The 55,762-nt window shown below is 67.4% G+C and carries 50 protein-coding genes and 1 riboswitch (2 of these 51 cut by a window edge); of the genes, 28 read left to right on the top strand and 22 right to left on the bottom strand.

All coding sequences use genetic code 11. The features are described 5' to 3' along the window. From CTA01S_RS10205 to ntrC, 8 genes are all read left to right on the top strand, one after another. On the top strand, positions 1-1,583 hold the 3' portion of the coding sequence (locus tag CTA01S_RS10205) for an ATP-binding protein (protein WP_198150856.1). Its footprint begins 883 nt before the window's first position; the window shows 1,583 of its 2,466 coding nt (coding positions 884-2,466); its start codon lies beyond the left edge, outside the window; the stop codon is at positions 1,581-1,583. Between the two features lie 26 nt (positions 1,584-1,609). Continuing rightward, the gene (locus CTA01S_RS10210; protein ID WP_019559521.1) at positions 1,610-2,158 is read left to right on the top strand and encodes a DUF1415 domain-containing protein; all 549 of its coding nucleotides are present in this window, start codon (positions 1,610-1,612) and stop codon (positions 2,156-2,158) included. Continuing rightward, on the top strand, positions 2,155-3,054 hold the full coding sequence (locus CTA01S_RS10215) for an EI24 domain-containing protein (protein ID WP_019559522.1): 900 nt from the start codon (positions 2,155-2,157) through the stop codon (positions 3,052-3,054). Before CTA01S_RS10210 ends, CTA01S_RS10215 begins: the two co-directional genes overlap by 4 nt. A gap of 36 nt (positions 3,055-3,090) precedes the next feature. Next, positions 3,091-3,906 carry a competence/damage-inducible protein A gene (locus CTA01S_RS10220; protein ID WP_019559523.1) on the top strand — a complete coding sequence of 272 codons (816 nt, stop codon included), beginning with the start codon at positions 3,091-3,093 and terminating at the stop codon, positions 3,904-3,906. A gap of 221 nt (positions 3,907-4,127) precedes the next feature. Next, entirely contained in the window at positions 4,128-5,546 is a 1,419-nt protein-coding gene (gene glnA, locus CTA01S_RS10225; RefSeq protein ID WP_019559524.1) for a type I glutamate--ammonia ligase, read from the top strand. A gap of 209 nt (positions 5,547-5,755) precedes the next feature. Beyond that, on the top strand, positions 5,756-6,271 hold the full coding sequence (locus CTA01S_RS10230) for a hypothetical protein (protein WP_019559525.1): 516 nt from the start codon (positions 5,756-5,758) through the stop codon (positions 6,269-6,271). A gap of 11 nt (positions 6,272-6,282) precedes the next feature. Further along, entirely contained in the window at positions 6,283-7,404 is a 1,122-nt protein-coding gene (gene glnL, locus CTA01S_RS10235) for a nitrogen regulation protein NR(II) (RefSeq protein ID WP_157451344.1), read from the top strand. Positions 7,405-7,465: 61 nt separating this feature from the next. Further along, on the top strand, positions 7,466-8,968 hold the full coding sequence (ntrC, locus tag CTA01S_RS10240) for a nitrogen regulation protein NR(I) (protein ID WP_062195218.1): 1,503 nt from the start codon (positions 7,466-7,468) through the stop codon (positions 8,966-8,968). A gap of 18 nt (positions 8,969-8,986) precedes the next feature. On the opposite strand, the gene CTA01S_RS10245 is transcribed toward ntrC, so the two are convergent. Continuing rightward, positions 8,987-9,751 (bottom strand): exodeoxyribonuclease III, encoded by a 765-nt coding sequence (locus CTA01S_RS10245; RefSeq protein WP_062195222.1) that lies wholly within the window; start codon positions 9,749-9,751, stop codon positions 8,987-8,989. Between the two features lie 461 nt (positions 9,752-10,212). Between CTA01S_RS10245 and CTA01S_RS10255 the strand changes: the two genes are divergently transcribed. The 10 genes from CTA01S_RS10255 (at position 10,213) to CTA01S_RS10295 (ending at position 23,317) form a co-directional block, all read left to right on the top strand. Next, on the top strand, positions 10,213-10,551 hold the full coding sequence (locus tag CTA01S_RS10255; protein WP_062195230.1) for a hypothetical protein: 339 nt from the start codon (positions 10,213-10,215) through the stop codon (positions 10,549-10,551). Further along, positions 10,549-10,805, top strand: a riboswitch (cobalamin riboswitch). Its footprint overlaps the gene before it by 3 nt. Before the next feature lie 72 nt (positions 10,806-10,877). Continuing rightward, positions 10,878-11,417, top strand: a complete 540-nt coding sequence (locus CTA01S_RS16465; RefSeq protein ID WP_084362394.1) for a ZrgA family zinc uptake protein — start codon at positions 10,878-10,880, stop codon at positions 11,415-11,417. Positions 11,418-11,426: 9 nt separating this feature from the next. Beyond that, positions 11,427-11,891 (top strand): hypothetical protein, encoded by a 465-nt coding sequence (locus tag CTA01S_RS10260; RefSeq protein WP_019559532.1) that lies wholly within the window; start codon positions 11,427-11,429, stop codon positions 11,889-11,891. Continuing rightward, positions 11,888-12,211, top strand: a complete 324-nt coding sequence (locus CTA01S_RS10265) for a DUF2149 domain-containing protein (protein ID WP_019559533.1) — start codon at positions 11,888-11,890, stop codon at positions 12,209-12,211. The genes CTA01S_RS10260 and CTA01S_RS10265 overlap by 4 nt, the downstream gene beginning before the upstream one ends. Beyond that, positions 12,208-16,272, top strand: coding sequence for a cobaltochelatase subunit CobN (gene cobN, locus CTA01S_RS10270; protein ID WP_062195234.1), 4,065 nt, complete (start codon positions 12,208-12,210; stop codon positions 16,270-16,272). Before CTA01S_RS10265 ends, cobN begins: the two co-directional genes overlap by 4 nt. Positions 16,273-16,364: 92 nt before the next feature. Continuing rightward, a complete protein-coding gene (locus CTA01S_RS10275) occupies positions 16,365-18,488 on the top strand; it encodes a TonB-dependent siderophore receptor (RefSeq protein WP_062195239.1) in 2,124 nt (707 codons plus the stop codon). 3 nt (positions 18,489-18,491) lie between these two features. Then, on the top strand, positions 18,492-20,048 hold the full coding sequence (locus CTA01S_RS10280; RefSeq protein WP_062195243.1) for an ABC transporter substrate-binding protein: 1,557 nt from the start codon (positions 18,492-18,494) through the stop codon (positions 20,046-20,048). Further along, positions 20,045-21,028: an ABC transporter permease gene (locus CTA01S_RS10285; protein WP_232301042.1), complete on the top strand. Its 984-nt coding sequence runs from the start codon at positions 20,045-20,047 to the stop codon at positions 21,026-21,028. Before CTA01S_RS10280 ends, CTA01S_RS10285 begins: the two co-directional genes overlap by 4 nt. Continuing rightward, positions 21,012-21,857, top strand: coding sequence for an ABC transporter permease (locus CTA01S_RS10290; protein WP_084362393.1), 846 nt, complete (start codon positions 21,012-21,014; stop codon positions 21,855-21,857). Before CTA01S_RS10285 ends, CTA01S_RS10290 begins: the two co-directional genes overlap by 17 nt. After that, the gene (locus tag CTA01S_RS10295; protein WP_062195251.1) at positions 21,854-23,317 is read left to right on the top strand and encodes an ABC transporter ATP-binding protein; all 1,464 of its coding nucleotides are present in this window, start codon (positions 21,854-21,856) and stop codon (positions 23,315-23,317) included. The genes CTA01S_RS10290 and CTA01S_RS10295 overlap by 4 nt, the downstream gene beginning before the upstream one ends. Before the next feature lies 1 nt (position 23,318). On the opposite strand, the gene CTA01S_RS10300 is transcribed toward CTA01S_RS10295, so the two are convergent. Genes CTA01S_RS10300 through CTA01S_RS10315 form a run of 4 tightly spaced genes read right to left on the bottom strand, consistent with a single transcriptional unit; the run spans position 23,319 to position 27,408 of the window. Further along, positions 23,319-23,849: a dihydrofolate reductase gene (locus CTA01S_RS10300; protein WP_062195256.1), complete on the bottom strand. Its 531-nt coding sequence runs from the start codon at positions 23,847-23,849 to the stop codon at positions 23,319-23,321. A 31-nt stretch (positions 23,850-23,880) separates the two neighbouring features. Continuing rightward, on the bottom strand, positions 23,881-24,762 hold the full coding sequence (locus CTA01S_RS10305; RefSeq protein ID WP_062195259.1) for a DMT family transporter: 882 nt from the start codon (positions 24,760-24,762) through the stop codon (positions 23,881-23,883). Positions 24,763-24,774: 12 nt separating this feature from the next. Next, entirely contained in the window at positions 24,775-25,590 is an 816-nt protein-coding gene (locus tag CTA01S_RS10310; protein ID WP_019559538.1) for a thymidylate synthase, read from the bottom strand. 30 nt (positions 25,591-25,620) lie between these two features. After that, on the bottom strand, positions 25,621-27,408 hold the full coding sequence (locus tag CTA01S_RS10315) for an ABC transporter transmembrane domain-containing protein (RefSeq protein WP_062195261.1): 1,788 nt from the start codon (positions 27,406-27,408) through the stop codon (positions 25,621-25,623). Between the two features lie 73 nt (positions 27,409-27,481). Between CTA01S_RS10315 and CTA01S_RS10320 the strand changes: the two genes are divergently transcribed. The 4 genes from CTA01S_RS10320 (at position 27,482) to CTA01S_RS10335 (ending at position 32,399) form a co-directional block, all read left to right on the top strand. Next, positions 27,482-27,958 (top strand): MarR family winged helix-turn-helix transcriptional regulator, encoded by a 477-nt coding sequence (locus CTA01S_RS10320; protein WP_062195264.1) that lies wholly within the window; start codon positions 27,482-27,484, stop codon positions 27,956-27,958. A 63-nt stretch (positions 27,959-28,021) separates the two neighbouring features. After that, a complete protein-coding gene (locus CTA01S_RS10325) occupies positions 28,022-29,509 on the top strand; it encodes an efflux transporter outer membrane subunit (protein WP_062195266.1) in 1,488 nt (495 codons plus the stop codon). 50 nt (positions 29,510-29,559) lie between these two features. Then, the gene (locus CTA01S_RS10330) at positions 29,560-30,813 is read left to right on the top strand and encodes an HlyD family secretion protein (RefSeq protein WP_062195269.1); all 1,254 of its coding nucleotides are present in this window, start codon (positions 29,560-29,562) and stop codon (positions 30,811-30,813) included. 17 nt (positions 30,814-30,830) lie between these two features. Further along, positions 30,831-32,399: a DHA2 family efflux MFS transporter permease subunit gene (locus CTA01S_RS10335; RefSeq protein ID WP_157451345.1), complete on the top strand. Its 1,569-nt coding sequence runs from the start codon at positions 30,831-30,833 to the stop codon at positions 32,397-32,399. 34 nt (positions 32,400-32,433) lie between these two features. On the opposite strand, the gene CTA01S_RS10340 is transcribed toward CTA01S_RS10335, so the two are convergent. From CTA01S_RS10340 to CTA01S_RS10370, 8 genes are all read right to left on the bottom strand, one after another. Continuing rightward, a complete protein-coding gene (locus tag CTA01S_RS10340) occupies positions 32,434-33,141 on the bottom strand; it encodes a hypothetical protein (protein ID WP_019559544.1) in 708 nt (235 codons plus the stop codon). Positions 33,142-33,355: 214 nt separating this feature from the next. Further along, positions 33,356-34,150 carry a hypothetical protein gene (locus tag CTA01S_RS10345; protein ID WP_062195278.1) on the bottom strand — a complete coding sequence of 265 codons (795 nt, stop codon included), beginning with the start codon at positions 34,148-34,150 and terminating at the stop codon, positions 33,356-33,358. A gap of 32 nt (positions 34,151-34,182) precedes the next feature. After that, on the bottom strand, positions 34,183-34,584 hold the full coding sequence (locus tag CTA01S_RS16625) for a hypothetical protein (RefSeq protein ID WP_157451346.1): 402 nt from the start codon (positions 34,582-34,584) through the stop codon (positions 34,183-34,185). 125 nt (positions 34,585-34,709) lie between these two features. Next, positions 34,710-35,957 (bottom strand): S8 family serine peptidase, encoded by a 1,248-nt coding sequence (locus tag CTA01S_RS10350; protein WP_062195281.1) that lies wholly within the window; start codon positions 35,955-35,957, stop codon positions 34,710-34,712. Further along, entirely contained in the window at positions 35,954-36,508 is a 555-nt protein-coding gene (locus tag CTA01S_RS10355) for a hypothetical protein (protein ID WP_019559546.1), read from the bottom strand. The genes CTA01S_RS10350 and CTA01S_RS10355 overlap by 4 nt, the downstream gene beginning before the upstream one ends. A 31-nt stretch (positions 36,509-36,539) precedes the next feature. Then, positions 36,540-37,106 carry an RNA polymerase sigma factor gene (locus CTA01S_RS10360; RefSeq protein WP_062195284.1) on the bottom strand — a complete coding sequence of 189 codons (567 nt, stop codon included), beginning with the start codon at positions 37,104-37,106 and terminating at the stop codon, positions 36,540-36,542. A gap of 369 nt (positions 37,107-37,475) precedes the next feature. Continuing rightward, on the bottom strand, positions 37,476-38,552 hold the full coding sequence (locus tag CTA01S_RS10365; protein ID WP_062195287.1) for a lipocalin-like domain-containing protein: 1,077 nt from the start codon (positions 38,550-38,552) through the stop codon (positions 37,476-37,478). Continuing rightward, positions 38,552-41,098 carry an ABC transporter permease gene (locus CTA01S_RS10370; RefSeq protein WP_371326091.1) on the bottom strand — a complete coding sequence of 849 codons (2,547 nt, stop codon included), beginning with the start codon at positions 41,096-41,098 and terminating at the stop codon, positions 38,552-38,554. Before CTA01S_RS10370 ends, CTA01S_RS10365 begins: the two co-directional genes overlap by 1 nt. A 186-nt stretch (positions 41,099-41,284) precedes the next feature. Here CTA01S_RS10370 and CTA01S_RS10375 point away from each other — a divergent pair, with 186 nt between their 5' ends. Beyond that, entirely contained in the window at positions 41,285-42,127 is an 843-nt protein-coding gene (locus CTA01S_RS10375) for a GGDEF domain-containing protein (RefSeq protein ID WP_062195289.1), read from the top strand. On the opposite strand, the gene CTA01S_RS10380 is transcribed toward CTA01S_RS10375, so the two are convergent. The 4 genes from CTA01S_RS10380 to CTA01S_RS10395 form a co-directional block, all read right to left on the bottom strand. Next, positions 42,100-42,876, bottom strand: a complete 777-nt coding sequence (locus tag CTA01S_RS10380; protein WP_019559551.1) for an oxygen-binding di-iron domain-containing protein — start codon at positions 42,874-42,876, stop codon at positions 42,100-42,102. The genes CTA01S_RS10375 and CTA01S_RS10380 overlap by 28 nt on opposite strands. 113 nt (positions 42,877-42,989) lie before the next feature. Next, positions 42,990-43,658 carry an ABC transporter ATP-binding protein gene (locus tag CTA01S_RS10385; RefSeq protein WP_019559552.1) on the bottom strand — a complete coding sequence of 223 codons (669 nt, stop codon included), beginning with the start codon at positions 43,656-43,658 and terminating at the stop codon, positions 42,990-42,992. Next, entirely contained in the window at positions 43,655-44,593 is a 939-nt protein-coding gene (miaA, locus tag CTA01S_RS10390) for a tRNA (adenosine(37)-N6)-dimethylallyltransferase MiaA (RefSeq protein ID WP_062195292.1), read from the bottom strand. The genes CTA01S_RS10385 and miaA overlap by 4 nt, the downstream gene beginning before the upstream one ends. Next, a complete protein-coding gene (locus CTA01S_RS10395; protein WP_062195296.1) occupies positions 44,590-45,852 on the bottom strand; it encodes a multidrug effflux MFS transporter in 1,263 nt (420 codons plus the stop codon). Before CTA01S_RS10395 ends, miaA begins: the two co-directional genes overlap by 4 nt. 202 nt (positions 45,853-46,054) lie before the next feature. Between CTA01S_RS10395 and CTA01S_RS10400 the strand changes: the two genes are divergently transcribed. After that, the gene (locus tag CTA01S_RS10400; protein ID WP_019559555.1) at positions 46,055-46,468 is read left to right on the top strand and encodes a PA2779 family protein; all 414 of its coding nucleotides are present in this window, start codon (positions 46,055-46,057) and stop codon (positions 46,466-46,468) included. Next, positions 46,465-47,418, top strand: a complete 954-nt coding sequence (locus tag CTA01S_RS10405; protein WP_062195299.1) for a PA2778 family cysteine peptidase — start codon at positions 46,465-46,467, stop codon at positions 47,416-47,418. The genes CTA01S_RS10400 and CTA01S_RS10405 overlap by 4 nt, the downstream gene beginning before the upstream one ends. Before the next feature lie 243 nt (positions 47,419-47,661). Here CTA01S_RS10405 and CTA01S_RS10410 read toward each other — a convergent pair whose 3' ends face one another. The 3 genes from CTA01S_RS10410 to mutL form a co-directional block, all read right to left on the bottom strand. Then, positions 47,662-48,399 (bottom strand): pseudouridine synthase, encoded by a 738-nt coding sequence (locus CTA01S_RS10410; protein WP_442752324.1) that lies wholly within the window; start codon positions 48,397-48,399, stop codon positions 47,662-47,664. 82 nt (positions 48,400-48,481) lie between these two features. Continuing rightward, positions 48,482-49,429, bottom strand: a complete 948-nt coding sequence (locus tag CTA01S_RS10415; RefSeq protein ID WP_062195309.1) for an alpha/beta hydrolase — start codon at positions 49,427-49,429, stop codon at positions 48,482-48,484. A gap of 33 nt (positions 49,430-49,462) precedes the next feature. After that, positions 49,463-51,298 carry a DNA mismatch repair endonuclease MutL gene (gene mutL / locus CTA01S_RS10420; RefSeq protein ID WP_062195312.1) on the bottom strand — a complete coding sequence of 612 codons (1,836 nt, stop codon included), beginning with the start codon at positions 51,296-51,298 and terminating at the stop codon, positions 49,463-49,465. Between the two features lie 61 nt (positions 51,299-51,359). On the opposite strand from mutL, the gene CTA01S_RS10425 reads away from it, so the two are divergent. Beyond that, complete coding sequence (locus CTA01S_RS10425; protein WP_062195317.1) at positions 51,360-52,001, top strand: DedA family protein; 642 nt, start codon at positions 51,360-51,362, stop codon at positions 51,999-52,001. Positions 52,002-52,073: 72 nt separating this feature from the next. Beyond that, positions 52,074-53,720, top strand: a complete 1,647-nt coding sequence (locus CTA01S_RS10430) for a S8 family serine peptidase (RefSeq protein ID WP_157451347.1) — start codon at positions 52,074-52,076, stop codon at positions 53,718-53,720. Here CTA01S_RS10430 and CTA01S_RS10435 read toward each other — a convergent pair. Further along, positions 53,656-54,981 (bottom strand): N-acetylmuramoyl-L-alanine amidase, encoded by a 1,326-nt coding sequence (locus tag CTA01S_RS10435; RefSeq protein WP_062195323.1) that lies wholly within the window; start codon positions 54,979-54,981, stop codon positions 53,656-53,658. The two genes, CTA01S_RS10430 and CTA01S_RS10435, sit on opposite strands and share 65 nt — an antisense overlap. Beyond that, the gene (tsaE, locus tag CTA01S_RS10440) at positions 54,978-55,448 is read right to left on the bottom strand and encodes a tRNA (adenosine(37)-N6)-threonylcarbamoyltransferase complex ATPase subunit type 1 TsaE (protein ID WP_062195326.1); all 471 of its coding nucleotides are present in this window, start codon (positions 55,446-55,448) and stop codon (positions 54,978-54,980) included. Before tsaE ends, CTA01S_RS10435 begins: the two co-directional genes overlap by 4 nt. Between tsaE and queG the strand changes: the two genes are divergently transcribed. Continuing rightward, positions 55,443-55,762 carry the start of a tRNA epoxyqueuosine(34) reductase QueG gene (gene queG, locus CTA01S_RS10445; RefSeq protein WP_198150862.1) on the top strand. It continues 772 nt past the right edge of the window, so the window shows 320 of its 1,092 coding nt (coding positions 1-320); its start codon is at positions 55,443-55,445; its stop codon lies beyond the right edge, outside the window. The two genes, tsaE and queG, sit on opposite strands and share 6 nt — an antisense overlap.

Below are 55,762 nucleotides of genomic sequence, written 5' to 3' on the forward strand. Positions count from 1 at the left end.
CCGAACGGGCCAACCGCGCCAAATCGATCTTCCTGGCCAACATGAGCCACGAGATCCGCACCCCGCTCAACGGGATGCTGGGGATGACCGAACTGGCCTTGCGGGTGGCCACCACCGAGACTCAGCGGCGCTACCTGGAACTGGCTCGTTCCTCGGGCACCAGCCTGCGGGCCATCATCGATGACATCCTCGACTTTGCCAAGATCGAAGCCGGCAAACTCAGCCTCGACGAGGTGGAGTTCGACCCTGGCGAGCTGATGGCCGTGACGCTGCGCTCGATGTGGCCACAGGCGCATGACAAGGGCTTGGCGTTGCATTTCGACTGCCGCGGGCCGGCGTTGCGTTTGCTTGGCGATCCGGTGCGGGTGCGGCAAATCGCCACCAATCTGCTGTCCAACGCCCTGAAGTTCACGGTTGCCGGGCAGGTGCGCTTCGTGGTCGAGGTGGAAGGCTCGCCGGGGGCCTCGTGCAGCCTGCGTCTGGAGGTGACCGACACCGGCATGGGCATGGACGAGGCCACCCTGGAACGCGTGTTCCATCCCTTCGAGCAAGCCGATGCCTCGGTGTCGCGCACGGTCGGGGGCACGGGGTTGGGGCTGTCCATCGTGCGCAGCCTGTGCGAGCTGATGGGCGGGCGTGTCCAGGCACGCAGCCAGTTGGGGGTGGGCTCGACCTTCGAGGTATGGCTGCCATTGAAAGCCGTGCCGGCCGATGCGGCCGAGCCGATCGACGAACCCACGGCCGCGGGCGCCAGGGCCTGGGTGATCGGCTGTGCGCCGGACGATCCGTTGGGCGATCGTTTGGGCCGTTTGGGCTGGCAGGTCCGATGGCTGGACGACCTGGCGCAGGCGCTTGCGCCATCCGACCCCGTCGTGGCGCCTGAGTTGGTGATCGTGGTGCACGAAGCGCGCGAGCCCCTGTGCGAGACGGCCTTGGTGGACTTGCGTGCGCGCCTGCGCGACACCGAGATCGTGGTGCTGGTGCCGCCCCACGGCAGCCAGGACATCGGCAGCTTGGAGCCCGAGCGTGGACAGGCGTTGGGCGTGAAGGTCTACATCGCCCCGCTGAGCCCGGCCGACTTGCGCCAGCTCACGCGCAACCATCCAGCAGCGGCCACGTTGGCGCCTGCGGCGGCGCCGTCCACCCCCTTGCCGCTGGCGCGTTGGCGCGGCGCGCGCTTTCTCGTGGTCGAGGACAATGCCGTCAACCAAGTGCTGGCCGCCGAGATGCTGCGGCTGTTGGGCTTCGAGGTCGAGGTGGTGTCTGGCGGGCAAGAAGCACTGGAGCACTGCGAGCGCCACCCCCCCGATGCCGTGTTGATGGACGTGCAAATGCCTGGGCTGGACGGGCTGGAGACCACCCGCCGCCTGCGCCGGGCGCAGGCCGAAGGCCGCTTGCCACCCTTTCCCATCATCGCTGCCACCGCGCATGCCAGCGATGCGGACCGCCGGGCTTGCCTGCTGGCGGGCATGGACGGGTATATTGCCAAGCCGCTGGATCTGCGCCTGATGCGTTCGGAGATCCGCCGCGTGCTGCTGCACGCCGCCGGCGACGATGGCAACAGCCCCGAAACCCGTTACTGAACCCGTGACTGAGGATGACCGACCCGATGACCGAGGAGCAGGTGATCGCCCGCACCCGCCACTGGCTGGAGCGGGCCGTGATCGGGCTGAATCTGTGCCCCTTTGCCAAGGCGGTGCATGTTCGTGGCCAGATTCGCTGGGTGGTGAGTGCGGCCACTACGACCGAGGCGCTGTTGCAAAACCTGCGTGCCGAACTGCAGTGGCTTGCGCAAGCCGATCCGGCGGCGGTGGACACGACCCTGCTGATCCACCCGCATGTGTTGACCGATTTCCTCGACTTCAACGATTTCCTCGACGATGCCGAGGCCGCCGTGGCCGAGCTGGGGCTCGAAGGGGTGCTGCAAGTGGCCAGTTTCCACCCCGACTATCGTTTTGCCGGCACCGAGGCCGAGGACATCGCCAATGCCACCAACCGCTCGCCCTATCCCACCTTGCACCTGCTGCGCGAAGCCAGCATCGAGCGGGCGGTGGCCGCGTTTCCCGCGCCGGAAGCCATTTACGAAGCCAACATAGCCACGCTGCGACGGCTGGGCCCACAGGGCTGGGCCCGGCTGATGGACGATACCGACTCATGAGCCTGATCCTGGACGCATTCTGGCGCGCGCTGGCCTACTGCCTGCACCCGCGCGTCATCCTGTTGTCACTGGCGCCGCTGCTGCTGACGGCCGGTCTGTGTTTCGTGCTGGGCTGGTTCTACTGGGAGGCCGCGGTCGATGCGGTGGATGCCTGGCTGCGAGGCTGGGCCCTGGTGAACAGCTTCACGCTGTGGTTGGAATCGATGGGCGCCACCGGCCTGCGTGCGGTGATGGCGCCATTGATCGTGGTGGCGCTGGCCGTGCCGGTGATCGTCGTGGTGTCGCTGATGGCCGTCTCGGCCCTGATGACGCCGGCCTTGGTGCGCCTGGTGGGCGCTCGACGCTTCCCGCAGCTGCAGCGTCGCCAAGGCGACTCGTTCTGGCGGTCCCTCCTGTGGATGCTGGGGCACACCCTGGTGGCACTGGTCGCCTTGGTGATCAGCCTGCCGCTGTGGCTCATCCCACCGCTGGCGCTGGTGTTGCCGCCGCTGATTTGGGGCTGGCTCACCTACCGTGTGTTGGCCTTCGATGCCTTGGCCGACCATGCCGAGCGCGCCGAGCGCCGCGCCCTCATGCGCGAACACCGCTGGCCCTTGCTGGGCATGGGCTTGCTCAGCGGCTACCTTGGGGCTGCCCCGGCCTTGCTGTGGGCGCTGGGCGCCTTGGCCTTCATCCTGGCGCCGCTGCTGGTGGTGGTGTCGGTGTGGCTTTACACCTTGGTGTTTGCGTTTTCCTCGCTATGGTTCATCCACTACGCCTTGGCGGCGTTGGAGCGCCGGCGCCACCAGGCCGATCCCTGCGTTGCGTCCGTCGAGGCCCCCGCGGTGTCGCCTCCCGAGGCCGTGCCTGGGGCGGGCCGGCTCGAGCCCCCCGCAGGGCCGGGGACGCCGGACTGAGCCCCCAGCCACCCCCATCGATCCACGAGGGTTTTCATGGACTTCGGACTGATCATCGTTGGCGACGAGATCCTCTCGGGCAAGCGCCAGGACCAGCACCTGCCGCGGCTGTTGGCGCTGCTGTCGCAGCGCGGGCTGGCGCTGCGCTGGGCCCGATACGTGGGTGACGACCCGCCGCGCCTGGAGGCCGCGCTCAAAGACGCCTTTGCCAGCGGTGATGTGGTGTTCAGCTGTGGGGGCATTGGCGCGACGCCCGATGACCACACCCGCCAATGCGCCGCGCGTGCGTTGGGCGTGCCGCTGGCCCTGCATCCCCAGGCCAAAGCGCTCATCGAAGAGCGCATGCGCGACCTGGCGCGCGAACAAGGGCAGCCCTTCGAACCCGATCGGCCCGACAACGTCCACCGCCTCAACATGGGCGTCTTTCCCGAGGGGGCGACGATCATTCCCAACCCCTACAACAAGATTCCCGGCTTCTCCGTGGGGCATGTGCATTTCTTGCCGGGCTTCCCGGTCATGGCCTGGCCGATGATGGAATGGGTGCTGGACCATCGGTACCGGCATCTCTTCCATGCCCGCCCCCGATCGGAGCGCTCGGTCATCGTCTACGGCAGCATGGAGGCCACCCTCACCCCGTTGATGGAGTCCATCGAAGGGCGGCATCCCCAGGTGCGGGTGTTCAGCCTGCCCAGCGTCGACCATCCCGAGCACGGGCGGCACATCGAACTCGGGGTCAAAGGGCCGCCCGATGCGGTGAATCCAGCCTATGCCGACTTGCTGGCCGGCCTGCGGGCGCTGGGCGTGTCATTGGGCCCCGAATTGGTGCGAGACGCGGCCGCAACCAGCCCTTGATTGGTGCATCTCATTGCACTATTGTGGTGCTTTGAGGGGCGCCATGCCCCGTGGCGGTCGAGGGAGGTCGCGGGGGGCGGTCAGGGAGAGGGCTGCGACCCGTTGTCGTGCCGACGATGCACCGGAATGCGTCGGTCTTGGCATGCTTTCTGCTAAATTGCCCGCGCGGGCCGTGCTTCGGCCTCCCCTTTCCCCTCACACACATCCGCTAGGAGCATTTGATGGCCAATAAGACGGTCGCCGACGTGATGAAGATGGTGAAGGACCACGAAGTCAAATTCGTCGACTTCCGCTTCACCGATACCCGTGGCAAGGAGCAGCACGTCACCGTGCCCATCTCGGCCTTCGACGAAGACAAGTTCACGTCGGGTCACGCCTTCGACGGTTCCTCGATCGCCGGCTGGAAAGGCATCGAGGCCTCGGACATGCTGCTGATGCCTGACCCCAACACTGCCAACATCGATCCGTTCTACGAAGAGCCCACGCTTTTCATGACCTGCGACGTGATCGAGCCGGGCGACGGCAAGCCCTATGAGCGCGATCCGCGCTCGCTGGCCAAGCGGGCCGAGGCCTATCTGAAGTCCTCTGGCATTGGCGATGCGGCCTACTTCGGTCCGGAGCCCGAATTCTTCGTGTTCGACAGCATTCGCTGGAACGTGGACATGTCCGGCTGCTTCGTGAAGATCGAGTCCGAAGAAGCGGCTTGGAACACCGGCAAGGAGTACGAGCACGGCAACACCGGCTACCGTCCCACCGTCAAGGGCGGCTACTTCCCGGTGCCCCCGGTCGACTCCGGTCAGGACCTGCGCTCGGAGATGTGCCTGATCCTGGAACAGCTGGGTGTTCCGGTGGAAGTGCATCACCACGAAGTGGCCAACGCCGGCCAAATGGAGATCGGCACCAAGTTCAGCACCCTGGTGCAACGTGCCGACTGGCTGCAGCTGCAGAAGTACGTGATCCAAAACGTGGCCCATGCCTATGGCAAGACGGCCACCTTCATGCCCAAGCCCATCGTGGGTGACAACGGCTCGGGCATGCACGTGCACCAGTCGGTGTGGAAAGACGGCAAGAACCTGTTTGCGGGCGATGGCTATGCCGGCCTGTCGGACTTCGCGCTGTACTACATCGGCGGCATCATCAAGCACGCCCGTGCCCTCAATGCCATCACCAACCCGACCACCAACAGCTACAAGCGTCTGGTGCCGGGCTTCGAAGCGCCGGTCAAGCTGGCCTACTCCAGCCGCAACCGTTCGGCGTCCATCCGCATCCCCTACGTGGCCAATCCGAAGGGGCGCCGCATCGAGGCCCGCTTCCCGGACCCCATGGCCAACCCGTACCTGTGCTTCGCGGCGCTGCTGATGGCCGGCCTGGACGGCGTGGAAAACAAGATCCACCCCGGCGAAGCCGCCACCAAGGACCTGTACCACCTGCCGCCCGAGGAAGACGCGAAGATCCCGACCGTCTGCCACAGCCTCGACCAAGCGCTGGAGTACCTGGACAAAGACCGTGCCTTCCTGACCAAGGGTGGGGTGTTCACCGATGCCTTCATCGATGCCTACATCGAACTGAAGATGCAAGAAGTGACGCGCTTCCGCATGACCACCCACCCGGTGGAATTCGACATGTACTACAGCCTGTAAGGCCAACCGACGGCTCTTGTGAGGGAGCCGCTTGTGTGACGAAGGGTGGCATTTGCCACCCTTTGTCGCTTTCCAAGGCAGGCATGGCTGGACCCTGATGCCGCAGATGCCCGATACTGCAGGTTTGGCGACGCCGCAGACGAGCCGTGAACCCGGCGGCCGAGCCCAGGTCTATTCAGACGACAGAACAGCCCGTTCGCACTGACCTCATGCCACGAATCGACTTCTGCCGCTTGCTGGTGATGGCCGCCTGCATCACGTCTGCTGCGCCAGCCTGGTCGCAGACGGTCTACCGTTGCCCAGGCAACCATTTCACCAATGCCCTCACGCCCAAAGAGGCCGAGGCCAAAGGCTGTCGCGTGGTCGAAGGTGGCAATGTGACCATCGTGGAGTCGCGCCGGCCGCCCCCCGCAGCGGCCCGGCCCTCAGGCGGTGGCACGAGTTCGGCTGCGGCTTCGCCCGGCCCGCGCATCGACCCCAACGAGCAGCGGGCCCGTGACAGCGATGCCCGGCGCATCCTGGAGGCCGAACTGCGCCGTGAGGAGGAAGCCTTGGCTGCATTGCGCAAGGAGTACAACAACGGCGAGCCCGAGCGTCGCGGCGACGAGCGCAACTATCAGAAGTATCTCGATCGTGTGGCGGCTTTGCAGGCCGACATCGCTCGCAAGGAGGCCGACATCGCCTCCATCCGCCGTGAGTTGGCCCGGCTGCCGGCTGCGCCTTGAGGTCCAGGTCCTTGGCGGAGTCCTCTGCCCGCGTTGCCTCGTCTGATGGCGCCGATGCTGCCCAGGCACTGTCGGCCCATGTGGCGGCGTTCGACCAATTGGCCACCATGGTGGCCTTGGTGCGCACCGATGGCAGTTGCCGCTTCGTCAATGCGGCCTTCGAAACCGTGCTGGGCTTGTCCCGGCGCAGCATGCTGCGTGGTTCGCTGTTCGACTGGTTTGTCGAGCCCGATATCGTGCGCGAGACCGTCGCGGCCGTGGCCCGCAATGAGTTTTCCATCAGCCGCTTCGAGACCCAGTTGCGGCGCCCACCGGGTGCGGCGACCACCGAATGGCTGCCGGTGCACGTGATCGTCACCCAAACCGACGAGCCCGATCAGGTGTTGGTCGAATTGGTGGAGATCGAGCAGCAAACCCGGCAGGACCGCGAGGAACGTGCGCTGGACCAGGCTCAAGCCACCAAGGAGCTGATTCGCAACCTCGCTCATGAGATCAAGAACCCCTTGGGGGGCATCCGTGGGGCCGCCCAGTTGCTGCAAATGGAGGTCGAATCCAAGGGCTTGGCCGAATACACCCAGGTCATCATCCACGAGGCCGACCGCTTGCAAGCCCTGGTCGATCGCCTGCTCGCGCCGCACCGCAAACCCCATGTCGTGGGCGATGTGAACGTGCATGAAGTCTGCGAGCGGGTGCGGTCGCTGATCCTGGCGGAGTTCCCGCGCGGCCTGACCGTGCGGCGCGACTACGACATCTCCATCCCGGAGTTCCGGGGCGACCGTGAGCAGCTCATCCAGGCGGTGCTCAACATTGCCCACAACGCCGCCCAGGCGCTCAGCCAGCGCATCGCCGCGGGGGATGCCTGCATCACCTTGCGCACCCGTATCGCGCGCCAAGTCACGATTGGCAAGCAGCGCTATCGTCTGGCATTGGAATTGCATGTCCAGGACAACGGCCCGGGCGTGCCCGAGTCGATCCGTGATCGCATCTTCTTCCCATTGGTGTCGGGGCGCGAAGGCGGATCGGGTTTGGGGCTGACGCTGGCGCAGACTTTCGTGCAGCAACATCAAGGCACGATCGAATGCGAAAGCGAGCCTGGGCACACGGTGTTCAAGATCCTGATTCCTCTGCCCTGAGCACAATCCGGGAGGGGCTCAGGCCCACAGACCACAGGCGAGGAGCGCAGGCGGCAGCCCTATGAAACCCATCTGGATCGTTGACGACGACCAATCCATTCGCTTCGTGCTGGAAAAGGCCCTGGCACGCGAGGCCCTCCCGGTGCGCAGCTTCACCAACGCGCGCGACGTGCTGGCCGCGCTGGAAGACGATGAGCCGCAAGTGTTGGTGTCGGACATCCGCATGCCCGGCGGCTCGGGGATCGACTTGCTGGCACGGGTCAAGGAGCGTCATCCGGGGCTGCCGGTCATCATCATGACGGCTTTCTCCGATTTGGACAGCGCCGTCTCCGCCTTCCAAGGCGGGGCGTTCGAATACCTGCCCAAGCCTTTCGATCTGCCCAAGGCCGTGGAGCTGATCCGCCGCGCGGTGGACGAAAGCTTGCGTGAGGAGGTGCGCGACGAGCGCTTGGCGCAGGTGCCCGAGATGCTGGGCCAAGCCCCAGCGATGCAAGACGTCTTTCGCGCCATTGGTCGCCTCAGCCAGAGCAATGTCACCGTCTTGATCACGGGCGAAAGCGGTTCGGGCAAGGAACTGGTGGCGCGTGCGCTGCACAAGCACAGCCCGCGCGCCAGCGGGCCCTTCATCGCCATCAACACTGCGGCCATTCCGAAGGATTTGCTCGAAAGCGAGCTGTTCGGCCACGAGCGTGGGGCGTTCACCGGCGCGCAGACGACACGGCGCGGCCGCTTCGAGCAGGCCGATGGCGGCACGCTCTTCCTCGACGAAATCGGCGACATGCCCTTCGACCTGCAAACACGCCTGTTGCGCGTGCTCAGCGATGGGCAGTTTTATCGGGTCGGGGGTCACAACCCGCTGCGCAGCAATGTGCGGGTGATCGCCGCCACGCATCAAAACTTGGAAGAGCGTGTCCGGCAGGGGGTGTTCCGCGAGGACTTGTTCCATCGTCTCAACGTCATTCGCCTGCGCCTGCCGCCACTGCGTGAGCGGCGCGAAGACATTCCCACGCTGGCACGCTACTTCTTGCAAAAAAGCGCCAAGGAATTGGGGGTGGAGGCCAAGCGCATTTCCGATGCGGCGCTGGAGCGTTTGCTCAGCTTCGACTTTCCGGGCAACGTGCGTCAGCTCGAAAACATCTGCCACTGGCTCACCGTGATGGCGCCGGCGCAGGTCATCGAGGCCAAGGACTTGCCGCCTGAACTGCTGGGCGAGGTCACGCTGTCGCCCAAGCCGGCGGTGTCGGTGCTGCCGCCGGTGCCGCCCAGCGCGACGGCCGCGGTGGGCGCTGGGGCCACTGCCGCAGTGCAGCCCCCAGCGCCTGGCGAGGCGGCCAGCGCCCCGGCCGGTGACTGGCTGCGCGATTTGGAACGTGAAGCCCGCGATCTGCTGTTGGCCGGGCAGCCCAATGTGTGGGATACCTTGAGCCGCCGCTTCGAGGCTCGGCTCATCCACACGGCGCTGGAGCTGACGCGCGGACGGCGTATCGAGGCGGCTCAGAAGCTGGGCATCGGGCGCAACACCATCACCCGCAAGATCCAGGAACTCGGTCTGGACGAGTCATGAGGGGCTGGCCGTGAGCCGTCAGTCCAGTTGGGCCAGCACCGGGGCGTGGTCGCTGGGGCGCTCGTTTTTCCGCGGGGTTTTGTCGATGGTGCAAGCCCTCACCCTGGGCTTGAGCGCTTCGCTGACCAGAATGTGGTCGATGCGCAGACCCTGGTTCTTGCGAAACGCCAAGTTGCGGTAGTCCCACCACGACCAGCTCTTGGGCGGCTGCTCGAAGAGCCGGAAGGCATCGTGCAAGCCCAGGGCCAGTAGTTGGCGAAACTGCTCGCGTTCTTCGGGCGTGCAATGGATCTGTCCGGCCCAGGCGACCGGGTCGTACACATCGCGGTCTTCGGGGGCGATGTTGTAGTCGCCCATCAGCACCAGCCGCGGGTGGCGGCTCAATTCCTCGCGCACCCAGTCGCGCAAGGCGCGCATCCACTGCATTTTGTAGTCGAACTTGTCGGTGCCCGGGGCCTGTCCGTTGGGGACATAGGCCCCGATCACGCGCAGCTCGCCCACCGTGCCGGCGATGACGCGGGCCTGCTCGTCGGCAAAGCCAGGGATGTTGCGCACCACGTCTTGGGCGGGCGTTTTGCTCAGCAAGGCCACGCCGTTGTAGGTCTTTTGGCCGAAACACTGCGCGCAGTAGCCGGCCTGTGCAAATTCGGCGTGCGGAAACTTGTCATCGGTCAGCTTGGTTTCCTGCAGCACCAACACGTCGGGCTGCTGCTGACGCAGCCAGTCCAGCACCTGGGGCAGGCGCACGGCCAGGGAGTTGACATTCCAGGTGGCAAGTTGCATCGGGTGTGGGGTGCAAGAGGTGGGACGAGGAGTTTAGACGCTGCACACCGAACCGCAACCGGCCTCGATGGCCGCACTGCAGCGCCCAAGGCGTGGACGGCCTGGCCGCGCCGTCCGAGCCAGCACCCGGCGCTGGCCCCCATGCAAAGCGAGCCCATGTCCCAGTCATGACCGAGGCCAGTGGCGCCGGCCCACGATGAGGGGATCAAAAAGAAGCCTGATCAAAAAGAAGCCTGGCTACCAGACGGGTGTGCACCCGCCTTTGGCTGGCCAAAACGATCAAGGGCTTGCAGCCCCGGATCGCCCCACGATGACCGGCGTCGGGGCCCTGCTGAGGGCAGGGCGATGACTTGACGCGCAGTATAAACACAAATGAGAATCGTTCGCAAGTGATCTGGGGTTCTGCGATGGCCTCTTGGACGCCGAGGGTGTCCGCGGCCTCATGAATGGGAGAGTCAGCCATGGTCGACGTGGGAACGCTGGCGCAAGAGCATCGCGCCTTGGTGGCCTTGTATGGGCAGGTTCAAACCCGCTGCAGTGCGCAACTGCGGGAGCAGTCGTGGCGGATCCAATGTTTGGAGGCCGAGGTGATGCGCTTGCGCGCTGCCGTGATCGTGCAGCAAACGGCCTTGGCCATCGCGCAAGAAGAGCGCCGTCAGTGGGAAGCCGCGCTGCCAGGCTTGCCGCGGCGCATGGAGCTGAGCCGGCGCATCGAAGGCCTGGTCCAGCACCTGCAGTCTTTGTTGCGCGAACGCTCGCGCGCGGCATGGATGGTCATCGATCGACCCGGTCCGGGCTGATAGGATACGACGGTTGGTGCTCGCAGTGCAGTTCATGCGCTGCAGTTCAACGGGAAGCTGGGGGGTGCCGTCCCATGCCGGTCGCACCTAACCAGCGCTGCCCCCGCAACGGTAAGTGGACGGAGACCGTGTCCTTGCTGGCACGCTCCAGCTTTCATCTGGCAAGCCACTGGTGATGCGCCTAGCGCATCGCCGGGAAGGCGATGAAGGTTGCATCCACCAGCCCGGATACCGGCCAACAGGGTGGCCCGGCCAATGTGCTGGGCCGTGAGGCTCATGCACCGTCGGGGAAGGCGGTGAGAGCGGATCTCTTTGCAGCGACCGTCATGTTCGAGTCGTTTCGTCGCGCGCGTCGGGTGTCGCGCACCGGAGCCCGTCTTTGCGCGGGGCTGTCTTTGGTTCTTGCCTCCACCGTCTGGGCGCATGGCAGTCACAGCCACGGCCATGGTACGGTGCGTCTGGTGATCGAAGGCCACCACCTGACGGCCAGTTTCGATGTGCCGTTGGAGAGCTTTCTTGGCTATGACTACCCGCCGCAGGGCGCCGAGCAGGAGCGGGTGTGGCGGGCCTTCAAGGCCCGACTGCAGGACCCGACCCAGTTCATTCAACCCGCTGCCGAAGCCGACTGCCGCGTTCTGGGCCATGACCTCATGCCCGAGCTGACGCAAGGCGACCCGATGGGCGACATTCCCAACATCGTGTACCGCGTGCAGTTTCGCTGCCACCGTCCCGAGGCGCTGCAAGCGGTGGTGTTCACCGCGTTTGCCGATCATCCCGGCTTGAAGCAGTTGCGTGTGCAGCTCATCACGCCGCAGGGGCGCAAGACGGTCACGGTGCGCCCGCGCTTTCCGGCGCTGACGTTCTGAGGGGGGCACATGCTGGAGCTGGGTTTCCTGCACATCGTGCAGTGGTTGCTGACGCCGGTGCTGGTGTTGTTGGCTTGTGCCTTGGCCTATGCCTTGTGGATGACCGGGGTGGTGGCGATGGAGGCTTGGCAGCGCCGCGTGCGGGGCTTTGCCTTGCTGCGCGGTGTCGATGCCTTGACGCTGGAGGAATTGGAACTGCAGGCCTTGGCCCGTGTGGAGCCTTTGCGGCTGCTCAGTCGGGTCACGCCCATGCTGGGGCTGATCGCCACCATGATCCCCTTGGGCCCGGCCTTGCAGAGCGTGGCGCATGGGGATGGACGTGCGGCCTTGTCGGTGTTCAGTGGAGCATTTGCGGGCGTGGTGTTGGCGTTGACGGCCGCCTCTTTGGGCTTGGTGCTGCATTCGGTGCGCCGGCGCTGGCTGCTGGCCGAGCTGCTGGCGGTGAAGCGGGCGCGCGCGCAGGAGGGGGCATGAGCCTGCGCCATTTCGAGGTCTTCGACGAGGACGACGATCCGATGTCGTCGGCCATCAACCTGGTGGACGTGTTCTTGGTCTTGGTGGTGGCCTTGCTGATTGCCGTGAGCATGGCTCGGCAGCATGAGGCCATGGCCGAGGGCGACGCAGCGCCGGACCTCGTGGTGCGAGAGCCGGGCCGAGAGGTGCGCTATCGCGGCAGCGGCTCGACCGGCGAAGGCCAGGGGGTACGCGCCGGCGTGGCTTATCGGCTGCGCGATGGCAGCATCGTCTATGTCCCTGAAGTCGCGTCCGCCCCGGACGCGTCAGCGTCCCGATGAGCGTCTGGCACCGTTGGCTGCACGTGGTCGCGCTGGGATGGGTCTGTGGGCTCGGGCTTGGCAGCGCGGTGCAGGCGCGTACCTTGCTGTGGGTGACGATGGAGGTGACGCCGGCGTCTCGCACCGCGCAGGTCGAGCGTGTTGCGGCCGAGCGCGGCTGGCAGGTGCTGCACCTGGACCATCCCTTGCGGGACGACCCGGCCCGCGAGCCGGCGCAACGGCAGGCCATGGCCGAAGCGCTGGAGCGCGCCGACCTGGTGTGGGTCGATGCGCCGCATGCCACGGTGCTGGGGCGGCTGCAGCGCTCGTTCGGTGCGCTGTTCGATGCGCATGCGCGCCAGCACCCAGGTCGTCTGGTGTGGATCCTCGCGCACGAGCCCGCCGCCACCGTCGCCGAGGACGTGGGCGGCCGCATGGCGGCCTATTTGCGCGCTGGCGGGAGGGCGAACCTGCGTCATGCCTTGCAGTTGGGTGAGGCTTGGTTGGACTGCGGCGGCTGTGATGTGGCGGCGCTCGCGTCGGATCTGCCCGCGCCGCAGGCTTGGCCCTTGCGGGGCCTTTATCACCCGCAGGCGACGGGATTTTTCGCCGATGTCCAGGAGTGGCGCCGCTGGCGGGGCGAGCGCGGGCATCGAAGCGAGGTGGCCGTGCTGGTGCATCGTCATCACTTCATCGACGGGGACACCGTCTGGCTGGACCGCTGGTTGCAGCTCTTCGAGGCCCAAGGCCTGGATGCCTATGCCGTCTTTGGTCAGCAGCTCGATGCCGGCGGGCTGCGCGATGTGCTGGGCGCCGCACCGCCGCGCTTGGTGGTCTTGCATCAGATCAGTTCGCAGTCGGCGGCCCTGCAGTCCTTGTTTCAAACCTGGGACGTGCCGGTGCTGGCCACGCAGCCTTATCGGCATGGCCCCACCGGTGCCTGGGAGCGCGACCCGACGGGTCTGAAATTGTCGGATGCCCCGTTCTATCTGGTGCAACCCGAGGCGGCCGGCGCGATCGACCCGGTGGTGGTGACGGCCCATGCCGATGGGGGGCGGCAGGTCGAGTTGATCGAGCGCCAGGCTCAGGCGGTGGTGGACAAGGCGCGGCGCCTGCTGGCGCTGCGCGACACCCCGGCAGCGCACAAGCAGCTCGTGGCCATGGTCTACAACTATCCGCCCGGCGGCAGCCACTTCGGGGCGTCGTTTCTCAATGTGCCGCGCAGCTTGGAAGTGGTGAGCACCGCGCTGGCCGAGGCGGGCTACGCGGTGCGGCCGACCCGCGAGGCCGAGTGGATCGAGGGGCTGCGTCCGCTGTTGCGGGCCTACTATCCAGAGGCGGATCTGATCGACTTGCTGCGCAAGGACCAAGCCGCCGCCTTGCCGCTGCGCGAGTATCTCGCCTGGTGGCGCACGCTGCCCGAGCCGGTGCGTGCGCGCATCGCGGCCCGCTGGGGCGAGCCTGCGGCCAGTCGTTATGTGGTGTCCTGGCAGGGCGAGCCGGTGTTCGTGATTCCCCGCATGCGGGCCGGACACTTGTCGGTGCTGCCGCAGCCGCCGCGCGAAGAAACCTTGCGTCATGGTCAAAACCCCTTCATGCATCGCAGCCGCGAGCCCGTCTCACACCATTACCTGGCCGTTTACCTATGGGCTCGACGAGCCCATGCGGTGATCCACTTCGGCACCCACGGCACGCAGGAATGGGCCAATGGCAAGGCGCGCGGGCTGGACGTGCATGACGATGCGCTTTTGCCACTGGGGGACGTGCCCGTGGTGTATCCCTACATCGTCGACAACCTCGGCGAGGCGCTCACCGCCAAGCGCCGGGGCCGCGCGTTGTTGGTCAGTCACCGCACGCCGGTGCTGGCCACCACCGCCTTGTCGCCGCCGATGGCACAACTGCATGAGCTGATGCACGACTGGGCCATGGCCGATGCCGGTCCGACGAAACAGCACATCGGCCAGCGCCTGGTGGACGCGATCGTCGAGCATCGTTTGCACCTCGACTTGAAGTGGACGGTCGATCAGCTGCATGCTCGCTTGGATGAATTCCTCGAAGTGCTGCACCCGTGGTTGGACCAGCTGGCCCATGCCAGCCAACCGCAGGGTTTGGCCGTGTTCGGACGCGCGCCTGAGGCGTCCGCGCGGCGCGCGATGGTGCTGCAGGCGCTGCGCACCCCGCTGCTGGATGCGCTGGGCGAGGACGTGGATGAAACCTTCCTGATCGATCATCGGCAGCTGGCCCAGTCGCGCCCGATGCGCTGGCTGGACGTGGCGCTGCGCGATGCGCAGGCCGCCAGCCAGCTCGATCTGCGGCCAACGGCGCCGCCCAGCACCGTGCCCAACCGGGCGGCCGTGCATGCCATCGACCGCGAGGCATTGCGCGCGCTGGCCGAGCAGGCGCAGGCGTTGGATCGGCTCTATGCCACCGAGAATGAACTCAACGGCCTGCTGGCCGCGCTGGAAGGGCGCTTCGTGCCAGCCGCCTATGGAGGCGATCCGCTGCGCAACCCCGACAGCCTGCCCACCGGGCGCAACCTCACCGGGTTGGACCCCAGCCGCTTGCCCACACGCCAGGCCTACACGGTGGCGCAAGTGCTCTTTGAGCAATGGCTGGCCCAGTGGCGCCAGGCCCATGCGGGGCGTGCGCCTCGGCGGCTCGTGTTGTCCCTGTGGGCCGGCGAAACCCTGCGCCATCATGGGATCATGGAGGCGCAGGCCCTGGTGGCCTTGGGCGTGCGGCCGGTGTGGGATGCCGCAGGGCGCCCCACGCGCGTGGAGGTGATTCCCGGTGAGCAACTGGGGCGGCCTCGGGTCGATGTCCTGCTCAGCGTCACGGGGTCTTATCGCGATCAGTTTCCGGCGCTGATGGCCTTGATCGATGCTGCGGTGGCGCAGGTCGGCGCGGCCGACCCGGGCGGTGTGGTGGCGCAGCACAGCCAAGCCGTGGCCGATGAGCTGCAGCGCCAGGGCGTGCCGGCGGAACGAGCACAGCGGCTGGGGCAGGCGCGCGTGTTTGGCAATGCGATGGGCGACTACGGCACGGGGCTGAGCGAGGCCGTCCAGGACAACCGGTTGCAAGCGCGGGACGATCGGCTGGGTGAGCTGTTTTTGCAACGCATGGGGCAGCCTTACCTCGGCGGAGAGCCCGTGCCGGACATCGACGCGATGCAGGCTGCGCGCGCCTTTGGGGCGCAGTTGAAGCGGGCCGATGCCGCGATACTGTCGCGCAGCTCGCATCTGTACGGCATGGTCACCTCCGACGACCCGTTCCAGTACCTCGGTGGACTGGCCGCGGCGGCCCGTCGGGCCGGCCGATCGGAGCCCTTGCCCTTGTTCGTGCACCAATTGCACAACGCCGATGAGCCCCATGCCCAGACGGCCTCGCAGAGCGTGGCGCTGGAGATGCAATCGCGCTACCTGCATCCTGGATGGGTGAGGGCGCAGAAGGACGAGGGCTACGCGGGTACCTTGCAGGTGCTCAAGGCCGTGCAGTTCCTCTGGGGCTGGCAAAGCGTGACCGAAGGCGTGGTGCGCCCCGACCATTGGCAAAGCCTGCACGAGGTGTATGTGAAAGACCGGCTGGGGCTGGGCGTGGCCAGTTGGCTGCGCAGCCATCCACAGGCCTATGCCCAGGTGATCGAACGGTTGATCCAGGCGCAGCGGCATGGTCACTGGACGCCCGATGCGGCCACCAGCCGCGAACTGGCCGAGCTTTATCGTGAGCTGACGCGCCAAGCGCCCTTGTACCAGGAGCTCGCCGGCGTGCGCGCCTGGGTGGACCGTGCCCTGACGGCTGCGGCCGCGCATGGCGCGCGAGGCGTCTCCCGCGGGGCCGAAGCCGCCTCGGTGCAGCCCATGTTGCAGCCCATGTCGGCGCCGCCGCAGGCTGCACCGGCCGCGGCGGATGCCACCGCCACGTGGGTGCCAGTCAAGGGTGAGAGGCTGGAACCCGTGTCAGGGCCATCGCAGAGCCCGGCCGAAGCGCTGACGGCTTGGCTGGCACTGATGCTCATGCTCGGCCTGGTCTTGGGTGGCGCTGTGCAGCAGTGGCAACGCGCAAGGCGGACCTACGCCGTCTGACGTATTCCGAAGCTCTTGGTCCTTCATCACACTTGGGTCGCTTACGAGCCCACGACATGACCTGTTCAAGTTTTCTCTCCACGTACACACCGATGCATCTGCGAGTTGGCTTGGTCGGGGGACTGGCCGCATTACTGTGTGCACCCTGGGTGGCCGCTCAAACGCCGTCCACACCGTTGTCCGAAGCGGCTTTGCCCGCCATCGAGGTGACGGGACGAGGAGACTCGCAATATGACCGCGCCGAGGATGCTGATGCCACCAAGACCGAATTGCCGGTGCACGAGCAGCCGCAGGCAGTGCGCGTGGTCACCCGCCAGACCATCGAGGACCTCCGGGCCACACGCCTGGATGATGTGCTCGATCACGTGGGAGGTGTGTCACGCCAGAACGGTTTCGGGGGGCTTTGGGACAACATCGCCATCCGCGGCTTGGCTGGTCACGAGAACACCGGCATGTCGATGATGCTCAATGGCTTTTCGGCCAACCGGGGCTTCAATGCCCCACGCGACTTGGCTGGCGTGGACCGCATCGAGTTTCTCAAGGGGCCGGTGGCGGCTTTATATGGCAGCAGCGAGCCGGGCGGCACGCTCAATACCGTGAGCAAGCGGCCGCTGTGGTCGAGTGCACATTCGCTGGATCTGTCGGTGGGCAGTCATGACCGCAAACGAGTGGCGCTCGACACGTCGGCCCCATGGAACGAGCGCATGGCCTATCGGCTCAACTTGGCCGCTGAGGACCATGGCGGATTTCGCAATCACGTGGACACCCGGCGCTATGTGGTCGCGCCGGCCTTCACCTGGAAGCTTTCGACCGATACCGTGTTCGACTATGTCGGCGAATTTCTGCAGCATGCCACGCCACTGGATCGTGGGGTGGTGGCCGTGGGCAATCGCTTGGGCGTGGTGCCGCGTAGCCGATTCCTTGGCGAGCCGGCCGACGGGGACGTGACGGTGAAGAATCAAACACACCAGGTCATCGTTTCGCACGATTGGGGCGCCAGTTGGCGCAGCCGACTGGGTGTGTCGTATCGCATCACCAGCCTGGAAGGCTTCTCCACTGAAGCCACTGCGCTGCAGCCAGACCAGCGCACGCTGACCCGTCAGCGCCGCTATCGCGACTACGATTCCGAGGATGTGGCCATGCAGGCAGAACTGCAAGGCAGGGTTCGTCTTGGGGGGCTAGAGCACGAACTGCTGCTGGGTGTGGAGCGCTACCGCTTCCGTCTCGACTCACGGATGCTGCGCATCAATCCCAGTGCCGGCAGCCCCTATGCGATCGACATTTACGACCCGGTCTATGGTCAGCCGCAGCCCGTGCCCCTGCCCAATACCGATACGGTGGAGCGTCAGCGCAACACTGCCACCTACGTGCAGGACATGGTGCGGCTGACCCCACAGTGGAGACTCATGGCCGGTGTCCGGCTGGACCACTATGACCAGACCTTGGACAATCGCCGCACCGGCCGTCGTAGTACGCAAAGCCCCCAAGCGACCTCGCCTCGCGTGGGGTTGAGTTGGTTGCCGACGGCGCAGTGGGCGCTTTATGCCAATGCAGGGAGGTCTTTCCGTCCGAACGTGGCCAACGAAGCCGGTGAGGCTTTCGATCCAGAGAAGGGCCAGGCCGTGGAGCTGGGATCCAAATGGGAGAGCGTCGATCAACGTTTGGGAGCCACGGCTGCAGTGTTCGACATTCGCAAGCGCAATGTGGTGACCTCCTTGGGCGGTGTGGCGGTGGCCGCCGGACGAGTGCGCAGCCAGGGTGTGGAGTTCGATCTGACCGGCCGCATCAGTCCGCGTTGGCGTGTCAATGCCAGTCTGTCCTACACTGAGGCCACAGTCACCGAGGATGGCACCCTAGAAATAGGGGGGCGTTTGCTCAATGTGCCTCGGGTGACGGCCAGCTTGTTGGCCGTGTACGAGGGCACACTGGCACAAGGCCAACGCTATAGCCTTGGCGGTGGTGTCACGCATGTCGGCAAGCGCTTGGGCCAGGCGCGCACGCAAAGCGAAGCCAACGCCGGCACACCGGCCTTCGAGTTGCCGGCTTACACGCTGGCCAAGCTCGTGGCGCATTGGCAGCCCGATCCGATGCTGCGTCTTGCCTTGGACGTGGACAATCTTTTCGATCGCACCTTCTACAGCAGCTCCTACAGCCGCGTGTGGGTCACGCCGGGGGCACCGCGTACCGTCACCGTCAGTGTACGAGCCAGCTTCTGATCCATGAGTGTTCATTCTTCCGGCCTGACACGACGCCAGGCTTTGCGTTACGCGGGGTTGGCAGCCGCCGTGGCCTGTGTGCCCACACAGGCCCGGACGACACCTGCCCCTTTGCAGATCGTTGGCCCGTGGGAGATCGTGGGCCTGCACCCTGCCAGCAGCGGCTACATCTTCACACGCTTGCAAGTGGCAGAAACCCTGATCGGTGCAGCCGATGACGGTTCGCCCGAGCCCGCTTTGGCGCGGCGTTGGGAGGTTTCGGGCGATGGTCTGACCTGGCGCTTCGAGCTGCGTGATACGGCACGCTTTCACGATGGCTCGGCGGTGACGGCGTCTGCCGTGTTGCGCTGCCTGGAGGCCGCCCGCACGCCACCGTCTTTGCTCAGTGCTGCGCCCATTCGGTCGATGGGATCCGAAGGCGAACGTGTCGTGGTGATTCGGCTGAAGGAGCGGCACGCCGTCTTGCCAGCCCTATTGGCCCATAGCAGCACGTTGGTGCTGGCGCCATCGAGTTTCGATGGCACGGGTCAGGTGCGCCGTATCGTGGGCAGCGGTCCGTACCGCATCGTTTCGCTCACGCCTCCGCAGCAGCTGGAGACGGCCGCCTTCGAAGATTTCGATGGGCCGCGCCCGGCCATCGAGCGTGTGCGCTATTTGGCCGCCGGCCGCGCCGAAACCCGCGCGCTGATGGCCGAGGCAGGTCAGGCCGACCTTGCCTATGGGCTCGATCCAGCCAGCTTGCAACGCCTGCGGCTGCGGCCGAATGTGCGCGTGGAAACCGTGACCCTGCCGCGCACAGTGATCCTCAAACTCAATGCCGGCATCTCGCCGTTGAACGATGTGCGTGTACGTCGCGCGCTGAGCCTATGCATCGACCGCGCCGGCATCGCGCGCGCCTTGTTGCGCGACCCGGAGCTGGCGGCCACCCAGCTCTTTCCGCCCACGCTGGCCGGTTGGCATGATCCATCCTTGCCGGCGCTGGCTTACGATCCGGCCGAAGCAGCGCGTTTGCTGGCTCAGGCGGGCTGGCGGCTGGGGCGCGATGGTTTGCACGACGCGCACGGGGCGCCGCTGCAACTGAGCCTGCGTACGTTTCCGGACCGGCCGGAACTTCCCTTGATTGCCACGGCCCTGCAGGCTTCGTGGCGTCAGGCGGGTATTGCCGTCAAGGTGAGTGTGGGTAATTCGGGCGACATTCCGCTGGGCCATCGCGATGGCAGCCTGCAATTAGGGCTGGCGGCGCGCCACTATGCCAATGTGCCCAATCCCACCAGCACTTTGCTGCAAGACTTCGGTCCCCGAGGTGGCGACTGGGGTGCGATGGGCTGGGCCAGCGACCACGTGTCGTCGGCCTTGACCGAGCTGGCGCGCGGGGCCATCAGCTCCGAGCGTGAGCGGGCCCTGCGTCGGCAGGTGGCCAGCATCTTGCAGGCCGAACTGCCCGTGGTGCCCATCGCCTGGTACCGCCAGCAAGTGGCCGCCAGCCGACGCGTCAGCGGGGTCAGCCTCGATCCGCTGGAGCGTTCATACCGGATCACGGCCATGAGATGGAACGCATGACCACGAAGATCTCCGTCTGGGGTCCGATCTTGGCTCGACGGCTGCTGCAAGCCGTGGCACTGGCGCTTATCGTCGGTACGTTGTGTTTCTTCATGACCATTTCTTTGCCCGGCGACATGGCCATGCGTATCGCCGCCGGTCGCTATGGCTACGACTTGGTTGGCAACCAGGCTGCCGTTGCCGTCAGCGCCGAGCTTGGGTTGGATCGTTCCTTGTGGTCGGCCCTGTTGAGCTGGTGGGGGGATCTCGCGCGTTTGAACCTCGGCACTTCCTTGGTGACGGGTGAGATGGTGTGGCACGAGGTGACCCATCAACTGGGTGCCACCATCGAACTCGCCTTGGCCGCGGTGTTCTTGGGCGTGTTCCTCGGTGTGCCCATGGGTGTGTGGGCGGGCCTGCGCCCGCACGGTTGGATCGACCACATCACCCTGACTTTGTCGGTCGTGCTGCGTGTCACCCCCCCGTTCCTGCTGGCCGTGCTGCTGATGTTGGGAGTGGCGGTGTCCTTGGGCGTGCTACCGGTGGCCGGCGACGGCCACGCCACTGGCCTATTGCTGCCTGGGCTCACGCTGGCGCTGGGCCTGTCTGCTGGATTGGCCCGTGTGGCGCGCAATGCCACGTTCGATGTGGTCACATCTGCGGCCTTCGAATTCGCGCGGACCAAGGGGCTGTCCGATTGGCAGGCTTTGTGTCGGCACGGCCTGCGCAATGCGGCCGTGCCGATGGTGGCCTATTTGGGGGTACAGGGGGTGCTTCTGGTCGAAGGAGCCGTGGTGGTCGAAACATTGTTTGCTTGGCCGGGCATTGGCCATGCCTTGGTCCATGCGGTGTTTGCACGCGATGTGCCCGTGATCCAGGGGACGGCTTTGTGCATGGGGTTGATCTTCGTGATTTTCAACTTGCTGGTCGATGCCCTGTGTGCCGCACTGGACCCGCGGCGACGTCAGGGTCAGGAGGGCGGGTATGAGCGCCATTCTTGAAACTGCGGGCGTGGCCACGCCGCCAGCGGGCTGGGGACGGATGCGTCGCAGGCTGGGCCTGGCCGTGCTGGGGGGGGTGGCGGCCTTTGCGTTGTTGGGGCCGGCCTGCATTCCCCATGATCCGGCGGCACAAAATTTGTCGGCCAGCTTGCAGCCGCCCAGTGTCGAACATTGGTTGGGCACTGACGTGATGGGGCGCAGCGTGCTGGCGCGCCTTGCGCACGCGGCAAGACTGTCCTTGGGCTTGGCGCTGCTGGCGGCCGTGACGGCAGCCATCCCCGGTGTGTTGTTGGGGGTGGTGGCGGCTTGGTGCGGTGGACGCACGCAGCGGGCCTTGGTGATGCTGTGTGATGCTGCGATGGCCGTGCCGGGGCTGCTGATGGTCTTGCTCGTGGCCGCGCTGGCACCGGGCCATTATGTGGCGCTGTACCTGGGCCTGGCGTTGTCGCTGTGGGTGGAGTACTTCCGCGTGTGCCGGGCTGCAGCCCGTCCGGTGTTGGCCAGCGATGCCGTTCAGGCGTCCAGGCTGCTCGGCTTTGGCCTGCCCTATGTGCTGTGGCGCCACCTTTTGCCGGCCTTGGCGCCGGTGTTGGGCACGTTGTTGGCCTTCAGTGCAGCGCAGGCCGTGCTGGCCCTGGCGGCCCTGGGCTTCATCAGTGTGGGCTTGCAACCGCCAACACCCGAGTTGGGCTTGATGATGATCGAATTCCTGCCTCACTATCACGAAGCCCCTTGGCTCATCGCTGCTCCGGTAGCTGTGTTGATGTTGTTGGTGCTGGGCATGATGTTGTTGTTGCCCGACCGTGCGGCCGAAAGGCAGGCTCGATGAGTGGTGAAAAGCTTTTGCAGGTCGAAGGCTTGTCCGTCCGTGCGGGCTCGCAGACCTTGGTGCGCGAGGTGAGCTTTGCGCTGGGTCCTGGCGAATGCATCACCTTGTTGGGCGAAAGTGGCGCTGGCAAGTCGTTACTGGCGCAGGCCGTGATGGGCAATCTGCCTGTAGGCTTGCGCGCGTCCGGCCGCATCGGAGTGTCTGGGTGGTTCACGCCGGCCGAGCAGGGGCCTGCGCGGCGCCCCCTGTGGGGGCGGACATTGGCGCTGCTGCCGCAGGAGCCGGCTCTGGCGCTGGATCCGCTGATGCCCATCGCTGCTCAGCTGGCCGAGGTGCATGCCCTGGTGCGTGGGCTCGATCCGCGGGTGGCACGCAGTGCTGCGGGCCAAGCCCTGGAGGCTGCAGGGCTGTCCGATGCCGCGAGCAGCTATCCCTGGCAGGTGTCGGGTGGCATGGCCCAACGAGCCGTGGCCACCATGGCCTTGGCCGGCGGAGCCCGGGTGCTGTTGGCCGACGAACCCACCAAAGGACTCGATGCGCGCTGGCGTCACTTGGTGGTGGCTTGGCTTCAGCGGGTGCAGCGCGAAGGTGGTTGCGTGGTCACCATCACCCACGACCTGCGGGTTGCCCGGGCCCTGGGCGGGCGCATCGTGGTGTTGCGTGGGGGCGAAGTCGTGGAACAGGGCGATGCTCGAGAGGTGCTCGATTCGCCGCGCCATGACTACACCCGACGCCTCGTGGCTGCCGACCCCGCGCATTGGACGCCGTGGCCCCAACCTGCGGCACCAGGCGAGTTGGTGCTATGCGCACGCGGCCTGGTCAAAGGCTTTGGCGTGCGCCGTCTGTTCGAAGGGCTCGATCTCGATCTGCACCGTGGCGAGCGGCTGGTGGTGCAAGGCCCCAGTGGCATCGGCAAGACGACGTTGGGCAATGTGTTGCTGGGCCTGTTGCCCATCGATTCAGGACGCCTGCAGCGAGCAGACGGTTTGAGCCCGCAAGCATTCCAGAAGCTCTACCAGGACCCGGTGGCGGCATTTGCACCGTTCGTATCGCTGGAGCGGTCGCTCAAAGATGTGGCCCGGCGGCATGGGCGGGCTTGGTCGACGGTGTTGGATCAACTGGAACGCCTGCGTGTGCCCGTGTCTTTGCTGCAGCGTCGGCCCGATCAGGTTTCCGGAGGCGAATTGCAGCGCGTAGCGCTGGCCCGGGTGCTGATGGTGCAGCCGGTATTGATCTTTGCCGATGAGCCCACGTCGAGGCTCGATCCCATCACTCAGCAGGAAGCCATGGCCGAACTGGTGGACAGCGCCGTAAAAACGAATACGGCGCTGGTGCTGGTGACGCACGATGACGACATCGCGACTGCGGTGTCGTCGCGGGTGTTGCGCTTCGGCGAATCCGGCTGGGCCGAAGTCCCTGCAGCGAAGGCCGCCGCGGCCGAACCCGTGGGCGCCATCTGAATCAGGGCTCGTCGGGCACGGGGGGCGGGCGGCGCTGGTAGGTCACGAAGTGGTAGCGCCAGCCTTCGGGCGAGGTATGGGTTTCGCGTGCGACTTCGGTGAAGGCTGCACGGTCCCAGGCGGGAAAGTAGGTGTCGCCCTCGAAGTCATGGTCGATCTCGGTGAGGACCAGCTCGTCGGCCCAGGGCAGGGCTTCGGCATAGACCTGGGCGCCGCCGATCACGTAGATCTTGGTGGCGTGCTTGAGGAGCTCCAGCGCAGCTTCGAAGGAGGGGGCTTCCTCGATGCCTGGGGCTTCCCAGTGGATGTTGCGGGTGATGACCACGTTGCGCCGGCCTGGCAGTGGCCGACCGATGGACTCGTAGGTTTTGCGCCCCATCAGCACGGGGCAGCCCATCGTGACCCGCTTGAAGTGCTGCAGGTCTTCGGGCAGATGCCACGCGAGCTGGTTGTTGCGACCGATCACGCCGTTGCGCGCCACGGCGGCGATGAGGGCGATCTGCGGGCGGTCCGATGGAAGAGCTTGGCTCATGCCTGCATTGTGACCTGAGCCGGGCCGGACGTCATCGCATGCGCGTGCGAGCTGGTAACAAGGCACTGCCGATGGCCACCATGATCAGCGCGGCGGCGGCCAGGTCGGGCCAGTGCGGCACTTCGCCCACGATGAGGGTGGCCGAGCCGGTGCCGATCAGCGGCACGGCCATGATGGAAAACGCACTGGCCGCCGGCGGCAGGCGGCGTGCCATGCCGAACCAGATGATTTGCGCAAAGCCGTAGTTGATGGTGGCGCCCCAGACGAGCGACCACCACATCGGCGTGCTGAAGCGCCAGTGCGGCGCGGGCTCCATCACCGGCGCGATGATCCAGAAGGCCACGGAGCCCATCCCCATCATCCACACCGTGAGGGCTTCGGTGGGCATGGTGCTGGTCGTGCGGCGCATCAGCACGGTGCCCAGGGCCCAGCTGAAGGCGGCGATTTGCATCCACACGATGCCCACCGGCCGGCCCGCCAACGCGGTGAACTCTTGCGCCACCAGCAGGCCCACGGCTGCCGCGCCACAGACCACGCTGAGAAAGACCCGGCGGCCGAGGCGTTCGCCAAAGAGCAGGGCGGCGATGAGCACCGTCCAGATCGGCATCGTGAAGCCCAGAATGGCCGCGCGGCCCGAAGCCAGCTCCTGCACCCCCAGGATGGAGAACAGGTGCCAGCCCAGGATGTTGGGCAACGCCAGCCAGGCGATGCGGGTGAATTCGCCGGGCGGCAGCGCGAAGCGCACGCCGCGCCAGCGGTAGAAGGCCAGCAGCATCAAGGCCCCGCCGGTCATCGTGACGGCGCGAAAGTACAAAGGCGAGAGTTCCCGCAGCGAGAACTTCATCATCGGCCAGTTCAGCCCCCACATCAGCGTGAGCAGCACCAGCGCGCCGAGCTGGCGACGGGTCAGCATGACCGCGGGGGCTCAGACGGCCACCGGCGCCTTGATGGCCGGATGGTGTTGGTAGTCCAGCACCTCGAAGTCCTCGTACTCGTAGTCGAAGATCGACGCCGGTCGGCGCTTGAGGCGCAGCACCGGGTAGGGATAGGGCGTGCGCGACAGTTGCAGCTCGACCTGTTCGAAATGGTTGTTGTAGATGTGGCAGTCGCCGCCGGTCCAGATGAACTCGCCCACCCCCAGGTCGCACTGCTGGGCCAGCATGTGGGTCAGCAAGGCATAGCTGGCGATGTTGAAAGGCACGCCCAGGAAGATGTCGGCGCTGCGTTGGTAGAGCTGGCAGCTCAGGCGGCCTTGGGCCACGTAGAACTGAAAGAAGGCATGGCACGGTGCCAGCGCCATTTTCGGCAGATCGGCCACGTTCCAGGCGCTGACGATGATGCGGCGCGAGTCGGGGTCGGTCTTGAGCTGCCGAACCACCTCGGCGATCTGGTCGATGTGGCCACCGTCGGGCGTGGGCCAGGAGCGCCACTGCACGCCATAGATGGGGCCGAGATCCCCATCGGCGCGCGCCCATTCGTCCCAGATGGTCACGCCGCGCTCTTGCAGCCAGCGCACGTTGCTGTCGCCACGCAGGAACCACAGCAGTTCCAGGATGACGCTTTTCAGGTGCACTTTTTTGGTGGTCACCAGCGGGAAGCCTTCGTTCAGGTCGAAGCGCATTTGGTAGCCGAAGACGCTGCGTGTGCCGGTGCCGGTGCGGTCGGTCTTGGCCACGCCGTGGGTGTAGACGTGGCGCATGAAGTCTTCGTACTGGGTGCGGATGGGGCGAGCGGGGGTCATGGGCGGCTGGGTGGGGGGCGAAACCACCGATTATCCAGGGTTCGCATCGGCCAGTTGCAGGGCGGCCAGCTGCGCGTACAGGCCGCCGCGTGCGATCAGTTCGGCATGCGTGCCGACCTCGACGATGCGCCCCTGGTCCAGCACCACGATGCGATCGGCACGTTGCACGGTGGATAGGCGATGAGCGATCACCAGCGTCGTGCGGCCGCGCATGAGTTCGTCCAAGGCGGCTTGCACCAGGCGCTCGCTTTCGGCGTCGAGGGCGCTGGTGGCCTCATCCAGCAACAGCAGGGGCGGGTTCTTCAATAGGGCTCGCGCGATCGCCAGGCGCTGGCGCTGTCCGCCGGACAAGCGCACGCCGCGCTCGCCCAAGAACGTGAGATATCCCTGCGGCAGCGCGCGCAGGAACTCGTCGGCATGGGCGGCGCGGGCGGCCGCCATCACTTCCTCATCGCTGGCCTGGGGCCGTCCATAGCGGATGTTTTCCAGGGCATTGGCGGAAAAGACCACGCTGTCTTGCGGCACCCAACCGATGCGTGCGCGCAGTTCGTGCAAAGCGATGTCGGTGATGGGCACACCGTCGATCTCGATGCGTCCCTGCTGGGCATCGTAAAAGCGCAGCAGCAGCTGAAACAGCGTGCTCTTGCCTGCCCCACTGGGCCCCACCAGGGCCACGGTTTCCCCGGGGTGCACCACGAGGCTCACGTCCTGCAGGGCGGGCGTCTGCGGGCGCGACGGGTAGGCGAAGCGCAGATGCTCCAGCCGGATCGAGGAGCCGCCGCGCACGGCAGGCAGGCCGCGCGGGGCTGCCGGGTCCTGGATCGGTGAGCGGGTGGCCAGCAGCTCCATGAGGCGCTCGGTCGCGCCGGCGGCGCGCAGCAAGTCGCCCCAGACCTCGGCCAGCACGGCCACCGAACTGACCAGCAGCACCACGTAGACCACCGTCTGCCCCAAGTGGCCCGGGGTGATTTGGCCGGTGAGCACCGCCTCGGTGCCTTGGTACAGCCCCCAAAGCAAGGCGCCGAAGGTGCCAATGATGATGAAGGCCACCAGCACCGATCGTGCCTGGGTGCGCCGCACCGCCGTGTGGAAGGCCTGCTCGGCCGCATGGCCGAAGCGACGGGCTTCATGCGCTTCCTGCGTGAAACTCTGCACCACGGTGACCGCGTTGAGCGTTTCGGCGGCGATGGCGCTGAAGTCGGCCACCCGGTCTTGGCTGGCGCGAGACAGCTTGCGCACGTGCCGGCCGATCGCCAGCGCAGGCAGCACCAGCAGCAGCAACAGGCCCAACACCTGGGACATCACGTGAGGGTTGGTGACGATCAGCATCACCAGCGCCCCGCATCCCATCAGCAAGTTGCGCAAGCCCATGGACAGGCTGGAGCCCACCACGGTTTGCACCAGCGTGGTGTCGGTGCTCAGGCGCGAGAGCACTTCGCCGCTGCGCGTCGTCTCGAAGAATTCGGGGCTTTGGCCGATCACGTGCCGATACACCGCGGCACGCAGATCGGCCGTGATGCGCTCACCCAACCAGCTGACCAGGTAGTAGCGTGCGGCCGAGAACAGGCCCAAGGCCGCGCCGACGGCGAACAGTTCGGCGAAATGACTTTGCAGCGCCAACAAGCGCTGCGGCCCCGGGGTGTCCACCAGCCCTTGGTCGATCAGGCCGCGCAGGGCCATGGGCAACACCAGGGTGGTCAGCGCTGCCAGCACCAGAAAGCACGCTGCGGCGGCCACACGTCGGCGGTAGGGGCGCACGAACGGGGCCAGCTGGCGCAAGGTGGACAGGCGGCGTACGGCCGGGGTGGGGGTGTTCATCGGAGGAGGGGATGCTGCGGGCCGACAAATACTTGCCTTGACATTGATTGCTTATGCAAATATTATAGTCATCATGACAGACGGTTCGCCTTCCGAGGCCCATTTTTACAGTGTCGAGCGGTACAGCGCGCAAGACAGCATCGGCTACTTGATGCGCATGGTGCTGGCTCGCGCCGGTCAGGCGATCGACCGCCGCTTGGCCCAGCATGGTTTGACCCATGCGCAATGGGTGCCCTTGATTCGCATCCGCACGTGCCAGACGCCCACGCTGGCCGAGTTGGCGCGGTCGATGGACGTGGATCCCGGGGCCATGACGCGGATGATCGATCGGCTCGAAGCCAAAGGTTTGTGCCGTCGCGTGCGCTCCACCGAGGATCGGCGCGTGGTGCACTTGCAGCTCACGGCCGAGGGTGAGCGTCTGGCCGACGCAGTTCGGCCGGTGTTGGTGGAGGTGATGAATCGCTTGCTGGCCGGCTTTTCGCCGCAGGAATTCGAGACGCTGAAGCGGTTGTTGAACCGTATGCTCGCCAACGCGCAAGCCCTGCAGTAGGGGTCGGTGGCGCAGGGTGAGGCCTTTTGTTCGTCGATATAGTTGCCTATGCAAACAAAGCCCATGCAAGTTTTGAAGCGGCCCCGGGCTCGCCCCTGGGGGGCCGGGGCGGCGCTGTGGAGTGCCGCCGTCTTGGTGGCATGCGCCAGCCCGGCGGGGATCGAGCCCAGCGCTCGGCTGGTGCAGGCCGAGGCCTTGGGGGTGCCTGAGGAGGGCGCGAGGGCGGCGCTGTCGGATCGCTGGTGGCAGGACTTGGGCGATGCGGCGCTGGACGGCTTGGTGGCCCGTGCGATCGAGGGCCACCCGAGCCTGGGCATGGCGCGCGCCCGTCTGCGCGGCGCCTGGGCGGCGGCCCAAGCGGCGGATGCGGCTGGCGAGCCGCAGCTGCAAGCCGGCTTGGAGGCCACGCGCCAGCGGTATACCGACCATGGCATGGTGCCGCCACCGCTGGCCGGCTCGATGGCCACCAGCGCCACGCTGCAGCTCAGCGGCGCGTGGGAGATCGATTTCTTCGGCCGACACCGTGCCGCGCTGCAAGCGGCATTGGGGCAGGTGCGTGCGGCGCAGGCCGAGGCAGCGGCCGCGCAGCTGTTGCTGACCTCGCAGGTGGCGCAGACCTATGTGCAGCTGGCCCGTTTGCTGGCGCAGCAGGAGGTGGCGCAACGGGCCTTGGCGCAGCGAGAGACGGTGTTGCAGCTGATTCGGCAGCGTGTGGCGGTGGGGCTGGACAGCCAGGTCGAATTGGCTCAGGGCGAAGCGGCCTTGCCCGAGATGCGGCAGCAGATCGAAGCCTTGGACGAGCAGATCGCCCAGACGCGCCATGCCTTGGCCGCGCTGACGGTGCAGCCGCCCGAGGCGCTGGCCCGGCTGGCCCCGCGTCTGCAGGCGTTGCGAGAGCCGGTCGTGCCCAGCGTGATTCCTGCGGACTGGCTGGGGCGCCGGCCCGATCTGCAGGCCGCGCGCGAGCGGGTGGAGGCGGCCGTGCAGGAGGTGGCCGTGGCGCGGGCGCAGTTCTATCCCAATGTCAATTTGGTGGCCTTTGCCGGGGTGGCGTCGCTGGGGCTGGACCGCTTGCTGCAAGCCGGCAGCGCGCAGTACGGCATCGGTCCGGCCGTTCGATTGCCGATCCTGGACGGCGGGCGCTTGCGGGCACAGTTGCGCGGCAAGACCGCCGAGCTGGATGCCGCCGTCGAGGCGTACAACGCGGCCTTGCTGGACGCGCTGCGCGAGACGGCCGACCAGATCACGGCGCTGGGCGCGATCCAGCGGCAACAGGCCCAGCAGCGCCAGGCGCAACAGGCCGCCGAGACGGCATTCGAGCTGGCTGTGCAGCGCTACCGCGCCGGGCTGGGCACCTTGCTGACGGTGCTGTCTGCCGAAACCCATGTGTTGACGCAGCGCCGGCTTGCGGCCGATCTGCAAGCGCGAGCGCTGAGCGCGCGCATTGCTTTGGTTCGCGCCCTGGGCGGCGGCTATCACGCCCCCGCAGCCGCACGATCAGCCGACGCATCCGGCGGCGCCGAGGCACCGCCGCCGGGGGCCTCACGCTGAAACGGGCGTGTTCTTCCTCGCTGCAACTCTTTCATTCAGGACTCATCTCGATGAACGCGACACACGAAGAAGCACCTGCCGCACCGGTGGGTCGTGGCCCAGCCCGCCGGCGTGGGCTGATGGCGGTGGCCCTGGCGGTGGCGCTGGCCGGCGTGGCCTGGGCCGGCTACGACATGGCCGTGGCCAGCCGCTACGAAAGCACCGACAACGCTTATGTGCAAGGCGATCTGGTGCAGATCACGCCGCAAGTGGCTGGCACCGTGCTGGCCATCCATGCGGAGGACACCGAGATGGTGCGTGCAGGCCAGCCGCTGGTGGACTTGGATCCGGCGGACATGCGGGTGGCGCTGGAGCAGGCCGAAGCCCAGCTGGCGCAGACGGTGCGTGAAGTGCGCATGCTCTTTGCCAACGATGCGGCGCTGCAAGCGCAGATGGCTTTGCGCGAGGCCGAACTGGCGCGTGCTCGCACCGAGCTGGCCCGTGTCCAGCAGGACATGGACCGCCGCATGCCGCTGGTGGTCACCGGCGCCGTGGGCAAGGAGGAATTCGAGCATGCCCAGGCGCAGGCCCAGGCCGCACACAGTGCGATGCTGGCGGCGCAGGCCGCGCTGAACGCGGCGCGCCAGCAGTGGCAGGCCAATCGGGCCTTGACCGAAGGCACCGACGTGGCCTCGCATCCCACGGTGCAACGCGCCGCTGCCCGTGTCCGCGAGGCCTATCTCGCCTACAAACGGACGCAGCTGGTCTCGCCGGTGGACGGATATGTCGCCAAGCGCAGCGTGCAACCGGGGCAACGGGTGCAGCCGGGGGCTGCCTTGATGACCGTGGTGCCGCTGGCTCGGGTGTGGGTGGAGGCGAATTTCAAGGAAGGCCAGCTGCGGCGGCTGCGTCTGGGCCAGCCCGTCACGTTGGTGTCCGACGTGTATGGCAGCCAGGTGTCGTATCACGGCAGGATTGCCGGTCTGGGGGCGGGCACCGGGGCGGCGTTTTCGCTGCTGCCGGCTCAAAACGCGACGGGCAACTGGATCAAGGTGGTCCAGCGGGTGCCGGTGCGCATCGTGCTCGACCCGCAGGAGCTGGCCGAGCACCCCTTGCGCGTGGGTCTGTCGATGGAGGCCACGGTGGATGTCTCCAAGCAGGACGGCCCCATGCTCGCACAGGCCGTGCGCCGTGAGCCGGTGGCTCGCACCGCGGTGTTCGACGAGGTGGAGGCGCAGGCGCAGGCCGAGGTGGAGCGCATCATCGGCCAGCAGCTCGGATCGGCCCGCCGCAGCGCAGGCCACCCCTCCGGGGCGCATTCCTGATGCCTGGCCAAGCCCCCATGGATCGAGCGTCCCCCACCCTACCGGCTGCGCCTGCGCCGCTGTCTGGCGGCGCGCTGGTGCTGGGCACGGTCGCGCTGTCGCTGGCGACCTTCATGAATGTGCTGGATTCCTCGATCGCCAACGTCTCTTTGCCGGCCATTGCCGGCGATCTGGGCGTCAGCCCCAGTCAGGGCACGTGGGTGATCACCAGCTTTGGTGTGGCCAATGCGATTTCGGTGCCGTTGACGGGCTGGCTCACGCAGCGTTTGGGCGCGGTGCGCCTGTTCACCGCCAGCGTGTTGCTGTTCGTGCTGGCCTCGTGGTTGTGCGGCTTTGCGCCGTCTTTGGAATGGTTGATCGCCTGTCGGGTGCTGCAAGGGCTGGTGGCCGGGCCCATGATTCCTTTGTCGCAGACGCTGCTGCTGTCGAGCTACCCTGCGGCGCGCTCGGGCATGGCCTTGGCGATGTGGTCCATGACCACCTTGGTGGCACCGGTGATGGGACCGCTGCTGGGCGGATGGATCACCGACAACCTGTCCTGGCCCTGGATTTTCTACATCAACGTGCCGGTGGGGCTGGCTGCTGCGGCGGTGACGTGGCGCTTGTACGCCCGCCGCGAAACGCCCACGCGCAAGCTGCCCATCGACGGCATCGGTCTGGCGCTCATCGTGCTATGGGTCGGGGCCCTGCAATTGATGCTGGACAAAGGCAAGGAGTTGGATTGGTTTGCCTCGCCGCAGATCGTCTGGCTGGCTGCAGTGTCGGTCGTCGGGTTGGCGGTGTTTCTGGTGTGGGAGCTCACCGCCGAGCATCCCGTGGTGGATTTGCGCCTGTTCGCGCGGCGCAACTTCATGTTGGGGTCGATCACCTTGGCCGTGGCCTACGCGCTGTTCTTCGGCAATGTGGTGCTGCTGCCATTGTGGCTGCAGCAATTCATGGGCTACACCGCCACGGCCGCCGGGATGGCGCTGGCCCCGGTGGGGGTGCTGGCGATCGTCTTGTCGCCCTGGGTGGGCCGCAACGTGGGCAAGATCGACCCGCGCCGGCTGGCCAGCGTGTCCTTCTTGCTGTTCGGCTTGGTGCTGTGGATGCGTTCGCATTTCACCACGCAGACGGACCCGTGGCACATCATCGTGCCCACCCTCATCCAAGGTGCGGCCGTGGCGTTCTTCTTCATTCCGCTCAATGCCATCGTGCTGTCCGGGCTCGGGCCGGATCGCATTCCGTCGGCGTCGGGCCTGAGCAATTTCGCGCGCATCACCGCCGGCGCGATGGGCACCTCCATCGCAACGACTTTGTGGGACCACCGCGCCGCGCTGCATCATGCCCATTTGGTCGAGCAGCTCACGCCGGACCATCCTGCCTATATCGAGGCCGTGGGCCGAATGAGCGAGGCCGGGCTCAGCCCGGCACAGATCGCGCTGCAGCTGAACCGATGGGTCGACCAGCAGGCCTACACCCGCGCCGCCGATGACATCTTCTACGGCTCGGCGTTGCTCTTTCTGGGGCTGCTGGCGCTGCTGTGGTGGACGCGGCCGGTGCGACGCTCGGGTGGCACGGCTCCCGCGGCCGATGCGGCGCATTGAGCCGCGCGCGCGGCAGGAGACGCCACCTTGGGGATCAAGGTCCCTGGAGTCTGCCGCCTCGACCCACCGGCCCTTGGGCTTTTTGCGGCACATACTGCCGTGCGGCGATCACGAGCTTGTTGTAGGCGTCCAGAAAAGCGGCTGCGACGATCTTGCCCTGTGGCGTTGCGGCATAAGCGTTGATGCCGCCGATGAGGCCACCCAACAAGCCCACGCCCATGCCCAGATCGTAGTTTTTCGCGCTGCCTTGGGCCGCGATGATTTGTGCGCCACTGGCGTTGTCCAGCAACAGCAGCGTCGTCGATGCGCCCAGCGCCTGGACTTGGGCGGAGGTGTCCACCTTGTTGGAACCCCGGCCGAACAAGCCTCCCAACCCGGTGCTCAACGCAAAGCCCGAGGGTTCGGCAAACGTCACCGAAGGCACGAGGGTGTAATCGGCGGCCAGCAAGGTGCCACCGGCCTGTGGCGGCGGCTCGGCCTGGCCGCTGTGCGGTGGCCTGGACCCGTCGGACCGACGGGTCAGGCCTGCCTGGTTGAGCTGCCGCTCGAAGTCCACGTTGTTGTAGGCGCGCCCGCGCTCGACGACGATGAAGCAGTTGGACTGTTGCACGATCATGCGCACGATGGGCACATAGGGGTCGCCGGTGTCGGTCAAGCCCACGGTGCCCAGCGGCTCGGCACAGCGTTGCAGTGGCTCGGCCGCGGCGATCGCCTTTGCTCCGCCAGCGGCGCCTTGGGTCATGGGATCGTCGCCACCCAGGACGGGGGAGGTCGAGCATCCGGTCGCAAGCATTGCGAGAGCCAGCGCGATGACCGCCCGCTGCGCGCTGGCTGCCACAGGGCGGCAGCCCCGGTCCGTGAGATTGGGCGATTCCTTCATGGATGCGTATTCGAGTGGAGGTGTACCTGAGCAGGTCTCCCCTCTGGGCGCCGTCGAGGCGCCCAGAGGAGGGGGATCACGGCTTGAAGTTGGGCTTCACACAGCAGCCGCTGACCACCAGTTTGGCATCGAGCACCGCCGAATCATCCTGAACCTGGAAGCTCAATCGGCAGCCATCGAGCCAAGAGGGTTGCACGGGAATCGTCAGTGTCTTGACGCTGCCTGCTGCCACCGGGAAGGTGGTGTAGATGGGCTGTGAATACAGCACGGTCCCGTTCTTCCAGATCGAAATGGCATCGTTGCCAGCGTCTGCACTGCTGTTCGATAGACCATTGAGCAGCGCCTTGACCTTGACTTCCAGCTTGGCCTTGTACACCTCGCAGCACTTGTTTTGCTTGCATCCATCCCACTGGAAGGTGTGCCGAACATGCCGGTTGGGCGTGGTGCCGTTGAAGTTGGGCTCGATCCACTGCGCCCCCGGCGTGCTGGGAAAGTCTGGGGCGTAGGGCGTGGCTGCATTGGGAGGCGGTGCCTTGAGCACGATGGTCTTCGGGCACGGTTTCTTGGCGTCACCGTGAAGATCGGGCCCGGCTTGGCGCTCCTCGATCTCATCGGGCATGGGAAGCGGCTGATCGCCCGGTGCGGCCAAGCGCTGCGCGGGCGCTGGCGGGTGTTCCACCTCGGCCGGGACGTTGCGCTCCTCGATGGGGGCTTTGCCTGGCATCGGCGCGGCCATGGGCCCCGGCATGGGGCGAGTGCCGGGCAGCTGCGGTGCTGTCGGGGCTTGCCCATGTGCGACGGTTGCGCTGCCCAGCGCGAAGAAAACGGCCCAAGTCAAGCGGTGCTTCTCGTTCAGCAAGCGTGTCACCATGGCGGCGGTTCTCCTCGATCGTGGCGTGTCGCTCAGCACGTGCTGGTCGTCGGGTCACCGGGTTTGGTTGGCCCGCATCCGCCGGGTGGGATGGGGGCGCCTGGTTGCTTTGACTGTGGCTTGGCAATCACCATGCCGCGCCGGATATCCTTTTTCTCGATCCCGCGCAAATGCTCGCCACCGGAAGGCTGTCCGGGATTGGCGCTGCGCTCTTCGATCTGCTCGGGGTTCTGAGGGACCACTGCCGGGCTCGATTTGGTCTTGATGCTGATGTGGCTCGGCTGTGCACCGGGCGCCGTCCAAGTGGGCGTCGACGTCGGCGTTCCGGAGGGCTGCCCCGGATTGGTGGGCATGGGTTTCTGCTCGGCCCAGGTGCTGCCCGCAGCCAGGGCGAAAGCGATGGCACTGGCGAGGAGGGATGGCTGAATACGCATGATGGATCTCCTTCAGTCTCGTGGTGGATGGAAGTGACCTCGTGGCAGCTGCGCGTTCGGTCACTCTTTTGTCGTGGGCCGCGAGATGATTTTTCAATCCTCGTCCATCCGGCCCGAGCCAGGCGTCAATGCCGATGGGTCGCGGGCCACTGGAGCAAGCCGCAGCCGCTGGCGTCATCCCGCCCGGCCGGCGGCAAGTCGATCGCCTCGGCGCACAGATCCGATGCGTGGGTGCTTTGTCCCCGTGCGGCGCGCATGGCCAGCGCCGCCGTCACGAACGGCGCGGCAAAGGACGTGCCGGTGAAATAGCGGCCGCCCCCCACGGGCAGCCACAGGTCCACGCCGGGGGCGGCCATCGCAATGTGAGGGCCGCGGGTGCCGCCGCGCCAGGGCTTGGCATCGGCATCGACCGCTGCAACGGCCACCACGCCGGGGTGGCTGGCCGGAAACGGCGCTGGCCCTTCGGGCCCGCGGTTGCCGCCGGCGGCAACGAAACCCCGCACCTTGGGCAATACGCGCTGCACGACGCGGCCGAGCACGGCATCGGCCGTGGTGCCCAGGCTCATGTGCACCAGATCCACCCGTCGGCTGACCAACACATCCAGCGCTCGCGCGACGGTGTAGGTGTTGCTCACCGTGCGGCCGGCGCGGTCGGTGGCCAGCACGGCGGCAAACAGCAGATGCGCGCCGCGCGCCAATCCTGGAGCCCCGGTCTCGGGGGCACAGGCCAGCAGACACGCCACGGCGGTGGCGTGCTCGGCCCCCGACGGGGTTTCGGCCATCGGAAATAAGGTGAGACTGGCGACATCCAGGCCGAGCGTGGGATCGGGAATGCCGTCGATGATGCCGATACGCACTGCGGCCTCGAGCCGCGGCGGCTCATCCGGCGCGGCGATGAGCCGTGTGGCATAGCGCACGGGCTGGCGGCCGCTTGCGCTCGGCGCTTCTTGGGCCGTGTACTGGCGGTGACGGTCGAATACCGCATCAGGATAGCGTTCGCGCAGCTGTTGCAGCACCGTCTGCGTTCGATCGGGCGCGACCTCCAGGAGGAGCAGCGCCAAATCCAGCGTCTCCAGGCGCTGGGCGAGGACCCGCTCGGCCCTGACCATGGCAGCCACGGTGTTCGGATCGGGCATGGCATCGGCATCGAAAACGCCGACGATCTGGCCGGGCAGGCTGGATTCGTCCTGCGCCGCGGCTGAGCGCGCGCCGAGCGTGCGCCACAAGGCCCCGATGTCCAGCTGGATGCCGATGCCGCCATGGGAGCCACTGCGAGGCCCGGGCTCGGGCATGCCGGGCTGTGCCCCGGCCGCCGTGGCCAGCAAAACCACCGAGGCCGCGGCGATGCGACGCAACGAGCGCACGGCCTTCATGGCGCGGGCTGCACGTCGAGCACGATGGGGTTGGAGGCCAAGCGATCGAGCTTGCTGGGGGTCGGGTCGGTCATGCGGATGCGCCACAGCCCCAAGGCGCCCGGGCCGCCGATGACTTCGCCGTCCACCGCTTGCAGGGCCGCGCGCATGGCCGACAACGTGGCGTCATCGCGAAAGCGCACGTGCCACTGCGTTGGCGACCCCGGTTCGGAGGAGGCCGCTTGACCCAGCGGCTCGACCACCGTGGGGGGCTCGAGCCATTGAGGAGCCCAGACCAGCATCAGGAGGGCCGCCACAGCCGCGCCCAGGCCAAAAGAGCTCGCGGGCATCCAAGCGCGCTGCCATGCCTGCCGCAGGCGTGCCCAGCGCTGGGGCTGGCCTTGCGCGCGCGCTTGCTTCAGGCGGCGCTCGATACCCCGGAAATGGGCCTCGGGGTCGAACCCAGGGGGATCGACGTCGAGCACCGAGCGCAGCGCCGCATCGAGGGTGTCGTGGCCCTCATGAGGGTCTGGGGTGCTGCGCTGCGTGGAAGGAAGGGGATGCTCGCTCATGCCTTTGAGTCGTGGGCAGCTGGCGCGGATTTCATTCGCCTTGCGCACATTCACGCAGTTTGCGCCGCCCGTGGTGGATGCGGGTGGCGACCGTTCCCGGCGCCACCGCTTGGATACACGCGATTTCCGCGACCGTCAAACCTTCGACCACGGCCAAGTAGAGGGCTTCTCGTTGATCGGGATTGAGCTTTTCGAAGCACGCCAGCAATCGTTCGACGTCTTGCCGACGCATGGCGAGATCCTCGGGGTCGGCAGCGATGCCGAGGTTTTGCGCGTCCGGCTCCTCGTCCTCCAGGGACACGGTCGGGCTGCCCTGCCGCCGCCGCAGCCGATCCAAGGCCTTGTGCCGCACGATCCCCAACATCCAGGTGCGCACGCGTGAGGCTCCGCCGAAGCGGTGCGCTTGCTGCCACACATCGCAAAAGGCATCGGCGACCGCCTCCTCGGCCTCGGCCACGTCATTCAGCATGCGCCAGGCAAAGCGAACGGCTGCTGCGGCATGGCGGCGGTGCAATTCTCGCAAGGCCGCATGATCGCCGCGGGCCACGGCAGCCAGCAATTGCTCGTCGGTGAGGGCAGAACCGTCGCGTTCGGGCATGTCCGATGCGTACAACGCTGTCGATCAGCGCTGGGCCTCGTCCAGGAGGCGGCGGATCACGCCTCCTCGGCCAGCGGCACGAGGCATTTCCAAGGGGTGATGTCGATGATCGGTCGCGGCGATCGTGGTCACGCCGAATCGGCTCGATCGGTGGAACCCAAGGGGCCAGGAGCGCGTAGGCGCCGCCCCATCGGCGATGCGTTCATCCATCGTTGCCATGCGCGAGGCTGAGGCCGGCTTGGTCGAGCCAGCTGGGTGCAAGCCGGGCGGATTCTACAGTCCACGGCCGCGTTTGGGGCCGGCCGACTGGCCCCATGGCCTCGCCGGCCCCGACGGGCCGATGGGCCGGCGCACTCACAGCCCGCGCCACTACAGTTTCACAGGCCGGACATATCCGGTCATTTCCAGGTAGCCTTGACCGAGACGGCGGCCGTGCATGTCGCGTAGGTCGCTGAGGCCCTCCCAATAGATGGTGCCGGTGGTGGCGCGGCTGTCGAGCTCTTGGGCGTCGAGCCGGCTGAGGATCAGGAAGCGGCCCACCGGCGTCTGCAGCGTCCATTCCACCGGGTAGCGGCCCTGGGTGGCGGGGCTCACCCAGAGGCGCCCGGGCTGGAAGCCCACTTCATCCGGCCCGAAGCTGCGCACCGCCTGGCCGGGCGCGCGCCAACTGCCCCCTGCCCACAGCGGGCGGCCGTCGCGTCGGCGCAGCTGGAAGGCCGTGAGCGCGGCCCCATCGTCCAGGTTCATGCCCACCCAGTCCCAGCCGACCGCGTCCGGGTGCATCAAGGCCTCGCTCCATTCATGATCCAGCCAGGCGCGGCCGCGCACCACATGCTCGCGCTGTAGCAGCCGCAGCCGGCCCTGCACGGCCATCTGCGGATGGCTGTAGTAATGACTGGCTTGCGCCGGATCGGGGCCCTTGCGCGAGTAGCCGGCCTGGCCTTGGAGCAACACGGGCTGGGTTTGGGCGATGTCCAGCCTCAGGGCAAAGTCGCGCGAGGCCAACCGTGCACGGTACACACTGGCGTGGATCGGCCCGTCACGCTGCAAGGTCCAGTCGCGCAGGCGCAGGTCGGTGTCGGCCGTGGCGGCTTGTGCCACGCCGAAGCCTTCCCGGGCGATGCGCTGGTCGTGTCGCAGCCGCCCGTGGGCCAGATCGGTCAGCGCCACATGGGCGAAGATGAGCTGGCGCGGGGTGAAGGCGCTGGGGTTGTCGTCTGCGCGGTCATTGCGGCTGCGGAAAAAGGTGATCTGGAATCCCCAGGGCAGGGCCTGAGTTTCGTCCTCCAGGGCGCCGGTGACGTACCACCATTCCGTGCGGTACTGGGGATGGGCGCCATGGTCGCGCGGGAAGTGCAGCCGGGTGTCTGGGTGGACCGTTGCGTGGGCTGCGGCCAAGATGGGGGGCAGCCCGAGCCCGGCGGCCAGCAGGGTGCGGCGTCGCATCACCAGTCCTCCTTGACCGCCAACACCGCATCGTGCCGGGTGGCCGCTTGGCCGCTGAGGGCGGCCGTCAGCGCGCCGGCGGCCGTCATCGCGGCGGCCAGCATGAGCAGTCGTTCCCACGGGGGTTGCAGCTCCATGGTCCAGTGGAAGCTTTGTGGGTTGACCACATAGACCAAGATCACACTGACGGCCAGCCCCAGCGCCAGACCCAGCAAGGCCCCGGCGCCGCTCCAGACCAGGCCTTCACCGGCGACGATGCCCAACACCTGCCTGCGGGTGAACCCCAGATGTCGTAACACACCGAATTCCTTGCGTCGCGCCAGCACCTGGGCCGAGAAGCTGGCGGCCACCCCGGACAGGCCAATGACGATGGCCACGGTCTGCAGCCACGAGGTCACGGCAAAGCTGCGATCGAAGATGCGCAGCGAGGCTGCCCGAATCTCATGCGGTGGCGCGAATTCGATCAGCGACGGGTCGGGCGCCAGCCTGCGGATGGCGGCCTGCACCTCAGCGACCGAGGCGCCGTCCTCCAGCCACAGGGCCAGGTCGTTGACGCGAGCATCGCCGCTGATGCGCTGGAACTCGGCGCCGTCGATCACCACGCTGCCATGCTGCCGGGCGTAATCGCGCCAGACGCCGCGCACCCAGGTGGGCAGGGGCGCTTGGCCATCGATCAGCGGCAAGGCCAGCACCTGGCCGGGCCGCATGTCGTACAGCGCCACGATCGCTTCGCTGACGTAGCTGGAGACCATGCCTGGACGCGGCGGCAGCAAGGCGCCAGTCAGTGGCAGGGCGGGCACCGGCTCGGACAGAGGGCGGGCGATCAAGGCCACGGGCGGGCGCGCGGGATCGAGCTGCAGCCTCAGCACCCGCAAGGTGTCGAGCTGGCGGATGCCCGGCAGGCGGCGTACCGCGGCCACGAAGTCCGGTTCCAGAAAGGCCGTGTCGGCCGCGGCAGCGCTGACGGCGGTGCGGACATAGAGATCGGCCGGCAGGACCGCATCGAGCCAGTCCGACACCGAGGCGCGAAAACTGGCCACCATGGTGGTCAAGGCCACGGCCAGGCTGAGGCTGGCCACCACGCCGGCCACGGCGACGGTGGCTGCGTGGCCTTGGTGATGCGCCCGTCGCAAGACCAACAGCAGCCCGGGGTGACGCCAGCGACCTGTCGGCACGGCAAGGGCCAGTGCGCGGATCACCGTCGGAATGCAGACGATCCCACCCATCAGCACGGCCGCCACGGCCAGGTAGGCCATCAATGGCAAGCCGTCCACCGGGGGCAGCAGCGCAAGCAGCGCTCCCAGGGCCAGCAGCCCCAGTCCCACCAGGGGGTGGGCATGCATGCGAGTGCTGGGCCCCAGCCCTTTGAGGGCCTCGGCCGGCGCCAGGCGCTGCGCCAGGCGCGCCGGCCGCCAGCTGCCGATCAAGGCCGCGGCCATGCCCAGGCTGGCATAGACCAGGGCGGCAGGCGTGGACCAGCGCAGCCGAGGGGCCACGCCGGGGAAAAATCCGCCGCCCAAGTCGCCTGCCAGCCAGGTCAACGCACCTTGCGCCAGCGCGGTCCCCAGGGCCAGTCCGAGCACGCTGCCCAGGCCGCCCAGCACGGCGGCTTCGGTCAGCACCAGGCGCAGCCGCTGGCCTGCATCCAGCCCCAGCACACCCAGCAGCGCCAATTGCGGCACGCGCTGGGCCACCGACAGCGACATCACCGAAAACACCAGGAAGGCCCCGGTGAACAGAGCCACCAGGGCCAGTACGGTGAGATTGACCCGATAGGCCCGTGAGACATTGGACAGGCGCTGCGAGGCCTGCTCGGGGGTGTGCACCAAGATGTCCGGCGGCAGGTCGAGCTGGCTTCGCACCAGCTCCCAGGTGACGCCGGGCTGCAAGCGCAGGTCGATGCGGTTGAGCCGGCCGAGCAGCCCGAAATGCCATTGGACGGCCGCGATGTCGGCCACGGCCAGCGGTGGCCCCGGCGCCGCGATCTCGCCCACCACCGTGTAGCGACGCCAGTTCAACCCGCTTTGGATCTCGACGCTGTCGCCGATGCTCACGCCCAAGGCTTCACGCGCGCGGGCATTGAGCGACAGGCTGTCGGGGGCCAGCAGCGCCAAGCGGTCCACACCGTCGGCCAGCTGCACGGCCAGCGCGGGGGCGAGCTCGGGTGCGACCAGCGGGTCCAGACCGATCAGCCGCAACTCCATGCGACGGCCATGGCGGTCGCGGGCATGCGCGGACAGCTCGATCGCCGCGCTGGCGCGGGCCACGCCGGGAAGGTGCACGAGCGTTTCGTACACGGACTCCTCGAACCCGCCACGCACGGCGCGCAATTCCACATCGGGCTCGCCCTGGATCGAGCGCACGGCCGCGCTGAACTCGCTCAGGGCGGACTCATGGATCAGGTGCACCGCAAAAGCCAAGGCCACGCCCAGCATGACCGCCACGGCGGCCATGCCATGGCGCCACGGATGGTGACGCCACTGCGGCCAGGACCAGCGGGCCCACCAACGCAAGCAGCTCATGGGGGTGGGATCGGCAAGGGGCATGTCGCGTTCGGGGCGCCATCGAGGGGGCGCGGGCCGGCGCACGCGCATCATGCACCGGCTCGACTGGGCATGGCCCCGACGGGGGTCCCAAGTCCCCCCTCATTTCAGGGGGGTGATCCTAGGGGGCTTCCCGAATGTCCGTAAAGCATGCGAGGATAAAAATCTTTTGTTTCAGGGGGGCTGGCCATGACCTCTCCTCGCCATGAGGCGTCGGGCAGCGAAGCTGCGGATTGGCAATGGGATCGGTGGCATCGAGTTTTGCTGTCGTGGGGTCTGTGGCCTTCGGTGGCCGTGCTGGTGTTGCTGGCCTGGTTGTTGGCCGCCTTGATCACCGTGGCGGTGATCGGCTTGCTGGGGCAGGGCTCGTGGCGCTTGGGTTTGGTCATCGCCACGGCCTGCGTGTGGGTGTCGGCCCCGCCCATGGTGTATGTGATATTGCGCCAGGTGTTCCGTTTGGAGCAATTGCGTCAGCGCCTGCAGGCCCTGGCCGTCACCGATGATCTGACCGGCTGCTACAACCGTCGGTACTTCTGGGACCGCATCGAACAGGAGTGGGCGCGTGCGCATCGGCACGGACTGCCGCTGGCGGTGTTGCTGATCGATGTGGACGATTTCAAACGCATCAACGATGCCCACGGCCATCATGCGGGCGACTTGATGCTGCAGGCGCTGGTGCGGGCATGCGGCGCGTCCTTGCGCAGCACCGATGTGCTGGCGCGTTACGGTGGCGAGGAGCTTGCGGTCTTGCTCCCGCAAACGAGTTTGTCGGGGGCTTTGGCCATGGCCGAGCGCATCCGCGCTGCATTGCAGCAGGTGCGTATCGATTGGCAGGGCCAGTCGGTGGGGGCCACGGTCAGCGTCGGCGTGGCCGCCTTGCATGACTCGCATGCGAATGTCCAAGCCATGGTCCACGATGCCGATGTGGCGCTTTACGAGGCCAAGCGTGCCGGGCGCAACCGTGTGCACGGCGCCCCGATGCCCGGGGCCTGCGCCGCGCTGACTCAGTCGGCAGCGATCGGCACGCTGTAATGCGCATCGCCCAGCAGGTCGATGCCGCAAGACAGGTCCTGCACCCATTCGATGAATTCACGCACCGCCGCCCCGGCCATGGGCGCGCCATGTTGCGGCACGATCATCTCGATGTCCAGCGTGCGCGCCATGCGGGCCCACAAGCGCAACACCTTGTTCGACACCATGTAGCGGCGGTGGAAACTTTCCATGGCCGGGATGTGGCCGCTCAGCGAGGTGACCGGGCGGCGCGGGTCGACTTGGCGCCCCATCGAGGCGCCCAAGTCGCCAGAGAACAGAATGCGGCTGACCGGGTCGTAAAACTGGAAGTTGCCCTCGGCGTGCAGGAAGTGCGCCGGCAGGGCCCACAGTTCGCTGCGTCCGACCCGGATGCGCAACCCCGCATCCGGAATGCCGATCACCCGGCCGGCTGTTTTGCCGGGCTTGCAAAAGTGCGGCACGAAGCGCTCCCACACGCGCGAGATGTACACCGGCGCGGTGGTGGCCGTCATCCAGCGGTCCAAGGAGGCGATGATGTCCGGATCGGCATGCGAGGCCAAAATGGCCGACAGCTGGTGGGGGGGAAAGTGCCGCGTCATGCCCAAGTAAAGCTCGCTGTAGGCCAGGTTGCCGCCCGGGTCGATGATCGCGCCGGTGTCGTCATCGACGATCAAGAACTGGTTGGCCTGCACCGCCTCGCCGTGTTCGACGGAGGTGTCGCAGAACATCAGGCACTGATGGCCCTTGTGGTGGTATAGCTCGAAGGACATGGTTCGGCTCGCAGCGGCACGGGAGGCGATGAGCGCGAACTCTAGGGGGCTTGCCTGTCAGCGGGCTTGATGTGAATCAACCCGTGCGGGGGCGGCCCGCCTGGCGGGCAGGCTCAGCGCACACTGCGCAGCCCCTGGGGCGTGAGCTGGTAGACCGCGTCGGCGTGGGCTGCGGCCGCCTGGGAATGGGTCACCATCACACAGGCCGCGCCATGCCGGCGCACCTGAGCGGCCAGGGCCTGCAACACGCGCTCGGCGGTGTCGGGGTCGAGATTGCCCGAGGGCTCGTCGGCCAGCAACAGCGCCGGCCGATGCACCAGCGCGCGAGCGATGGCCACGCGCTGCAACTGGCCGCCGGACAGCTGCTCGGGCAAACGCTGCGCCACGGCCAGCAAACCGACCTCGGCCAAGACCTCCTGCACGCGCGCCGGATCGTCACGGCCAAGCAGCAGCAGGGGCAAGGCCACGTTGTCGGCCACGCTCAAGTGCGGCAGCACGTGGAACGCCTGGAAGACGAAGCCCAGATGCGCTCGCCGCAGCCTGGCGCGGGCCGCCTCGTCCAGCCCGGCCAAGTCCTGCCCGAGCAGCTCGACGCGACCGGCCGTGGGCTCATCGAGCCCGGCCAGGCAGTTCAGCAGCGTGGACTTGCCCACGCCGGACTCTCCCAGCAAGGCGATGAAGCGGCCGCGCGGCAGTTCCAGATCCACGCCTTCGAAGACACCCGTCTGGCCGAAGCGCTTGGCCAGCCCTTGCACCCGCAGCACGGGCCCGGGGGGGCTCATGCCCACTCCTGGGCCCAGGCCTGGGCTCGCCGCACCACGTGGTCCAGGGCATCGGTGCGATCGCAGGCCACGGTCTCGCGCCAAGGCATGCTGCGCAGCCAGGTGAGTTGGCGCTTGGCCAGTTGTCGGGTGGCGGCGATGCCGCGCTCGGCCAGCGTGTCGGGGGGATGCAAGCCGTCGAGCATTTCCCACACTTGCCGGTAGCCGACGCAGCGCATCGATGGCTGGGCCAGGCTCAGATCGCCACGCGCACGCAAGGCGCGCACTTCGTCGATGAAGCCGGCGTCCAGCATGGCATGGAAGCGCTCGGCGATGCGCCGGTGCAGCCAGGTGCGGTCCGTGGGCTCCAGGGCGATGAGTCGGGGGCGCTCTCGTGCAGCCGGGCTGGTGCGGCCGGTGTGCCACTGCGACAACGGCCGGCCGCTCAGCTCCCACACCTCCAGCGCGCGCTGGATGCGCTGGCTGTCGTTGGGCGACAGCCGCGCGGCGGTGACCGGATCGACCCGGGCCAACTCGGCGTGCAGGGCCGGCCAGCCGCACTGCGCCGCACGCGCGTCGATGCGCGCGCGCACCTGCGCATCGGCTGCCGGCAGCGCATCCATTCCGTCGAACAGGGCCTTGAAATAAAGCAAGGTGCCGCCGACCAACACCGGCAGCCGCCCGCGAGATCGGATCTCGTTCACCAGTCGGGTCGCGTCGGCGACGAACTGCGCGGCGCTATAGGCTTCGGTGGGGTCGATCAGGTCGATCAGATGGTGCGGCACCGCAGCGCGCTCGGCCGCGCTGGGTTTGGCCGTGCCGATGTCCATGCCGCGGTAAACCAGGGCCGAGTCCACACTGATGATCTCGATCGGCAAGACCCGCGCCAGTGCGAGTGCGGCGGCGGTTTTGCCCGAGGCGGTTGGCCCGGCCAGGCACAAATAGGGAACACTCATCGGACCGTATTGTCCAAGGCTGGCGAACGCGCGGTGGGCTTCGCCTGCCCCCACCGGCCCACCCCCAGCCAGGCCGCAGCGGCCAGTGCGAAACACCACGCGGCCATGGTCAGTGCCAGAGGATAGACCGTGCCATTGTGGCTCCAACCCATCCAGTAGCCCATGCCGAAGGCCAAGGCCATGCTGAGAAAACCCGACAAGGCCGTGGCTGCACCGGCACGGGTGGGGAACGGCCCGACCGCGCCCATCTGAGCGCAGGGCTGGTGGATGCCATGCGCAAAGGTGTAGACGAAGGCTGGCATCATCAAGGCCAACGGGTGATGCACCCCGGCCAGCGCCAAAGCGGCCATCGCCGTTCCTGCGGCCACGGAGATGAAAGCGGCCCAGCGGATCGATCCCACCAAGCCGAGCCGCGGCACGAGGCGGCGGCAGGTGGCCGAGCCGATCAGGAAACCCGAGGTCACGATGGCGAAGGCGACCCCATATTCGCGTCGCGACAGGCCCAAGACATCGACCATCACGAACGACGACCCCGCAATGAAGCAAAACAGCCCGGCATAGGTGAAGCTGGACACCGCGGTGTAGGCCCAAAAGCTGGGATGGCTCAGCACCACGCGCCAGCTGTGCCACATCGGGCGCCAGCGCAGGGCATGCGGATTGGGGTGCCGCAGGGTTTCGGGCAGCCGCAGCGCGATGACGGCCAAGCCGGTCGCACCGAACAGCGTGAGCACGCCGAAAGCTCCCCGCCAGCCCAGTGTGGTTTCCAGGTAGCCGCCCAGGATGGGGCCGCTGACCGGCAGCAAGCCCATCCAGGTGGCCGCGCGCGCCATCACATGGGCGCCTTGGGCCGGGTCGTACAGATCACGCAGCATCGCGCGGGCGCACACGACGCAGGCCGCCATGCCCAGGCCCTGGGCGGCCCGGCACGCGATCAGCCAGGCGATGGTCGGCGACACCAAGGCCGCAGCGCTGGCCAGCGTGTACAAGGACAATCCGGCCAGCAGCACCGGGCGGCGGCCGAAGCGGTCGGCCACCGGGCCGAGCACGAGCTGGCCGAAGCCAAAGCTGATCACGAGCACGCTCAGCGTGAGCTGCACTTTGGTCAGTGGCACACCGAAGACCTGCGGCAGCGAGGGCAGAGAAGGCAGGTACAAATCGGTGGACACCGGCTGGGTGCCCAGCAAGAGCATCAGAGCGAGCACGACCACACCGGTCGACGGCGAGGCAGGCTGGGAGGGATGGGTGGTGGCCGACACCATGCGAAGGTCCCCGGTTGGCAAGCCGCCCGAGGGTAGCAGACCTGGGGCTTTCCCGAGGCTCGATCACATTTGTAAACAGACTGGGCATGGGCCGGGGGCGAAATCGGCAATTTCCATCGCACAATGTCGCGGCATGGCAGCGCCATGCAGGTGCTGCCCGACCTGTCTTGACATCATTCATGAATGAGCGAAGGAGTCCTTCATGTCCCGTTTCATCCGTGCCGTTGCGCTGACCGTGTCGCTGTCCATGGGCACCTTGGCGCTGGCGCAACCGGGCCAGCTCACGCTGATCACGACCGAACAGATCGCACGGCAGGGGCTCTCGCCGGCCGGTTCGGATGCGGGCGCGGCCTCGCGTGAGCGGCTGATGGCCGAGCTCGACCGTCCCGAGTTGCAGGCCAAGCTGCAGGACTGGGGCGTCAGCCCCGAGCAAGCGCGCGCCCGTGTGCAGGCTTTGACCGACGAGGAGGCTCAGCAGCTGGTGGCCCGCATCGACCAGGCGCCGGCCGGCGCCGGCGATGTGCTGGGCGCGATCGTCTTCATCTTCGTGCTGCTGCTGGTCACCGACATCTTGGGGTTGACCAAGGTCTTCCCCTTCACCCGTTCGGTGCGTTGAGCCGCCGCCGCCTGTCGCGTCGCGGCTGGCTGGCGGGCGCGGCGCTGAGCGTCCTGGGTGCGAGCGGCTGCGCGAGCCAGACGGCGGCTTTGCGCGCCGGGGCTGCGGTCGGCCTGCCACGGCGTGCCGAGCTCGAGCAGGTGCCGTTTTTCCCCCAAAGCGGGCCGAATCTGTGTGGCCCGGAAACCCTGGCCACGGTGCTGCAGGCCGAGGGCTTTGCGCAGACCCCGGCCGATCTGGTGCCCCTGGTGTACCTGCCAGGCCGCCACGGCTCGCTGCAGGTCGAAATGCTGGCCGCCGCACGGCGCTGTGGCGCGGTGGCGGTGCGTTTGCCTGCGAGTTTGCACGCCTTGTGCGAGGAAATCGCAGGCGGCCGAGCGGCCGTGGTGCTGCAAAACCTGGGCTTGAGTGTGGCGCCGCTGTGGCACTATGCCGTGGCCGTGGGCTATGACTTGGACGAGGGCTGGATGGTCCTGCGCTCGGGCGCACAGCGCCGCCAGCGGTTGGCCATGCGCACTTTCGAACACACCTGGGCGCGTTCGCAGTATTGGGCCTTCGTGACCGTGGCGCCAGGCCGCCTGCCGCGCACGGCCAGCGAAGACGAGATCGTGCGCGCCATGCTCGCGTTCGAGCGGGTGGCGTCGCCCGAGGCGGCCGTGCGAGCCTATGCGGCGGCGCAGACCCGCTGGCCTGACAACCTCACGCTGGCCATGGGCCTGGGCAATAGCCTGTATGCCGCCGGCCGCAAGACCGACGCGGCGCGGGCTTTCGAAGCTGCGGCGCGGGCCCATGCCAGCGCAGCCGCTTGGGTCAACCTGGGCGTGGTCGCGCTGGATCTGGGGCAGCCCCAGCGGGCCTTGGCGGCCGCGCGCGAAGCCTTGGCTCTGGGGGGGCCTTGGGCCGAGCAGGCGCGGGCCTTGCTCGACCGTGTACAGGCGTCGCAGCCTTGAGCCTGGCGACCGCACCCGTGAAAGCCATTGACGTCCTCGTCGGTGCTGCCCCGATCGTGCTGGGTGGGCTCGTGTCGTTTCGTGGACCGTCCTACACCCAACACGAAACCGTCTTTCAACTCGGCCAACTCAAGGCCGAGGTGCGCAAGGAACAGCGCATTCCTTCATGGGCCGGCGCAGGTGGCGATTGCCGCCGGCGTGGTGCTGGTGGTCATCGGCCTGCGCCGATGAACCGACGGGGGGTCAGAACCGCTCGTGCGGCCCCAAGTACCGCCATTGACCCAGCGGCAGGGCCCCCAGCGTGACCTGGCCGATGCGGATGCGTTTGAGCCCCACGACTTTCAGGCCCACCAACTCGCACATGCGTCGGATTTGGCGCTTGCGTCCCTCGCGCAGCACGACGCGCAGCTGATGTTCGTTCTGCCAGCTCACCTGGGCGGGCCGCAGCGGACGGCCATCGAGGCTGAGGCCGTGGCGCAGCAAGGCCAGCCGCTCCGGCGGCACGGTGTGCGAGGGCGGGCCCTTGCTGCGGGCATCCATGTGTTCCACGCGGACCAAGTATTCCTTCTCCACCTCGGAGTCCGCGCCGATCAGCCAACGCGCGATGCGGCCGTCTTGCGTGAGCACGAGCAGGCCGGTGGAGTCGATGTCCAGCCGGCCAGCGGGTGCCAGCTTGCGCAGCTGATGGGCGCCGAAGCGCCACGGGCTGCGGTCCTGGCGCCAATGGTTTTCGGGGGTGATGAGCGCCACGGCCGGTTCATGGCCGTCTTCGGCCTGACCGCTCACATAGCCGATCGGCTTGTTCAGCAACATGGTGACGCGCCGGCCCTGCTCGTGCCGCGCGGCCGGGTCCACCTCGATGCGCTGATGCGGCAGCACGCGCGCGCCCAGGGTGTCGATCACCTGACCGTCCACGCGCACCCAGCCGCGTTCGATCCACAGGTCGGCCTCGCGGCGCGAGGCCAATCCCAGTGCGCTCATGCGCTTGGACAGTCGCTCGCCTGCCGGCGCGACGGCGGCCGTCGGGGGCTGGGCCGGCGCCGGCGCGTGCCGGCGGGGGACTTCAGGGGTGGCGGGTGAGGACTTGCGGGGCACGGATGGCTTGGGGCGGGACTTCATGGCGCGAACGGGGTGGCAGAGGGGATTGGACCATGTCTGGCGCCTGCTGCAACCCGAATAGTTCTTGCAAGGCGGCGCGATACGCGTCCCGACCGAGGGCGCTGGCGTTGTGATGGCTGGCGCCTTCGACCAGCAGCCAGCGTTTGGGCGGTGGCGCGCGCTCGTAGAGCCGATGGCCCAAGGCCGGGGGAATGAAGCGATCGGCGCTGCCGTGCACCACCAGCACCGGGGCTCGGACCCGCTGGATGTGTTCGCCGGCTTCGAAGCGCTGCGTCAGCAGGGGCCCCACGGGCAGCCAGCCCCAGCGGAAGGTACTGACCACGTCGCGAATCGAAGGAAAGCTGGCCTCCACGATCAAGCCCGCCGCGTCGTCCACCTGCGAGGCCAAGTGCGTGGCGATCGCTCCGCCCAGTGAATGGCCGTAAATGAAGCGCCGGGCATCGCGATGTCGATGCGCCAGCCAGTCCCAAGCGGCACGGGCGTCTTCGTAGGCCAGGCGCTCCGAAGGCAGCTCGCCGGAACTCTGCCCGAAGCCGCGATAGTCGATGCCCAACACCGCAAAGCCCAGGCCATGCAGGCGGCGCATGCGCGCAGCGCTGCTGCGCACATCCCAGCGGGCGCCATGCAGGTACAGCAAGATCGGCGCGTCTGACCGATCCTGTGGCAACCACAGGGCATGCAGCCGGGCGCGTTGGCCGTCCAGGCGCGAGTCGAACTCGATCCAGCGCTCTTCCAAGCCTTCGGCGGCTTGGGCGGCGCCGCGCCAGCTTGCTTGGCTGGGCTGGAAGATCCAGCGACGCTGCTGGGTGTCGAGCACCGCGCAGCCCACCAACAGCGCTGCTGCGGCAAGAAAGACGAGCCCCCACCGAACGACACGTTGCGAGCCGATCATGGCTCGGGAGCGATCCACCCGGCCCACGAAAGTTCACCGACCGCGCAAAAACAGCGCATCCAACTCCCGCAGCGTGAGCTGTCGCCAGGTCGGGCGGCCATGATTGCACTGGTCGGCCCGCTCGGTGCGCTCCATGTCGCGCAGCAAGGCGTTCATCTCGTCCAGCGTGAGGCGACGGTTGGCACGCACGGCGCCGTGGCAAGCCATGGTGGCCAACAATTCATGCTGCGCCCGCTCGATCACATTGCTGGCCTCGTACTGCGCCAGCTCGGCCAGCACGCTGCGGGCCAGCTCCACCACGTTCGCGTCGGTCAGGGCCGTGGGGCATGAACGTACCGCCAGCGTGGTGGGCGACAGCGGCGTGATTTCCAGCCCGAGGGTGAGCAAGGCGTCTTGACAGGCTTCGGCCGTGGCCACTTCTTGGGGCGTGGCGGTGAAGGTGGCTGGAATCAGCAGCGGCTGTGACTCGATGCGCTGATGGCGCAAATGCTGCTTGAGCCGCTCGTAGACGATGCGTTCATGGGCCGCATGCATGTCCACGATCACCAGACCTTGGGCATTTTCGGCCAGCACATAGACGCCTCCCACCTGGGCGATGGCCCGACCCAGGGGCCAGCTCTCGGGATCCCAGGCCGGCTCGGCCGCAGGCTGGGGTTCGGCCGGCGCCGATGGCCGACGCAGCCAGCCGGCCGGCGGCTCTTGCGCGAACAGCGTGGCGGCCTGCTCCAGCGCCAGCTGGGCTTGCGCGGGCGCCGGTCGGCTCCAGCCTGGGGCCGACCCTGTCGGCCGCGCCGATGCTGCTGGTGCGGCAACGGCGGGCGCCGGGGGGGCGAGGCCCGCGCAGGCAGCACCGTGCACCGCCTCGGCACGTGACGGCGCCAAAGCGTTTTCCACGGCATGGCGCACGGCTTGGTGGACTTCGCGCGCATCGCGGAACCGCACCTCGATTTTGGTCGGGTGCACGTTCACGTCCACCCGATCCGGGGCGATTTCGAGAAACAGCACATAGCTGGGCTGCCGCGAACCGTGCAGCACGTCTTCATAGGCTGAGCGCACGCCGTGGGCGAGCAACTTGTCGCGCACGTAACGGCCGTTGACATAGGCGTACTGCAAGTCCGAGCGCGAGCGGGCCGCATCGGGCAAGCCCGCACGGCCGAACAGGCGCAGCGGGCCGATGCGGGCCTCCACCGCTCGGCTTTGGGCGAAGAAATCCTCGCCCAGCACCTCGCGCAGCCGTTGTTCCCCGCTGCCGCGGCGCCACTGCGCCACCAGCTTGCCTTCGTGCCAAACGGCAAAGCTCACATCCGGCCGGGCCAGGGCATGGCGGCGCACGGCTTCCAGGCAATGCGCCAGCTCGGTGGCTTCGGTCTTGAGGAATTTGCGCCGCGCCGGCGTGTTGAAGAAGAGCTCGCGCACCTCCACCGTGGTGCCCACGCCGCGCGCAGCCGGGCTCAGTTCGCCCGAGCGGGCATCCAGCCGGTGGGCGTGGGCAGCCTCGGGCGGGCGGCTGCACAGGGCGACTTCGGCCACCGAGGCGATGGCCGCCAGCGCCTCGCCTCGGAAGCCCATGGTCTGCACCTGCTCCAGCTCGGCCAGCGAGGCGATCTTGCTGGTGGCATGGCGGCGCAGCGCCAGCGGCATTTCGTCGGCTGGCATGCCCTGGCCGTTGTCTTCGACGACGATGGCGCGCACCCCACCGCCGGCCAACTTCACCGTCACCTCGGTGGCGCCGGCATCCAGGGCGTTGTCCACCAGCTCACGCACCACCGACGCGGGCCGCTCGACCACTTCGCCAGCGGCGATCTGGCTGACCAACTCGTCCGGCAGTTCGCGGATGGGCCGACGCGGGGCAAGAGTGGGAGCATTCATTCACGGGGATTGTAGGTCGGCGCTCCGTCGGGACCCTGCCCGGCGGGGATAATCCCGCCCCATGGACTGGATCGCCTTCCTGATCGACTTCATCCTGAACGTGGACCAACATCTGGCCCGCTTCGTGGATGCCTATGGGCCTTGGGTGTATGCCCTGCTGTTTGCCATCGTCTTCGTGGAAACCGGGCTGGTGGTCATGCCCTTCCTGCCCGGCGATTCCCTGCTGTTCGTGGTGGGCACGATGTGCGGAGCCGGCTTGATGGACATCCGGCTGTCCATCGGCCTGCTGCTGGTGGCCGCGATCGCGGGCGACCAGGTCAATTACTCCATCGGCCGCTACTTCGGCCCCAAGGTGTTCCAGTGGGAGCAGTCGCGCTTTTTCAACAAACGTGCCTTCAACCAGGCGCATGAGTTCTACGAGCGCTATGGCGGCATCACCATCATCCTGGCGCGCTTCCTGCCATTCGTGCGCACCTTCGCGCCCTTCGTGGCCGGCGTGGCCGACATGAATCGGGCCAAGTTCACGCTGTATAACGTGGTGGGTGCCGTGCTGTGGGTGGTCGGCATCACGCTGGCGGGCTATTTCTTCGGCAACCTCAGCTTCGTCCAGAACAACCTGGAAAAGATCATCTGGGCGCTGATCGTCGTGCCGGGCTTGATTGCCATGTATGGGGCGTGGAAGGCCAAACGTGCGGCACCCTGAGGACCATCTGCGGCTGCGTTGCGGCCAGTGCAAGGGCCAGGCCTTCGGCCCTCTCAGAGGGGGGGAAGTCTGGTGAAATCCTTGGTGCTGTGCTGCGCGATTGGGCTGGCCGCTGTGCTGGGTATGCCGGCGGCCTGGGCCATGGACCAGACGGCGGGGCCGTCCCAGACGACCCACCGTTTGCTGGTTCGCCTGCATGAGTCGCCCAACGTGGGTCGCTCGGCCCCGCCCAGCGGCGCGCCGGTGGCAAGGCAAGATCGCACCGCCGAACGCCTGCAGGCGCTGATGGCACGCTTGGCGATCCAGGGGACGCCCAAGCACCGTCTTGGCGATGGCGCCTGGGTGCTCCGGCTCGATCAGCCCCGCAGTCTGCGCGAGGCCGAGCAGCTGGCCCGCGTGTTGGCGAGCCAACCGGAGGTGGCTGACGTCGGGGTGGACCTGTGGGTGCGTCCCCAGGCCTTCATTCCGAACGATCCCCACTTTTTCGAGCAATGGGCGTTGCTTCCGCGCGATGCCCGCGTGGCGGGTAGCGCGCATTTCAGCGATGCATGGGACGTGCCTGGCGCGGCATTCACCGGCTCTCCCTCGGTGATCGTGGCCGTCATCGACACCGGTTGGGTGCCCCATCCGGACCTGGACGGCGCTGTGCTCGACGGTTACGACTTCGTCTCCTCGGGCAGTATCGACGGGCAGGACGTGGCCGGTGACGGCGATGGCCGCGACGGCGATCCGTCCGACCCGGGCGACTATTGCGTCCCGCGAGGTGAAGCGTCCTCGTGGCATGGATTGAAGATGACCAGCCTGATCGCCGCGACGATCCACAACGGACGTGGCATCGCCGGGGCGGCTCCTGGTGTGAGGGTGCAACACATCCGGGCCTTGGGCCGCTGCGGGGGCTGGCTCAGCGATGTGACCGATGCCTTGCGATGGGCCGTGGGCGACTCGCTGTCTGGCGTGCCCGACAACCCCAGCGCGGCCCAGGTGCGGGTGGTGAGCTTGAGCTTGGGCTCCGCGCCCGGACTCGATTGCTCCTCCGGCGCATATCGGTACGTGCGCGAGGCGGTCGATCGCGCCCGTGCCGCAGGGGTCTTGGTGGTGGCGGCGGCTGGCAATGAGTCCAGCGAGTCGGTCAGCCTGCCTGCGGGCTGCCCCGGGGTGCTTGCCGTCGGCGCACACACGTCGCAAGGGGATTTGGCCGACTACTCCAATCGCTCGCCACGGCTGAGCTTGACCGCACCGGGGGGAGGCTGCGGAGCGGGCCCCGGTGCCTTGTGCGACCCCGTTTTGATCCTGACCCTCGGCAACGACGGGGAGAGGGCGCCAGGCCGACCGATGGACCGGGACCAAACGGGCGGCACCTCGGCAGCCACGCCCTTGGTGGCGGCGACGGCGGCCTTGATGTTTTCGATGAACGAGGCGCTCACCGCCGATCAAGTGCGCACGATCTTGACCGAGACCGCGCGCGCCCATCCGGAGGGCAGCTATTGCGCCATCCACCCCGGCATGTGTGGGGCGGGCATGCTCGATGCCGAGGCCGCGGTGCGGCGCGTGCGTGACGGCCCTTGGCCGGGGTTCGAGCGTGGCGGCGGCGGTGGCGCGCTGTCTTGGGTTTGGACGCTGGCCTTGATCGCTGCGGCGGGCTGGGCGCAGCGGCTCAGAGTTGCCGGTTGCGCGCCAGTGGCGGGTTCTTCTGGAAGTAGCGGCGGATGCCGTTCATGAGCGCGTCGGCCAGTTGATCCTGGTACTCGGCCGAGCGCAGCTGCTGCTCCTCTTCCCGGTTGGAGATGAAGGCGGTCTCCACCAAGATGGACGGAATGTCCGGCGCCTTGAGCACGGCGAAACCGGCTTGCTCGACCCGGGGTTTGTGCAGCCGCCCGATCTTCCCGATGTGACCGAGCACCGCGCTGCCCAGCTTGAGGCTGTCGTTGATCTGGGCGGTGGTGGACATGTCCATCAACGCGCGCAGCACATGAGCGTCGCTGTGCTTCACGTTCACGCCGCCCACGATGTCGGCGGCATTTTCCTTGTTCGCCAGCCAACGCGCTGCCTCGCTGGTGGCTCCGCGTTCAGACAAGGCATACACCGAGGCGCCCCGTGCATTGGGGTTGGTGAAGGCATCGGCATGGATCGAGATGAACAGGTCGGCCTGTACCCGGCGGGCCTTCTCGACGCGCTGACGCAAGGGCACGAAGAAGTCGGCATCCCGTGTCATCATCGCGCGCATGTTCGGCTCGGCATTGATGCGGTCGCGCAGCCGCCGGGCGATGGCCAGCACCACGTCTTTTTCGCGCGTGCCGGCCGGACCGATCGCGCCGGGGTCCTCGCCACCATGGCCTGGGTCCAAGGCCACGATGATCAGGCGGTTCACACGGCTGCGCTGGCCCGCCTCGGCATCGCTGCGACGGCTCGCCGGCGGGTTCGGAGCCGCCGCCACGGCAGGCGGGGCCGTGTGGTTGCCGCGGCCGATGCGATCGATGAACTCCCCTAGCGCGTCGTCCAGCGCGGCCTGGGCCCGGCGTTCGGCCTCTTCTTTCTCGCGGATCAAGGCCATCAGCGGGTCGATCGGCACGGTCGGGTACAGATCGAAGACCAGGCGGTGCCGGTAGTCGGCCACCGGGGCGAGGGTGAAGACCTGCGGTGCGATCGGCTGCTTGAGGTCGATCACCAAGCGCACGATGCGCGGCTGGTTCTGTCCCACCCGCACTCCGGCGATGTAGGGGTCGTCCGCGTGCACCTTGCCGACGATCTCGCGCAGTGTGGGGCTGAGTTCGAGCCCGTCCACATCGACCACCAGCCGGTCGGGTTGGCTGGTGACGAAATGGCGAGCCTGCAAAGGGGTGTCGCTTTCCAAGGTCACGCGGGTGTAGTCAGGGGCAGGCCACACGCGCACGGCCACGATGGTCGCCCCCCAGGCGATGTCGCTGGCGCCCAACAGCAGCACGAGGCTGCCGGCGCGATGGAGAAAGTGCCGCCGCTTCATCCGAGCAAGGCGGCGCCGCGGGGGGTGTAGGCGCTGATCATGACCTCGCGTTGATCGCCATCGCCGGGGCGCAGTTCCATGCGCCAGTCCGGCACCGGCAGCAGGCCGGCGGCCCGATCGGGCCATTCCACGAGCTTCAGACCCGGTCCGGTGAGGATCTCCCGCAGGCCGGCATCTTCCCACTCGCTCGGGTCGTTGAAGCGGTACAGATCGAAGTGCCAGGCTTGCAGATCGGGCAGGGTATAGGGCTCCATCACTGCGTAGGTGGGGCTCTTGATGCGGCCCGTGGCGCCCAGCGCGCGCAACAGGTGGCGCACGAAGGTGGTCTTGCCGGCGCCCAGTGGACCGTGCAATTCGATGAAGGCCTCGCGCAATTCACTGCGCCGCGCCAAGGCCTGCGCAAAGGCTTCGCAGGCCGCTTCATCCGGCCACTGGAGATGGGAGCTTCCTAGAATCGTCGAATGCATCGAGACCGTGTCATCGACCCCGCCGCTTTGCTGCTGCAATTGCGCCACTGGGCCCATGAGCTGGGATTTTCCCAGATCGGGGTGGCCGGTGTCGACCTCCGTCATGCCGAGCCTGGCTTGCGCGCTTGGTTGGAGGCCGGCTTTCACGGCGAGATGCACTACATGGCTGCCCACGGCATGAAGCGTGCGCGCCCGGCGGAATTGGTGCCGGGCACGGTCAGCGTGATCACCGCCCGCATGGACTATCTGCCCGCCAGCGCCCCCCCGGGTTGGCAGGCCGTGGAATGGGATCGCTTGCACCGCGCGCCGCAGCA

The sequence above is a fragment of the Caldimonas taiwanensis NBRC 104434 genome, assembly GCF_001592165.1.
GTDB classification, from domain to species: domain Bacteria; phylum Pseudomonadota; class Gammaproteobacteria; order Burkholderiales; family Burkholderiaceae_C; genus Caldimonas; species Caldimonas manganoxidans.

Bases quoted from the DNA above. Each gene is read 5' to 3' on its own strand.
- CTA01S_RS10210 (WP_019559521.1), top strand. From the start codon at position 1,610: ATGACCGAGGAGCAGGTGATCGCCCGCACCCGCCACTGGCTGGAGCGG.
- CTA01S_RS10215 (WP_019559522.1), top strand. From the start codon at position 2,155: ATGAGCCTGATCCTGGACGCATTCTGGCGCGCGCTGGCCTACTGCCTG.
- CTA01S_RS10220 (WP_019559523.1), top strand. From the start codon at position 3,091: ATGGACTTCGGACTGATCATCGTTGGCGACGAGATCCTCTCGGGCAAG.
- glnA (WP_019559524.1), top strand. From the start codon at position 4,128: ATGGCCAATAAGACGGTCGCCGACGTGATGAAGATGGTGAAGGACCAC.
- CTA01S_RS10230 (WP_019559525.1), top strand. From the start codon at position 5,756: ATGCCACGAATCGACTTCTGCCGCTTGCTGGTGATGGCCGCCTGCATC.
- ntrC (WP_062195218.1), top strand. From the start codon at position 7,466: ATGAAACCCATCTGGATCGTTGACGACGACCAATCCATTCGCTTCGTG.
- CTA01S_RS10245 (WP_062195222.1), bottom strand. From the start codon at position 9,751: ATGCAACTTGCCACCTGGAATGTCAACTCCCTGGCCGTGCGCCTGCCC.
- CTA01S_RS10255 (WP_062195230.1), top strand. From the start codon at position 10,213: ATGGTCGACGTGGGAACGCTGGCGCAAGAGCATCGCGCCTTGGTGGCC.
- CTA01S_RS16465 (WP_084362394.1), top strand. From the start codon at position 10,878: ATGTTCGAGTCGTTTCGTCGCGCGCGTCGGGTGTCGCGCACCGGAGCC.
- CTA01S_RS10260 (WP_019559532.1), top strand. From the start codon at position 11,427: ATGCTGGAGCTGGGTTTCCTGCACATCGTGCAGTGGTTGCTGACGCCG.
- CTA01S_RS10265 (WP_019559533.1), top strand. From the start codon at position 11,888: ATGAGCCTGCGCCATTTCGAGGTCTTCGACGAGGACGACGATCCGATG.
- cobN (WP_062195234.1), top strand. From the start codon at position 12,208: ATGAGCGTCTGGCACCGTTGGCTGCACGTGGTCGCGCTGGGATGGGTC.
- CTA01S_RS10275 (WP_062195239.1), top strand. From the start codon at position 16,365: ATGCATCTGCGAGTTGGCTTGGTCGGGGGACTGGCCGCATTACTGTGT.
- CTA01S_RS10280 (WP_062195243.1), top strand. From the start codon at position 18,492: ATGAGTGTTCATTCTTCCGGCCTGACACGACGCCAGGCTTTGCGTTAC.
- CTA01S_RS10285 (WP_232301042.1), top strand. From the start codon at position 20,045: ATGACCACGAAGATCTCCGTCTGGGGTCCGATCTTGGCTCGACGGCTG.
- CTA01S_RS10290 (WP_084362393.1), top strand. From the start codon at position 21,012: ATGAGCGCCATTCTTGAAACTGCGGGCGTGGCCACGCCGCCAGCGGGC.
- CTA01S_RS10295 (WP_062195251.1), top strand. From the start codon at position 21,854: ATGAGTGGTGAAAAGCTTTTGCAGGTCGAAGGCTTGTCCGTCCGTGCG.
- CTA01S_RS10300 (WP_062195256.1), bottom strand. From the start codon at position 23,849: ATGAGCCAAGCTCTTCCATCGGACCGCCCGCAGATCGCCCTCATCGCC.
- CTA01S_RS10305 (WP_062195259.1), bottom strand. From the start codon at position 24,762: ATGCTGACCCGTCGCCAGCTCGGCGCGCTGGTGCTGCTCACGCTGATG.
- CTA01S_RS10310 (WP_019559538.1), bottom strand. From the start codon at position 25,590: ATGACCCCCGCTCGCCCCATCCGCACCCAGTACGAAGACTTCATGCGC.
- CTA01S_RS10315 (WP_062195261.1), bottom strand. From the start codon at position 27,408: ATGAACACCCCCACCCCGGCCGTACGCCGCCTGTCCACCTTGCGCCAG.
- CTA01S_RS10320 (WP_062195264.1), top strand. From the start codon at position 27,482: ATGACAGACGGTTCGCCTTCCGAGGCCCATTTTTACAGTGTCGAGCGG.
- CTA01S_RS10325 (WP_062195266.1), top strand. From the start codon at position 28,022: ATGCAAGTTTTGAAGCGGCCCCGGGCTCGCCCCTGGGGGGCCGGGGCG.
- CTA01S_RS10330 (WP_062195269.1), top strand. From the start codon at position 29,560: ATGAACGCGACACACGAAGAAGCACCTGCCGCACCGGTGGGTCGTGGC.
- CTA01S_RS10335 (WP_157451345.1), top strand. From the start codon at position 30,831: ATGGATCGAGCGTCCCCCACCCTACCGGCTGCGCCTGCGCCGCTGTCT.
- CTA01S_RS10340 (WP_019559544.1), bottom strand. From the start codon at position 33,141: ATGACCCAAGGCGCCGCTGGCGGAGCAAAGGCGATCGCCGCGGCCGAG.
- CTA01S_RS10345 (WP_062195278.1), bottom strand. From the start codon at position 34,150: ATGGTGACACGCTTGCTGAACGAGAAGCACCGCTTGACTTGGGCCGTT.
- CTA01S_RS16625 (WP_157451346.1), bottom strand. From the start codon at position 34,584: ATGCGTATTCAGCCATCCCTCCTCGCCAGTGCCATCGCTTTCGCCCTG.
- CTA01S_RS10350 (WP_062195281.1), bottom strand. From the start codon at position 35,957: ATGAAGGCCGTGCGCTCGTTGCGTCGCATCGCCGCGGCCTCGGTGGTT.
- CTA01S_RS10355 (WP_019559546.1), bottom strand. From the start codon at position 36,508: ATGAGCGAGCATCCCCTTCCTTCCACGCAGCGCAGCACCCCAGACCCT.
- CTA01S_RS10360 (WP_062195284.1), bottom strand. From the start codon at position 37,106: ATGCCCGAACGCGACGGTTCTGCCCTCACCGACGAGCAATTGCTGGCT.
- CTA01S_RS10365 (WP_062195287.1), bottom strand. From the start codon at position 38,552: ATGCGACGCCGCACCCTGCTGGCCGCCGGGCTCGGGCTGCCCCCCATC.
- CTA01S_RS10370 (WP_371326091.1), bottom strand. From the start codon at position 41,098: ATGCCCCTTGCCGATCCCACCCCCATGAGCTGCTTGCGTTGGTGGGCC.
- CTA01S_RS10375 (WP_062195289.1), top strand. From the start codon at position 41,285: ATGACCTCTCCTCGCCATGAGGCGTCGGGCAGCGAAGCTGCGGATTGG.
- CTA01S_RS10380 (WP_019559551.1), bottom strand. From the start codon at position 42,876: ATGTCCTTCGAGCTATACCACCACAAGGGCCATCAGTGCCTGATGTTC.
- CTA01S_RS10385 (WP_019559552.1), bottom strand. From the start codon at position 43,658: ATGAGCCCCCCCGGGCCCGTGCTGCGGGTGCAAGGGCTGGCCAAGCGC.
- miaA (WP_062195292.1), bottom strand. From the start codon at position 44,593: ATGAGTGTTCCCTATTTGTGCCTGGCCGGGCCAACCGCCTCGGGCAAA.
- CTA01S_RS10395 (WP_062195296.1), bottom strand. From the start codon at position 45,852: ATGGTGTCGGCCACCACCCATCCCTCCCAGCCTGCCTCGCCGTCGACC.
- CTA01S_RS10400 (WP_019559555.1), top strand. From the start codon at position 46,055: ATGTCCCGTTTCATCCGTGCCGTTGCGCTGACCGTGTCGCTGTCCATG.
- CTA01S_RS10410 (WP_442752324.1), bottom strand. From the start codon at position 48,399: ATGAGCGCACTGGGATTGGCCTCGCGCCGCGAGGCCGACCTGTGGATC.
- CTA01S_RS10415 (WP_062195309.1), bottom strand. From the start codon at position 49,429: ATGATCGGCTCGCAACGTGTCGTTCGGTGGGGGCTCGTCTTTCTTGCC.
- mutL (WP_062195312.1), bottom strand. From the start codon at position 51,298: ATGAATGCTCCCACTCTTGCCCCGCGTCGGCCCATCCGCGAACTGCCG.
- CTA01S_RS10425 (WP_062195317.1), top strand. From the start codon at position 51,360: ATGGACTGGATCGCCTTCCTGATCGACTTCATCCTGAACGTGGACCAA.
- CTA01S_RS10435 (WP_062195323.1), bottom strand. From the start codon at position 54,981: ATGAAGCGGCGGCACTTTCTCCATCGCGCCGGCAGCCTCGTGCTGCTG.
- tsaE (WP_062195326.1), bottom strand. From the start codon at position 55,448: ATGCATTCGACGATTCTAGGAAGCTCCCATCTCCAGTGGCCGGATGAA.